This is a genomic window from Sphaerisporangium rufum (assembly GCF_016863395.1).
Lineage (GTDB): Bacteria > Actinomycetota > Actinomycetes > Streptosporangiales > Streptosporangiaceae > Sphaerisporangium > Sphaerisporangium rufum.
Window position 1 is genome coordinate 56,358 of sequence record NZ_BOOU01000032.1, and the last position, 56,922, is coordinate 113,279.

General features: G+C 73.9%; 49 protein-coding genes, 1 tRNA gene and 1 pseudogene (1 of these 51 cut by a window edge). 25 read left to right on the top strand and 26 right to left on the bottom strand.

What is annotated here, in order from left to right:
- Positions 1–992: the 5' portion of a tetratricopeptide repeat protein gene (locus Sru01_RS10640; protein WP_203983896.1), read on the bottom strand. It extends 310 nt beyond the left edge of the window; the window shows 992 of its 1,302 coding nt (coding positions 1–992); the start codon lies at positions 990–992; its stop codon lies beyond the left edge, outside the window.
- Positions 993–1,269: 277 nt separating this feature from the next.
- Between Sru01_RS10640 and Sru01_RS10645 the strand changes: the two genes are divergently transcribed.
- The gene (locus Sru01_RS10645) at positions 1,270–1,998 is read left to right on the top strand and encodes a M15 family metallopeptidase (RefSeq protein WP_239137250.1); all 729 of its coding nucleotides are present in this window, start codon (positions 1,270–1,272) and stop codon (positions 1,996–1,998) included.
- A gap of 69 nt (positions 1,999–2,067) precedes the next feature.
- On the opposite strand, the gene Sru01_RS10650 is transcribed toward Sru01_RS10645, so the two are convergent.
- Together Sru01_RS10650 and Sru01_RS10655 are read right to left on the bottom strand one after the other, a co-directional pair.
- Entirely contained in the window at positions 2,068–3,294 is a 1,227-nt protein-coding gene (locus tag Sru01_RS10650) for an acyl-CoA dehydrogenase family protein (protein ID WP_203983898.1), read from the bottom strand.
- A gap of 107 nt (positions 3,295–3,401) precedes the next feature.
- Entirely contained in the window at positions 3,402–4,811 is a 1,410-nt protein-coding gene (locus Sru01_RS10655; protein WP_239137274.1) for an LVIVD repeat-containing protein, read from the bottom strand.
- A gap of 179 nt (positions 4,812–4,990) precedes the next feature.
- On the opposite strand from Sru01_RS10655, the gene Sru01_RS10660 reads away from it, so the two are divergent.
- The 3 genes from Sru01_RS10660 to Sru01_RS10670 all read left to right on the top strand — a co-directional run bounded on the left by Sru01_RS10660 (position 4,991) and on the right by Sru01_RS10670 (position 8,018).
- Positions 4,991–5,620 (top strand): DUF305 domain-containing protein, encoded by a 630-nt coding sequence (locus tag Sru01_RS10660; protein ID WP_203983900.1) that lies wholly within the window; start codon positions 4,991–4,993, stop codon positions 5,618–5,620.
- Between the two features lie 93 nt (positions 5,621–5,713).
- Positions 5,714–6,808 (top strand): RNA polymerase subunit sigma-70, encoded by a 1,095-nt coding sequence (locus tag Sru01_RS10665; protein WP_203983902.1) that lies wholly within the window; start codon positions 5,714–5,716, stop codon positions 6,806–6,808.
- Positions 6,809–6,890: 82 nt separating this feature from the next.
- Positions 6,891–8,018 carry a serine hydrolase domain-containing protein gene (locus Sru01_RS10670; RefSeq protein ID WP_203983904.1) on the top strand — a complete coding sequence of 376 codons (1,128 nt, stop codon included), beginning with the start codon at positions 6,891–6,893 and terminating at the stop codon, positions 8,016–8,018.
- A 13-nt stretch (positions 8,019–8,031) separates the two neighbouring features.
- Here the strand turns inward: Sru01_RS10670 and Sru01_RS10675 are convergent, their stop codons facing one another.
- The gene (locus tag Sru01_RS10675; protein ID WP_203983906.1) at positions 8,032–9,009 is read right to left on the bottom strand and encodes an ArsR/SmtB family transcription factor; all 978 of its coding nucleotides are present in this window, start codon (positions 9,007–9,009) and stop codon (positions 8,032–8,034) included.
- 57 nt (positions 9,010–9,066) lie between these two features.
- Between Sru01_RS10675 and Sru01_RS10680 the strand changes: the two genes are divergently transcribed.
- Entirely contained in the window at positions 9,067–10,359 is a 1,293-nt protein-coding gene (locus tag Sru01_RS10680) for an MFS transporter (RefSeq protein WP_203983908.1), read from the top strand.
- 427 nt (positions 10,360–10,786) lie between these two features.
- The gene (locus Sru01_RS10685) at positions 10,787–11,119 is read left to right on the top strand and encodes a hypothetical protein (protein ID WP_203983910.1); all 333 of its coding nucleotides are present in this window, start codon (positions 10,787–10,789) and stop codon (positions 11,117–11,119) included.
- A 45-nt stretch (positions 11,120–11,164) separates the two neighbouring features.
- Here the strand turns inward: Sru01_RS10685 and Sru01_RS10690 are convergent, their stop codons facing one another.
- From Sru01_RS10690 to Sru01_RS10710, 5 genes are all read right to left on the bottom strand, one after another.
- Positions 11,165–12,133 (bottom strand): anti-sigma factor RsbA family regulatory protein, encoded by a 969-nt coding sequence (locus tag Sru01_RS10690; protein WP_203983912.1) that lies wholly within the window; start codon positions 12,131–12,133, stop codon positions 11,165–11,167.
- A 96-nt stretch (positions 12,134–12,229) separates the two neighbouring features.
- Complete coding sequence (locus tag Sru01_RS10695; protein ID WP_203983913.1) at positions 12,230–13,234, bottom strand: LacI family DNA-binding transcriptional regulator; 1,005 nt, start codon at positions 13,232–13,234, stop codon at positions 12,230–12,232.
- Entirely contained in the window at positions 13,231–14,091 is an 861-nt protein-coding gene (locus tag Sru01_RS10700) for a carbohydrate ABC transporter permease (RefSeq protein ID WP_203983914.1), read from the bottom strand. The genes Sru01_RS10695 and Sru01_RS10700 overlap by 4 nt, the downstream gene beginning before the upstream one ends.
- The gene (locus Sru01_RS10705; RefSeq protein WP_203983915.1) at positions 14,091–15,038 is read right to left on the bottom strand and encodes a carbohydrate ABC transporter permease; all 948 of its coding nucleotides are present in this window, start codon (positions 15,036–15,038) and stop codon (positions 14,091–14,093) included. The genes Sru01_RS10700 and Sru01_RS10705 overlap by 1 nt, the downstream gene beginning before the upstream one ends.
- Positions 15,039–15,112: 74 nt before the next feature.
- Entirely contained in the window at positions 15,113–16,423 is a 1,311-nt protein-coding gene (locus Sru01_RS10710) for an ABC transporter substrate-binding protein (RefSeq protein ID WP_203983916.1), read from the bottom strand.
- A gap of 239 nt (positions 16,424–16,662) precedes the next feature.
- Between Sru01_RS10710 and Sru01_RS10715 the strand changes: the two genes are divergently transcribed.
- From Sru01_RS10715 to Sru01_RS35485, 9 genes and pseudogenes are all read left to right on the top strand, one after another.
- Positions 16,663–18,642: a beta-galactosidase gene (locus Sru01_RS10715; protein WP_203983917.1), complete on the top strand. Its 1,980-nt coding sequence runs from the start codon at positions 16,663–16,665 to the stop codon at positions 18,640–18,642.
- 80 nt (positions 18,643–18,722) lie between these two features.
- Positions 18,723–20,288, top strand: coding sequence for a glycosyl hydrolase 53 family protein (locus Sru01_RS10720; protein WP_239137252.1), 1,566 nt, complete (start codon positions 18,723–18,725; stop codon positions 20,286–20,288).
- A 485-nt stretch (positions 20,289–20,773) separates the two neighbouring features.
- Complete coding sequence (locus tag Sru01_RS10725; protein WP_507763313.1) at positions 20,774–22,960, top strand: asparagine synthetase B family protein; 2,187 nt, start codon at positions 20,774–20,776, stop codon at positions 22,958–22,960.
- On the top strand, positions 22,957–23,745 hold the full coding sequence (locus Sru01_RS10730) for a nucleotidyltransferase domain-containing protein (RefSeq protein ID WP_203983919.1): 789 nt from the start codon (positions 22,957–22,959) through the stop codon (positions 23,743–23,745). Before Sru01_RS10725 ends, Sru01_RS10730 begins: the two co-directional genes overlap by 4 nt.
- Positions 23,746–24,024: a PqqD family protein gene (locus Sru01_RS10735; protein WP_203983920.1), complete on the top strand. Its 279-nt coding sequence runs from the start codon at positions 23,746–23,748 to the stop codon at positions 24,022–24,024. It begins immediately after the preceding gene.
- Between the two features lie 4 nt (positions 24,025–24,028).
- Positions 24,029–25,090 carry a diiron oxygenase gene (locus Sru01_RS10740; protein ID WP_203983921.1) on the top strand — a complete coding sequence of 354 codons (1,062 nt, stop codon included), beginning with the start codon at positions 24,029–24,031 and terminating at the stop codon, positions 25,088–25,090.
- A gap of 7 nt (positions 25,091–25,097) precedes the next feature.
- Positions 25,098–25,748 (top strand): hypothetical protein, encoded by a 651-nt coding sequence (locus tag Sru01_RS10745; RefSeq protein ID WP_203983922.1) that lies wholly within the window; start codon positions 25,098–25,100, stop codon positions 25,746–25,748.
- Positions 25,745–26,851, top strand: coding sequence for a nucleoside-diphosphate kinase (locus Sru01_RS10750; protein WP_203983923.1), 1,107 nt, complete (start codon positions 25,745–25,747; stop codon positions 26,849–26,851). The genes Sru01_RS10745 and Sru01_RS10750 overlap by 4 nt, the downstream gene beginning before the upstream one ends.
- A 119-nt stretch (positions 26,852–26,970) precedes the next feature.
- Positions 26,971–27,369 (top strand): annotated as a pseudogene (locus tag Sru01_RS35485) (nucleoside-diphosphate kinase); the annotation flags it as partial.
- A gap of 546 nt (positions 27,370–27,915) precedes the next feature.
- On the opposite strand, the gene selB reads toward Sru01_RS35485, so the two are convergent.
- The 3 genes from selB to Sru01_RS10765 form a co-directional block, all read right to left on the bottom strand.
- Complete coding sequence (selB, locus tag Sru01_RS10755; protein WP_203984026.1) at positions 27,916–29,727, bottom strand: selenocysteine-specific translation elongation factor; 1,812 nt, start codon at positions 29,725–29,727, stop codon at positions 27,916–27,918.
- Positions 29,727–31,277 (bottom strand): L-seryl-tRNA(Sec) selenium transferase, encoded by a 1,551-nt coding sequence (gene selA / locus Sru01_RS10760; protein ID WP_203983924.1) that lies wholly within the window; start codon positions 31,275–31,277, stop codon positions 29,727–29,729. Before selA ends, selB begins: the two co-directional genes overlap by 1 nt.
- A gap of 177 nt (positions 31,278–31,454) precedes the next feature.
- Positions 31,455–31,550, bottom strand: a tRNA-Sec gene (locus tag Sru01_RS10765).
- Between the two features lie 285 nt (positions 31,551–31,835).
- Between Sru01_RS10765 and selD the strand changes: the two genes are divergently transcribed.
- A complete protein-coding gene (selD, locus tag Sru01_RS10770; RefSeq protein ID WP_203983926.1) occupies positions 31,836–32,816 on the top strand; it encodes a selenide, water dikinase SelD in 981 nt (326 codons plus the stop codon).
- A 183-nt stretch (positions 32,817–32,999) separates the two neighbouring features.
- On the opposite strand, the gene nrfD is transcribed toward selD, so the two are convergent.
- The 3 genes from nrfD to fdh all read right to left on the bottom strand — a co-directional run bounded on the left by nrfD (position 33,000) and on the right by fdh (position 38,289).
- Positions 33,000–34,202, bottom strand: a complete 1,203-nt coding sequence (gene nrfD, locus Sru01_RS36175) for an NrfD/PsrC family molybdoenzyme membrane anchor subunit (RefSeq protein ID WP_275412151.1) — start codon at positions 34,200–34,202, stop codon at positions 33,000–33,002.
- Positions 34,203–34,355: 153 nt separating this feature from the next.
- The gene (locus tag Sru01_RS10780) at positions 34,356–35,093 is read right to left on the bottom strand and encodes a 4Fe-4S dicluster domain-containing protein (RefSeq protein WP_203984028.1); all 738 of its coding nucleotides are present in this window, start codon (positions 35,091–35,093) and stop codon (positions 34,356–34,358) included.
- A gap of 4 nt (positions 35,094–35,097) precedes the next feature.
- Complete coding sequence (gene fdh, locus Sru01_RS10785) at positions 35,098–38,289, bottom strand: formate dehydrogenase (RefSeq protein ID WP_203983928.1); 3,192 nt, start codon at positions 38,287–38,289, stop codon at positions 35,098–35,100.
- A 166-nt stretch (positions 38,290–38,455) separates the two neighbouring features.
- Here fdh and Sru01_RS10790 point away from each other — a divergent pair, with 166 nt between their 5' ends.
- Together Sru01_RS10790 and Sru01_RS10795 are read left to right on the top strand one after the other, a co-directional pair.
- Positions 38,456–38,635, top strand: coding sequence for a DUF3073 family protein (locus tag Sru01_RS10790; protein ID WP_203983930.1), 180 nt, complete (start codon positions 38,456–38,458; stop codon positions 38,633–38,635).
- 56 nt (positions 38,636–38,691) lie between these two features.
- Positions 38,692–39,027, top strand: a complete 336-nt coding sequence (locus Sru01_RS10795) for an ArsR/SmtB family transcription factor (protein ID WP_203983932.1) — start codon at positions 38,692–38,694, stop codon at positions 39,025–39,027.
- Here Sru01_RS10795 and Sru01_RS10800 read toward each other — a convergent pair whose 3' ends face one another.
- Positions 39,028–40,557, bottom strand: coding sequence for an MFS transporter (locus Sru01_RS10800; RefSeq protein ID WP_203983934.1), 1,530 nt, complete (start codon positions 40,555–40,557; stop codon positions 39,028–39,030).
- Between the two features lie 53 nt (positions 40,558–40,610).
- Between Sru01_RS10800 and soxR the strand changes: the two genes are divergently transcribed.
- Positions 40,611–41,165, top strand: coding sequence for a redox-sensitive transcriptional activator SoxR (gene soxR, locus Sru01_RS10805; RefSeq protein WP_203983936.1), 555 nt, complete (start codon positions 40,611–40,613; stop codon positions 41,163–41,165).
- Here soxR and Sru01_RS10810 read toward each other — a convergent pair.
- Positions 41,139–41,723, bottom strand: coding sequence for a TetR/AcrR family transcriptional regulator (locus tag Sru01_RS10810; protein WP_203983938.1), 585 nt, complete (start codon positions 41,721–41,723; stop codon positions 41,139–41,141). The genes soxR and Sru01_RS10810 overlap by 27 nt on opposite strands.
- An 86-nt stretch (positions 41,724–41,809) precedes the next feature.
- On the opposite strand from Sru01_RS10810, the gene Sru01_RS10815 reads away from it, so the two are divergent.
- From Sru01_RS10815 to Sru01_RS10825, 3 genes are all read left to right on the top strand, one after another.
- Complete coding sequence (locus Sru01_RS10815; protein ID WP_203983940.1) at positions 41,810–42,775, top strand: oxidoreductase; 966 nt, start codon at positions 41,810–41,812, stop codon at positions 42,773–42,775.
- Positions 42,776–43,222: 447 nt separating this feature from the next.
- Entirely contained in the window at positions 43,223–44,071 is an 849-nt protein-coding gene (locus tag Sru01_RS10820; RefSeq protein WP_203983942.1) for a class I SAM-dependent methyltransferase, read from the top strand.
- Positions 44,072–44,270: 199 nt separating this feature from the next.
- Positions 44,271–44,909: a TetR/AcrR family transcriptional regulator gene (locus Sru01_RS10825; RefSeq protein ID WP_203983944.1), complete on the top strand. Its 639-nt coding sequence runs from the start codon at positions 44,271–44,273 to the stop codon at positions 44,907–44,909.
- A 31-nt stretch (positions 44,910–44,940) separates the two neighbouring features.
- On the opposite strand, the gene Sru01_RS10830 is transcribed toward Sru01_RS10825, so the two are convergent.
- The gene (locus tag Sru01_RS10830; protein ID WP_203983954.1) at positions 44,941–45,651 is read right to left on the bottom strand and encodes a sulfotransferase family protein; all 711 of its coding nucleotides are present in this window, start codon (positions 45,649–45,651) and stop codon (positions 44,941–44,943) included.
- Positions 45,652–45,923: 272 nt separating this feature from the next.
- Between Sru01_RS10830 and Sru01_RS10835 the strand changes: the two genes are divergently transcribed.
- Positions 45,924–46,382 (top strand): VOC family protein, encoded by a 459-nt coding sequence (locus Sru01_RS10835; protein WP_203983955.1) that lies wholly within the window; start codon positions 45,924–45,926, stop codon positions 46,380–46,382.
- Between the two features lie 60 nt (positions 46,383–46,442).
- On the opposite strand, the gene Sru01_RS10840 is transcribed toward Sru01_RS10835, so the two are convergent.
- Positions 46,443–46,997, bottom strand: a complete 555-nt coding sequence (locus Sru01_RS10840) for a hypothetical protein (protein ID WP_203983956.1) — start codon at positions 46,995–46,997, stop codon at positions 46,443–46,445.
- A gap of 191 nt (positions 46,998–47,188) precedes the next feature.
- Positions 47,189–48,625, bottom strand: coding sequence for a helix-turn-helix transcriptional regulator (locus Sru01_RS10845; RefSeq protein ID WP_203984029.1), 1,437 nt, complete (start codon positions 48,623–48,625; stop codon positions 47,189–47,191).
- 364 nt (positions 48,626–48,989) lie between these two features.
- On the opposite strand from Sru01_RS10845, the gene aceA reads away from it, so the two are divergent.
- Complete coding sequence (gene aceA, locus Sru01_RS10850; protein WP_203983957.1) at positions 48,990–50,282, top strand: isocitrate lyase; 1,293 nt, start codon at positions 48,990–48,992, stop codon at positions 50,280–50,282.
- Between the two features lie 76 nt (positions 50,283–50,358).
- Here aceA and Sru01_RS10855 read toward each other — a convergent pair whose 3' ends face one another.
- The 5 genes from Sru01_RS10855 to Sru01_RS10875 form a co-directional block, all read right to left on the bottom strand.
- Positions 50,359–51,477, bottom strand: coding sequence for a ParA family protein (locus Sru01_RS10855; RefSeq protein ID WP_203983958.1), 1,119 nt, complete (start codon positions 51,475–51,477; stop codon positions 50,359–50,361).
- Entirely contained in the window at positions 51,474–52,652 is a 1,179-nt protein-coding gene (locus tag Sru01_RS10860; protein WP_203983960.1) for an ATP-binding protein, read from the bottom strand. The genes Sru01_RS10855 and Sru01_RS10860 overlap by 4 nt, the downstream gene beginning before the upstream one ends.
- 111 nt (positions 52,653–52,763) lie before the next feature.
- The gene (locus Sru01_RS10865) at positions 52,764–53,405 is read right to left on the bottom strand and encodes a class I SAM-dependent DNA methyltransferase (RefSeq protein ID WP_203983962.1); all 642 of its coding nucleotides are present in this window, start codon (positions 53,403–53,405) and stop codon (positions 52,764–52,766) included.
- Between the two features lie 52 nt (positions 53,406–53,457).
- Positions 53,458–53,679 carry a DUF397 domain-containing protein gene (locus tag Sru01_RS10870; protein ID WP_203983964.1) on the bottom strand — a complete coding sequence of 74 codons (222 nt, stop codon included), beginning with the start codon at positions 53,677–53,679 and terminating at the stop codon, positions 53,458–53,460.
- A 15-nt stretch (positions 53,680–53,694) separates the two neighbouring features.
- On the bottom strand, positions 53,695–54,546 hold the full coding sequence (locus Sru01_RS10875; RefSeq protein WP_239137254.1) for a helix-turn-helix domain-containing protein: 852 nt from the start codon (positions 54,544–54,546) through the stop codon (positions 53,695–53,697).
- Positions 54,547–54,698: 152 nt separating this feature from the next.
- Between Sru01_RS10875 and Sru01_RS10880 the strand changes: the two genes are divergently transcribed.
- Positions 54,699–55,307, top strand: a complete 609-nt coding sequence (locus Sru01_RS10880; RefSeq protein WP_203983966.1) for an ATP-binding protein — start codon at positions 54,699–54,701, stop codon at positions 55,305–55,307.
- 32 nt (positions 55,308–55,339) lie between these two features.
- Here the strand turns inward: Sru01_RS10880 and Sru01_RS10885 are convergent, their stop codons facing one another.
- Positions 55,340–56,617: a cation:proton antiporter gene (locus Sru01_RS10885; protein ID WP_203983968.1), complete on the bottom strand. Its 1,278-nt coding sequence runs from the start codon at positions 56,615–56,617 to the stop codon at positions 55,340–55,342.
- Positions 56,618–56,922 lie beyond the last annotated feature (305 nt).

Here is a 56,922-nt window from a genome sequence, read left to right on the forward strand (position 1 = left end):
GTTCCGCCGATGCCCAGGGACACCACCTGGGGCCCGGAGTCGGCGATGGCGCCCCTGGTGTGCAGCAGATGCTCGCGGGCCAGCCACAGCGGCAGCGGCTCGGCGCCCGCCTTCAGGGCGTCGGCGCGTACCTTGCTCGCGGTCTCCGGGGTCCGGCGGCGCAGGACCAGCGAGCGGCCCGCGTAGTCGAAGGTGGACAGGAAGTGGTAGAAGATCCAGGTGCCGAGGATGCCGTCCTCGGTCTGCGTGGGCACGTCCGACTCGGTGTCGGAGTCCGACCACTCCACCGGGATGTTGCGCAGTTCGACGCCGCCCAGCCTGAAGGACTCCAGCACCCCGTAGTACAGCCAGGTGGTACCGCCCTGGTACTCGATCTTGTCCTCGGCGACGGCGCGCAGCCCGAGCTCCTTGGCCGCCGTCGCCGACATCCCCAGCCACGGGGCGTGGGTGTAGAACGCGAACCGCTTCGGCGGCCCGCCGTTGAGCGAGCCCTCCACCACCGGGATCGGGTCCATCTGCACCCAGGGTACCCGGGCGAGGTCGCCGCCGATCTGGTACGCCTCGCCACGAACCGCCCCGAACCACTTGGCCCAGGATTCCTCGCCCGCCACCTGCCAGTGCGGTGCGGACTGCGCCAGCCTGTCCTGCCGGATGTAGCAGTCGGCCAGCAGCCGGTTGGCCGCCTTGTCGTCGGGCGCCAGCGCGAGAGCCATCTGGAGATACTTCTGGGCGTCAGGGAACCTGTTGGACAGCAGGGCGACATAGCCGCGCTGGCGAGCCGCGTTCAGGTTCCTGGGGTCCGTCTTGAGGATCTCCTCGTAGGCGCGGCCGGCCTCCTCGAACCTGCCGGCCTTGAACAGCGCGTCGGCGTCACCGTCGCCGGCCTGCGCCCTGGCCGGGCCGCCCAGCAGCGGCGCCGCCGCGGCGGTACCGGCCAGCACGGCGGCCCCCCGCAGTAACGAACGCCGGTCCCATTCTCCGTACCGAGCCACGCCTTCTCCTTCTTGATGATCACCGCTGGAGCCGGGGCGCCACGTCCCCGGCGCGGGCCGCCGCGGCCCGCGCGTCCACTGAAGACGCTCGGCCGTTGCGGTGGCGTATGTGGTTTCCGATACGCCCGCGATATGCCGGTCAGCGGCCAGGCGTTACCGGGTGAAACCCGCCTCCGAATTTCGGTGCGGGTGCTCGGAGAACCGCGAGCGGTGAATATCGCGGGCATATCAAAAATCGGATACGTACCGGCAACACCGCGCTTCCTTCACTGGTCGCATGACACAGAACCCGGCATCGGCCCGAGCGATGACCCGCCGGCTCCGCCTGACCGTCGCCACGGCGGTGATCGGCACGGCCTGCACGACCGCTCTCGGCTGCCAGGCCCCGAATTCGGCGTCCGCCCGGCCCGAACCACCCACCATCGCCGCCTCGCCCGCACCACCGGGGACGTCCGAGTCCGGATCGAGGCCCGCCTCCCCCGGGCACCTGTCGAGGCCCGCCTCCTCGGTACCGCTCGCCAAGCCCCCTCGCCGGGAGCGCCGCACCGCGCTCGGCGAGGCCGACGGGGCCGTCCCCGCCGGGGTGACGGTCTTCGACGACACCGTTCCGGGAGTGGCGAACCTCGACCCGGCACTGCTGCGGGCCCTGCGCCGGGCCGCGGCGGACGCCGCCGACGACGGGATCCGGTTCTACGTCAACAGCGGCTGGCGCTCCCCGGCGTACCAGAACCGGCTGCTGCGGGAGGCGGTCGCCAAGTACGGCAGCGAGGAGGAGGCCGCCCGATGGGTGTCCACCCCGGCGACGTCCCAGCACGTGTCGGGAGACGCGGCCGACATCGGGCGCGGCGACGCGACGGCGTGGCTGTCGGAGCACGGCGCCGCCTACGGCCTGTGCCAGGTGTACCGGAACGAACCCTGGCACTACGAGCTGCGTCCCGGCGCGATCGACGGCGGCTGCCCGCGCATGTACGCCGACCCCACCCAGGACCCGCGCACCCGGGGATGACCCGAGGAGGGCGATACACCGCTCGTTCCGGTACCACTGGGCCGGGACGCGGGTTCGGCCGCGGGCCGGCTAGCGAACGGGCAGGCCGGTGACGGCGCGGCCGATGATGAGCTTCTGGATCTCGCTGGTGCCCTCGAAGATGGTGAAGATCTTGGCGTCCCGGTGGAAGCGCTCGACCGGGTGCTCGCGGGTGTAGCCGGCGCCGCCGAGGATCTGGACGGCCTGCTCGCTGACCCACACGGCGGTCTCCCCGGCGACGAGCTTGCACATCGAGCCCTCGGCCTGGTCGAAGGGCCGGCCGTTGCGTGCCATCCAGGCCGCCCGCCAGGTCATCAACCGGGCGATGTCCACCCGGGTGGCCATCTCGGCCAGCAGGAAGGCGACCGCCTGGTTCTCCCCGATCGGCCGGCCGAACTGCTGCCGCTCGCGCGCGTAGTCGCGGGCGTACTCGTAGGCGGCGCGGGCGATGCCGACGGCCATCGCCGCGACGGTGGGCCGGGTGGTCTCGAAGGTGCGCATCGCGGCCTGCTCGCCGCCGCGGCCGCCCTCGCGGACCCGGGCCAGCCGGGCGTCCAGCTTCTCCTTGCCGCCGAGCAGGCAGCGGCCGGGGACCCGGACGCCGTCCAGCACGACCTCGGCGGTGTGCGAGGCGCGGATGCCGTGCTTGCGGAACTTCTGCCCCTGCGACAGTCCGGCGGTGCCCGGCGGCACGACGAAGGAGGCCTGGCCGCGGGCGCGCAGCGCGGGGTCGACCGAGGCGACGACGACGTGGACGTCGGCGATGCCTCCGTTGGTGACCCAGGTCTTCACCCCGTCCAGCACCCAGTCGCCGGTGGCCTCGTCGTGCACGGCCCGGGTGCGGATGGCGCCGATGTCGGAGCCGGCGTCCGGCTCGGAGGCGCAGAAGGCGCCGAGTTTCACCTCGCCCGGGGTGCCGAACATCTGCGGCAGCCACTCCCCCATCTGCTCGGGCGTGCCGTTGGCCGCCAGCGCGGCAGCGGCCAGGCCGGTGCCGACGATGGACAGCCCGATGCCGGCGTCGCCCCAGAACAGCTCCTCGAAGGCGACCGGGATGCCGAGGCCGCTCTTCTCGAACCACTGCTCGGCGAAGAAGTCCAGCGAGTACAGCCCGATCTTGGCGGCCTCCTGGATCACCGGCCAGGGGGTCTCCTCGCGCTCGTCCCACTCGGCACCGGCCGGGCGGACGACGTCGGCGGCGAAGCGGTGGGTCCAGTCCTTGATCTCGCGCAGTTCCGGTCCCGGCTCGGGACAGAAGTCGCTGGCGGTCTCGGCCATCTCGGCGGCTCCTCGTGCGGTCCGGCGGGACGCCGGGCGTCGGCCGCCCCGGCGTGAGTTACCAAGGGTAACAGCAAGCCGGGGCGGCCGGCTCGGGCCGCCGGCGGTCAGTCCTCCGAGGCCAGGGACCAGTGCCCGTCACCGCGGTCGCGGTAGGAGCCCTGGGTCTGGGCGTTCAGCCGGTTCACCCGGACCCCGTTCGCCGAGTTGGTCCGCGGATCCTTGATCTTGATGATTTCCAGGCCCTTGTGGAAGTCGCTGGCGTAGATGTGGCCGTTGTAGTAGTACGCCGACCAGAAGCCGCCGAAGCCCTCCGGTGCCGGGCCGCGCTCGAGGTACCCGATCTCCCGCGGCCGGGCCGAGTCGGTGAAGTCCCAGATCGACGCGCCGCCCTGGTACCAGGCCTGCACCATGATGTCGCGGCCTCGGACCGGGATCAGCGAGCCGTTGTGCGCGACGCAGTTCTCGGTGTCGGCCTGGTGCCGCGGGATCTTGTAGTAGCTCCGGAACACCAGCTGGCCGCGCACGATGTCGAAGATCGCGTCAGCGCCGCGGGTGGGACCGGTGGCCTCGTTGCAGGTCGCCTCGCCGCCGCCGCCGAGCTCGTCGGTGAAGACCACCTTGGTGCCCTCGTTGTTGAAGGTGGCCGAGTGCCAGAACGCGAAGTTCGGATCGGTGACCCGCGCGGTGACCTTCGGCTGCTCGGGATCGCGGATGTCGAACAGCACCCCGTCGCCCATGCAGGCGCCGGCCGCGATGCCCTTCTCGACGTAGGCGGTGATGTCGTGGCAGCCGCTGGTCGGCAGCAGCAGCCCCGGCTGGGTCTCGTTGCCGCCGTCGGGGAACAGCACAGGGGTGGACACCACGGCCGCCGACGTGGGCGCCCCCAGCGGCACCTTCACAATGGAGATCTTGTCGTGCGGCGGCCGGCAGTCGGGGAAGGTCTCCGACGGCTGGTAGGAGGAGACGTACAGGTACACGTTGCCGCGGCGCCTGTCCGGCACCAGGGTGTGGGTGTGCGAGCCGCAATTGGTCTCGACGGACTTGATGTACTTCGGCTGACTCTTGTCACTGATGTCGAAGATGCGGATGCCCTCCCAGGAGGACGCCTGGGTCGCCGACTGGGGGGCGCTGTTGCAGGAGTCGTCGCTGCGGGACTGGTCGACCGAGGCGAAGAGCAGGTCGCCGTAGACCGAGACGTCCATCTGCGAGCCCGGGCACACCACCGAGCTGACCAGGGCGGGCTTCTTGGGGTTCTTGATGTCGTAGATCGAGAAGCCGCCGTAGTTGCCGACGTAGGCGTAGTCGCCCTGGAAGGCCATGTCGGTGTTGATCGTCGCGGCGATCGGGGCCGGCTTGGCGACGGTGGTCACGTGCTGGACGTTCGGGCTCATGACGATCTGGTCGGTGCCCGGGATATCGGCGGCCTGGGCGGGGAGCGCCGCCAGGACCATGGCCGCCGAGCCCACCAGGGCGAGGAGCCGGCCGGTCAGACCGCCTCTACGGGGGGTGGACAACACGAAGTACCCTCCTTGGGGACTTATGCCGTAGGAGATGCTTTGTACGCAGATTTTCTCCCAACCGTTTTACTTCGGCCATAGGTCACTTTGTCAGGATTCTGTTGCGAAGTGCCGCCTTACCATCGGTAATCTCCTGCGTTAGGGTGCGGCCGGAACGACCTACTTCAGGAGGCCCGGTGCGTCTCGCGCTGATCGCCGCCATCGGCATCGCCCTTCCCGTCCTGGCCGGCTGCGCCCGCGACGCCGAGCCGCCGCGCGCCTCCTCCACCGCGCCGGTCATCGCGCCGGGACGCCCGGGCGAGCCGGCCAGAACCCTGGACCCGGCGGCGACCGCGCCCGCCGTCCCCTCCCCCACCGCCGCCGCGGCCGACGTCCGCTTCATGCAAGACATGATCGTTCACCATCGCCAGGCGCTGGAGATGAGCACCGCCGCGGCCACCCGGGCGGCCTCCGACGGGGTGCGGCGCATCGCGGCGCGGATCGCCGCCGCCCAGGGCCCGGAGATCAAGGCGATGGAACGGTGGCTGCGCGACCAGGGGCAGCGGGTGCCCGACCACCACGCCGCGCACGACCGCATGCCCGGGATGGCCACCGAGGCCCAGCTGACCGCGCTGCGAGCGGCGCGCGGCGCGGCGTTCGACCGGATGTTCCTCGACCTGATGATCGCCCACCATCTCGGGGCGATCACCATGTCCGCCACCGAGATCGAGGACGGCACGCACACCATGGTGCAGGAGCTGGCCCAGGACATCTCGGTCGGCCAGACCGCCGAGGTCAACCGGATGCGCCGCCTGCAGGCCGGCTGACGGCCGGTCCCCGCGCCGGCGATACCTTCCCCGCAGAGCACCTTTCCCGGCATCATCGGGGACGCATCGGCATGCGGAGACGGGGTGGCGAGGATGGACGGGCCCGGCACGGGCATCGAGCGGACCGCCGACGGCGGGCGGGACGCCGCGGAGGGCTCCGGCACCGACCATGCGGCCGCCGCGGCCGCCGCGGCCGTCGTGCGCGGCGGCGGCGAGGCGGCGTTCGGGGCGCTGCTGGAGGGTCACCGGCGGGAGCTGCGGGTGCACTGCTACCGCATGCTGGGCTCGCTGGAGGACGCCGAGGACCAGGTGCAGGAGACGTTCCTGCGCGCCTTCCGGGGACGGGCCGGCTTCGAGGGGCGCAGCACCGTCCGCGCCTGGCTGTACCGGATCGCGACCAACGCCTGCCTGGACTTCCTGGACCGCCATCCGCGCCGCCCGCAGCCGCGGCCCGAGCCCGCGCTGGCCACCCCGGGGGTGACCGCCCGCTCGCGGACCGAGGTGCCGTGGCTGCGGCCCTTCCCGGACGTGCTGCTGGAGCCCGCGGGCCCGCCCGGCGAGCAGCCGGACGCCGCGCTGGTGGCCCGGGAGACGATCGAGCTGGCCTTCCTGGCGGCGATCCAGCACCTGCCGCCCCGCCAGCGGGTGGTGGTGATCCTGCGGGACGTGCTCGGCTGGCCGGCGCCGGAGACCGCCGAGCTGCTGGACACCAGCGTCGCCGCGGTGAAGAGCGCGCTGCAGCGGGCCCGCCCGGTGCTGCGCGAGCACCTGCCGGCCGACCGTGGGGCATGGGCACCGGCCACCGAGCCCACCGCCGAGGAGCGCGAGGTGCTGCGGCGCTACATCACCGCGGTCGAGCGGGCCGACCCGGAGGTCCTGGCCGCCGTGCTGCGCAAGGACGCCCTGCAGACCATGCCCCCGGCGCCGATCTGGATCCTCGGCGGCCCGGCCATCGTGGCGAACTGGACGCCGGCCATGGTGGGCCCGCAGGCGTGGGGCGACTGGCGGCTCGTCCCCACCGCGGCCAACCGCCAGCCCGCGGCGGCGGCGTACCTGCGGCGCCCCGGCGACACCGCCTTCCGGGCCTCCTGGCTCGCGGTGCTGCGGGTCGAGGACGGCCTGATCTCCGAGATCACCACGTTCGGCGAGGACCTGTTCCCGGCGTTCGGGCTGCCACCCGTCCGGTGACCGATTCCTTTTCGCGCGGGCCGCCGTCTCAACCCTTGCGACGACGGCCCGCCCGGGGCCGCCCGGTGTGAAGGGAACGACGATGACCGATCTTCAGCGACAGGTCCAGGACGCCGCCGACCGGCTGGTGGAGTCCGGCGCCGAGACGGGCGTGCAGGTGGCGGTCTACCGGCACGGCGAGCAGGTGGTCGACGTGGTGGCCGGCCTGGCCGACCCGGCGACCGGCCGGCCGATGACGGCCGCGACGCCGGTCTACTGCTCCTCCACCGGCAAGGGTGTCACCGCGACCGTGGTGCACGTGCTCGCCGAGCGCGGCGTGCTCGGGTACGACACGCCGATCGCCGAGGTGTGGCCGGAGTTCGGTGCGCACGGCAAGCAGGACGCGACCGTCGGGCAGGCGCTCACCCACACGACCGGGGTGCCCGGCCTGCCGGTGGACACCACCCCGGAGGACCTGTGCGACTGGGACCGGATGTGCGCCGTGGTCGCCGGTTCGCGGCCCTGGTGGCGGCCCGGCACCCGCGCCGGGTACCACGCCCAGACCTACGGCTACATCCTGGGCGAGGTGGTCCGCCGGGTGACCGGGCGGCCGATCTCGCAGGTGCTGCGCGAGGAGGTGGCCGGCCCGCTCGGCGTGGCCGGCGAGCTGTTCTTCGGCGTCCCCGAGCCGCTGCTCGGCACGGTGGCCCGGCTGGACGAGCCGTCGGGGGCGCCGGAGATCCCGGCGGAGATGCTCGCGGCCATGCCGTTCTTCCAGGTCGTGAACGGCGCCACCGCCGCGCCGCCCGCGGCGATGCCGGACGCGGCCTTCGGCAACCGGGCCGACGTGCTGGCCGCCGACATCCCGGCCGGCGGCACCATGTCGGCGCGCGCGGTGGCGCGGATGTACGCCGCGCTGCTCGGCGAGGTGGACGGCGTGCGGCTGGTCTCCCCCGGGCGGGCGCGGCGGATCGCCGAGCCGGCGTTCGAGGGGATGGACGAGCTGTTCGGCGCGCCGGTGGTCCGCGCGCTGGGCTACCAGATCGGCGCGCCGTGGCCCGGCGCGGACGCCGCGTTCGGCATGGGCGGCTCCGGCGGGACGGGGGCGTACGCCGACCCGGCCACCGGCACCGCGTTCGCGGTGACCAAGAACCGGGTGTCGGCCGGCGACTTCGGCACCGTCGCGTTGTTCGGCGAGCTGGTCGGCGCGGCGGTCCCGGCCGGCGGGTGAGGCGGCCGGGCGGTCAGCGGCACAGCTCGTCGCCGAGGGCGCTGCGGCCGTACAGGACGCTGCGCCCGTGCCGGGCACGGGTGACCAGCCGGGCGTCGCGCAGTACGGCGAGGTGCTGGCTGACCGCGCCCGGTGTCACCCCGAGCCGGTAGGCCAGCTCGGTGGTGGACGCCGGATGCTCCAGCAGCACCAGCAGCCGGGCACGCGGCGTGCCGAGCAGGCGCTCCAGCGTGCCGGGCGGGCGCGGCGGCCCGGTCTCGCTCATGGTCGCCCGCCCCCGGGCCGGGTAGATGATCATGGGTGGCCCGGCCGGATCGATGGAGGTGACGGCGCCGCGGGCGAACATGGTGGGCGCCAGCACCAGCCCGCGCCCGGCGACGTCGGCCCGCCGCTCGCCGCCGAACCCGTACGAATAACGGACGGTGAGCGTGCCGTCCGACCAGCTCAGCCGGGGATCCAGGTCGGCGAACAACCCCTGGGCGCCGGACCGGGCCAGCACCCGCGCGCGGTAGACGATGTCGGCCTCCAGCACCGAGCGGGCCCGCGGCCACCAGGCCGGCGCCAGGCAGCGGGCCCAGTACGCCTCCAGGGCGTCGGCGATCCTTTCCAGCAGCTCCGCCGGGTCACCGAGGTGGCGCCGCAGCGGTTCGGGCACCGCCCCCTCGGGCTCGAAGGTGCGCTCCAGGTCGGGGACCACCGCCTCCGGCGGCGTGCGGCGCAGCACGCCGAGCTCCTGGTGGAAGTCGGGCCAAGGGGTGCTCGGCCGCGGCGTGAGGAAGTCGGGGATCCAGCGCCGGACGCCGACCAGCGCGCACAGCAGTTCGGTGTCCAGGGTGGCGAAGTCGGCGCGCATGCGCCGGAACCAGTCGGCCTGCTCGGCGTAGTAGCCGGGATGGGTCCACATCCGCAGGCTGAGCGCCGCCTCGTGCAGCGCCGAGCAGGCGAAGGACGTGGCGGCGAGGTCGGTGATGTCCAGCCGGAACGTGAGCATTCAGTCCCATGCTAAATCAGTTCCGGAGGATGCCCGTGGCGCGGTGTCATCGGCCGCATGGCCTCCGATCCCTCGACCGCCCCCGCCGCCCCGCCCGCCCGGGGCCTGGCCCGGCTGGTACCCGCCGACCCGGTGCTGCGCCGGCTCGCGCTGATCTCGCTGGTCACCTCGTTCGGCAACGGCCTGACGATGACGGTGAGCGTGCTGTTCTTCACCCGCTCGCTCGGTTTCGGCGTCGCCCAGGTGGGCGCCGGACTCACCGCCGCCGGGATCTGCGGCATCGTGGCCGGGGTGCCGGCCGGCCGGGCCGCCGACCGGTGGGGCAGCCGCCGGGTGCTCATCGTGCTCACCCTGGTGCAGGCGGCGGGCATGGCCGGCTACGCGCTGGTCCGGTCGTTCCCGGCCTTCCTGCTCCTGCTGTGCGCGGTGATGGCGGTGGACCGTGGCGCCTCGGCGGTGCGCGGCGCGCTCTACGCCGACGTGCTGCCCCGCGAGACCCTGGTGCGCGGCCGCGCCTACCTGCGCGCGGTGACCAACGTGGCGATCGGCGTCGGCGCGTCGCTTGCGGCGCTCGCGCTGCAGGCCGACACCCGGGAGGCGTACCTGACCGCCATCATGGTGGACGCGGTGACCTTCGCGCTGGTCGCGCCGCTGCTGCTCGGCCTGCCGGCCACCCGCCGCGCCGCCCCGCCCGGGCGCTCCCCCGGACGCGCCGGTGACGGCGGCCCGCGCCGGGGCACGGTGCTGCGCGACCGGCCGTATCTGGCGGTGACCGCGCTGAACGGCATCACCTGCCTGCAGTTCGCCATGATCGAGGTGGCCGTGCCGCTGTGGATCGCCCAGGAGACACACGCGCCGCGGGCCACCGTCGCGGCCGTGCTGGTGGTCAACACCGTCCTCGTCGTGCTGCTCCAGGTGCGGGCGACCCGGAACACCGGCACGCCGGCCACCGCCGCCCGGACGTTCACCCGGGGCGGGTTGCTGCTGGCCGTCTCCTGCCTGGTGTTCGCCGCGGCGGCCGGGCTGCCGGCCGCCGCGGCCGCCGCGGTCCTGCTCGCCGGAGTGGCGCTGCAGGCCCTGGGCGAGGTGTTCTCGCAGGCCGGCGGCTGGGCGCTGAGCTACGACCTGGCCGAGGAGAGCGCGCACGGCGCCTACCAGGGGGTGTTCCTGGCCGGGCTGACGGCGGCGCAGACGCTCGGCCCGGCGCTCATCACCGCCACGGCGATCACCTACGGCCTGCCGGGCTGGGCGGGGCTGGCCGTCCTGTTCGCCGCCGCCGCGCTGGCGATGCCCGCCACCGCCCGCTGGGCGGCCCGCGCCGCCCGCGCCCCGCTTGAGACGATCGGCTGACCCCCTCGACGGCCGGGCCCGTCCCCGGCCGTCGAGCGGGACCGGCGGCACGGCCCGCCGCCGGAACCGCCGTAGTACGGCGCGGGGTTTCGGCTGCTGGTCGCCGGGACGGGACGGTAACCCGGGTCGCCCCCGAGCGGAACGGCGGGCGGCGGCAGGAAGCTGCCAGGCCGCGGCAGCTTGCTGCGCCTTTCTCCGCTGGTGGCCGGCGCCGGAAACGCGGATCGTTGTGGGTGCGGGACGGACTCCCGACACCCGGTCCGCAGCCGGAGAAAGCCGGAGAAGGAGGGGCGAAATGCAGCGTCGAAACGTCTTGCCCGCCGCGTCGCGGAGCGGTTCCGCGGCCCGCGGGACGATCACCCCGGGCGGTCCCGCGGCGCCGGCCGGCGCCCGGCCCGGCCGGACCGGGCGATGAGGGGCGGCGGCCATGCTGGCGGTGGTGACGATGCGCCGCACCGGGCCGCACCGGCCGGGCGACTCCCCGGTGGACGCCGCGGGATTCCTTGCCCGGTTGCCGCGCGGCTGGGCGACGGACCTGCGGCAGGTGCCGGGATATCTCGCCCTCCGGGTGCGCACCGAGCAGGAGATCGGCCTGGAGCTGATCCGCGAGGTGGTGGTGGCGGCCCTCGGCGACCCGGAACAGGGTCACTGGCGGCTGATCGGCTGCCAGGCCCTCGGCGGCGGCGCGTCGGTGCCGCGGCCGGCGGTACCGGTGGGGGCGGCCGGGTGGCGGTCGCACCTGGTCGCGGAATGGAACTGACCGTGCCGGGGCGAGGCGGCGGGCGGCCGGCGGTGGCGGCCGGGATCAGGACGGCGGCGGGATTCCGAGGTCGAAGTGCAGCCGGATGCTGGTCCCCCCGGGCCGGCGGTGGATGCGCACCAGGTCCGCGAGCTCGTTCACCACCAGGACGCCGCGCCCGCGGCCCACGGAGTCCGCGGGCGGCACCCGCCCGGCGAGCGGGTCGTCCAGGTGCCCCTGGTCGTCGATCTGGCACACCATGACGGCGTCCTCCCGCCAGAGCAGCAGCGTCCCGGGGCCGCCGGTGTAGTCGGCGGTGTTGGTGGCCAGCTCGTTCACCGCGAGCAGCACGTCGGGGCGCCGGACGGAGGGCAGCCCGGCGGCGTCCGCCCAGCCGGCGACGAACGCCCGCACCCCGGGCAGGTCCGGGAAGCCCTCGAAGACCAGCCGGGCCGCCCCGGCGGGCGGCAGGGGCAGCGGGACGTCGAAGTCCGCCGCGGTGGCCACCGGGTCGCCGTAGGCGGGACTGGCCCGGCGGCCGGCCCCGTCGAGCATGACGGGGTGGGTGCGCCAGGCGTCCTCGACCATGTCCGAGGGCAGCCGGGCGGCGTCGTAGGGGCACAGCACGATGGCGTCGTGCCGGGCCAGCGCCACGTTGATCAGGGCCTCGTGCATCGCGCAGGCGGGGTATTCGAGGCCGGTGCGCCCGGGCCAGATGGGTTCGCCGATGATGCGGACCCGGCGGCCGGGGTGCGCCGCGGCGAAGGCCAGCAGCACCCCCGGGATGATCCGCCCGGGGTTGCGGCCGGCCACCGCCATGTCGGCGAACCGGACCTCGGCCCGGCCGGTGCCGAGCCGGTCGCGGATGAGATCGCCGTTGGCCCCGGGCACCGCCACCAGCGCGGGGTCGCCGGCCGCCAGGCCGTCGGCCAGGAAGGCCGCGCACCGCTCGGCGTACTCCTCGGCATCCCGGTAGAGCAGGCCGAGATGGTCGAGCCTGCTCGCCGCGGCGGGCGGTGACGAGGTGGCGGTCATCTGCCGTGATCCGATCGGACGTCGCACATTTGCATTTCCACGATACGCTGCGCGCCGAGCAGCCGGAGCCACCCCCGGACCCGCCGGCCTCGCCGCTCAGGCGGAGGCGCGCACGACCAGTTCGGTGGGCAGTATCACCGGGCCGGCGCCGGGCCCGGCACCGCCGTCGATGAGCGCGAGCAGCAGCCGGACGGTCTCCTCGGCCACCCGGGTGAGCGGCTGGCGGATCGTGGTGAGCGGCGGATGCGTGGACACCGCGACCGGGGAGTCGTCGAAGCCGCCGACCGCCACGTCCTGCGGCACCCGGCGGCCCTGATCGCGCAGGGCGGCCAGCGCGCCGGCGGCCATCAGGTCGGAGGCGACGAACACGGCGTCCAGGTCGGGAACCCGGGCCAGCAACTCCGCCATCGCCCGCTCGCCGCTGGCCCGGGTCCAGTCGCCGTGGGCGATGAGCTTCTTGCCGGCCCGGCGGCCCATCACCTCGGTGAAACCCTCCAGCCGCTGGATGCCGCCCGGGGTGTCCATCGGCCCGGTGATCATCGCGATGCGGCGGCGGCCCTGGGCCAGCAGGTACTCGGTCATCTGCCGAGCGCCGAGCCGCTCGTCGGCCGCGGCGTAGGGGATGACGCTCTCCCGGCCGATGACCGCGCCGCAGGAGACGGCGGGGACCGGGCCGCCGACCAGCGCGTCGACCATGGGGTCGCCGGCGTGCGTGGACAGCAGCAGCACCCCGTCGGCGTGCCCGCCGCGCACGTAGCGCACCACCCGCTCGCGGTCGCCGTCGCCGGCGGCCATCATGAGCACCAGCGACAGATCGCGCTCGGCGAGCAGCCGGGTGGCCACCCGCATCGTGGTGCTGTAGTTGGGGTCCTCGAACAGCTTCTCCTGCGGCTCCGACAGCACCATCACCACCGACCCGGTCTTCTGGGTGACCAGGCTGCGGGCGTTGCGGTTGACCACGTAGCCCGTCGCCGAGATGGCCCGCTCGATGGCCAGCCGCGCCCCGGTGCTGACGTACTTGTCCCCGTTGAGCAGCCGGGACACGGTGCCGCGGGAGACGCCGGCGGCGGCCGCGACATCGTGGATGGTGGGTCGTTTCATCGCAGGGCTCCAGAGGACAGGTCCGTCCTCCAGTATCGCTGCATGCTCAGGAACAGCGCGATCAGCGGAATGATCGACAGGGCCGCGCCGGTGAGGATCAGGTTGTACAGCGACGGCTGGTTGGCGCCGGCGGCGAGCAGGGTGTACAGGCCGACGGTCAGCGGGAACTTGCCGTCGTCGCCGAGCATGATGAAGGGCAGCAGGAAGTTGTTCCAGATGGCGACGAACTGGAACAGGAAGATCGTCACCAGCCCGGGCACCATGATCGGCAAGGCGATCCGGACGGCCAGCCCCGCCTCGCCGGCGCCGTCCAGCCGGGCGGCCTCCAGCAGCGTGTCGGGAACGGCGGCGGTGGCGTAGATGCGGGCCAGGTAGATGCTGTAGGGACTGAGCATCTGCGGCAGCAGCACCGCCCAGTAGGTGTCGGCCAGGCCGATCGTGGAGAACAGCAGGTACTGCGGGACGGCCAGCACCACCGCCGGCACCAGGACGCCGCCGATCAGCAGGTTGAAGATCAGGTTCCGGCCGGGGAAACGGTACTTGGCCAGCGCGAAGCCGGCGATCGCCGCCACCGCGGTGGCCAGCAGGGCCCCGCCGCCCGCGTACAGCACGGTGTTCAGCAGCCACCGCCAGAACACGCCGTCGCGGTAGGCCAGCAGCTCGGTGAGGTTGTCCAGCAGGCCGGTGCCGGGGGCCAGGGTGGGGGTGGTGAACAGCTCGCCGGGTGACTTGGTGGCGGCGACCAGCACCCAGCTCACCGGGAACAGGCAGTAGACCGCGCCGAGCAGCAGGACGGCGGTCGGTGCCAGGCCCAGCGGCCGGCGGGCGCGCCGGGCCGGTGTGGTGACGGCGGCCATCAGCCCTCCCCGAAGGCGCGGTCGCGGACCACGCGCAGGAATCCGAACGACAGGACGAGCGAGATCGCCGCGATGACGATCGAGGTGGCGGCGGCCGAGTAGAGGTCGCCGGTGACGAAGGCGTCGCGGTACACCTTCATGAGCGGGCTCCAGGTGGAGCCGATGGTGTTGGTGAGCGGCCGCAGCGCGGTCGGCTCGGCGAACACCTGGATGGTGGCGATGATCGAGAAGACGGTGGTCAGGATGATGGCCGGCATCAGCAGCGGCAGCTTGATCCGCAACGCGATCCGCACCTCGCCGCCACCGTCCAGCCGGGCGGCCTCGTACAGCTCGCCGGGGACGGCGCGCAGCGCGGTGTACAGCACCAGCATGTTGAAGCCGACCCCGCCCCACACCGCGATGTTGGCCATCGAGAAGGTGACCGTGCCGGGGCCGAGCAGGTCGGCGTCCAGCAGGCCGCGCAGCGGGCTGAGCGAGGGCAGGTAGAGGAAGCCCCACATCAGGGTCGCGGCGACGCCGGGCACCGCGTACGGCAGGTAGATGGCGATGCGGGAGAAGCGGGCCAGCCGGACCGTCGCCGAGTCCAGCAGCAGGGCGAACAGCACGGCCAGGCCGAGCATCGCCGCGAGCACCAGCGCGCCGTAACCGAGCACGCGCAGCCAGCCCGCCCACAGCTCGCCGTCAGCGAGCGCGGTGGCGAAGTTGTCCAGGCCGGCGGAGACCTCGCGCCGGCTCCCCCGGCCGAGCCCGAGCCCGGACACCTTGATCCGCCGGGTGGCCAGGTAGGCGGTGTAGCAGATCGGCACCGCGAAGAACAGGGTGAACAGCAGGACGGCCGGCAGGAGGAACAGGTACGGCGCGGCGCCGCCGCGGCGCGCGGCGTCCCCCCGGCCCGGCCGCGGCGGGCGGCCGGGCCGGGCCGGGGATCCGGTCGCGGGTCCGGGCACGGGTCCAGGGACGGGTCCGGGTGCGGTGTCCGCGCCGGACCCGGCGGCCCGCGCGGCGCCGGTCAAGGGCTCGGTCACGGCGCGAGCTGGAAGCCGGACTTGCGCATGTCGGCCACCGTCGCGTCCTGCATGGCCTGCACCGCCGCGGAGAAGGACGTCTTCTTGGCGACCGCCTGGTCGAAGGCGTCCTTGAAGGCGTTGTAGGTGACGCCGACGTTCGGGCCGAAGGTGAAGCCGCGGGCGGCGGTGGCGGCGGTGGCGGCCTGCTGCCAGAAGTCGGCCTGGCCGGCGAAGTAGTCCGGCGCCTTGGTCATGGCGGCCTGCGCCTTGCCGGCGGCCGGATAGATCGCCGCCTCCTCGACCAGCAGGCGCAGCGCCTCGGGGTCGGTGTTCAGCCAGGTGATGAACCGCGCGGCGGCCGCCTTGTTCGGGCTCTTGGCCGACACCGCCACCGACGAGCCGCCCCAGAACCCGCTGTGCCCCTCCCCGGCGGTCCACTGCGGCAGCGGGGCCACCGCCCACCTGTCCTTGCCCTTGGGGGCGTTGGCCGACAGCACCCCGGGCGCCCAGACCGCGCACGGCCAGGTGAGCAGCCTGCCGTCATTGAGGGCCTTGTTCCATTCGGGGGTGAAGTACGGTATGCCGTCGATCACGCCCTCCTTGACCAGGCCGCCCCAGTAGTCGGCGACCTTCTTCGTCGGCTCGTCGGCGACGGCGACCTTCCAGGACTGGCCGTCGATGGACCACCACTGCGCGCCGGCCTGCTGGGCGAGCCCGGCGAAGGAGCCGGGGTCCTTGCTGGAGAAGGTGCCGAGATAGACCTTGGGATCGGCCTTGTGCACCTTGCGCGCCGCCTCGGCGTATTCGTCCCAGGTCTTCGGCGGCGCGATGCCGTACTTGTCGAACAGGTCCTTGCGGTAGAACAGCATCATCGGGCCGCTGTCCTGCGGCAGGCCGTAGACCGCGTCGGTGCCGAGGGTGACCATCTTCCACAGGCCCTCGCTGAACTCCGCCCGGCTCGCGCCGACCTCGGCCTTGATGTCGGCCACCGCCTCGGCGGCGACGAACGACGGCAGGTGCTGGTATTCGGCCTGTACCAGGTCGGGCGGGTTGCCGGCCTTGGCGGCGGTGAGGAACTTGGCGGAGGCGTCGTCCCCGCCGGCCTGCTTGCTGACCTTGACGGTGATGTCGGGGTGCGCGGCGTTCCACACCTTCGCGATCTTGTCCATCCCCGGGGCCCAGGTCCAGTACGTCAGGGTCACCGGGCCGGCCGCCGCGGAGGTCTCCGCGGGCCGGGGCGCCGCCGCCGGTTCGGACGAGCAGCCCGTCGCGATGCCGGCCGCGACGATCGCGGCCGCCGCGGCCGCCAGGGGTCTTGCGCGCATGGGGAACCTCCAACGCCGAGCCGGGGCCCGCGGCACGGCGGGGCTTCGGCAGCTCTGTGAACGTGCACAGACTGAAACGCGCCGAGTCGCAGCGTCAAGGGCCTGTTACGTGGTCGTTAAGAACGCGGCGTGCGGCGAAATTCCGGCTGACGTCTATCGCACCCGGTGGATGCGGGCTACTGTGCACGTTCACAGAAGGGTGTGGACGCCGCGGGCCGGCGTGGAGATCAGGGGGGCGGATGTATCCGGAGCTTCCGGCGGGAATCGCCTACGGCGGCGACTACTATCCCGAGCAGTGGCCGCGGGAGGTCCAGGAGGAGGACATCGCGCTCATGCGGGAGGCCGGGATCAACCTGGTGAGCGTCGGCATGTTCTCCTGGGTGCTCATGGAGCCCGCCGAGGGCCGCTACGAGTTCGGCTGGCTGGACGAGATCCTGGACCGGCTGCACGCGGCCGGCGTCCGGGTGAACCTGGCCACCCCGACCGCCGCGCCGCCCGCCTGGTTCCTGCGCGCGCACCCCGACGCGCTGCCGGTCACCCGGGAGGGCGTGCGCATCGGCCCCGGCGGCCGGCAGAGCGCCTGCTCCAGCTCGCCCGCCTTCCGGGAGGCCGGCGCGCGCCTGGTCCGCGCGCTGGCCACGCGCTACCGCGACCACCCGGCCGTGGTCATGTGGCACGTGCACAACGAGTACGGCGCGCCGCTCGGCGAGTGCTACTGCGAGCACAGCGTGGCGGCGTTCCGCGCCTGGCTGCGCCGCGCCTACCGCGACATCGCCGCGCTGAACGACGCCTGGGGGACGGTGTTCTGGGGGCAGGTCTACGGCGACTGGGCCGAGATCGACGCCCCCCGGCACAATCACACCGCGGTCAACCCGGCCCAGCGGCTGGACTTCGCGCGGTTCAGCGACGAGCAGCACCGTGAGCACTACGCGCTGCAGCGCGACATCCTCCGCGAGATCACCCCGCACCTGCCGATCACCACGAACTTCGCCGGCACCGTCAACTGCAAGTCCACCGACCTGTGGAAGTGGGCCCGCGAGCTGGACGTCGTCGCCAACGACCACTACCTCAAGGCCGAGCGGCCGGACAACCACATCGACCTGGCGATGTCGGCGGACCTGGCCCGCTCGGTGGCGGGCGGCGCGCCGTGGATGCTCATGGAGCACTCGGTCGGCGCGGTCAACTGGCAGCCGCGCAACCTGGCCAAGCGGCCCGGGGAGATGCGCCGCAACAGCCTGGCGCACGTGGCGCGCGGCTCCGACAGCGTGCTGTTCTTCCAGTTCCGGGCGTCCCGCTTCGGCGCGGAGAAGTTCCACTCGGCGATGGTGCCGCACGCCGGGCCCACCTCCCCGCAGTGGCGGGAGGTGGTCGGGCTGGGCGCCGACCTGCGGGCGCTGGCCGGGGTGCGCGGATCCCGGGTGCGGGCCGAGGTCGCGCTGCTGTGGGACTGGGAGTCGTACTGGGCGCTGGAGCTGGACTGGCGCCCCTCGGCGGACCTGTCGTTCCGCGAGCGGATGGACGCCTATTACGAGGCGCTGTGGCGCGAGCACGTCACCGTGGACTTCGCCCATCCCGCCGCCGACCTGTCCGGCTACCGGCTGGTGATCGCGCCGAGCGCCTACCTGCTCGGCGAGGCCGCGGCCAAGAACCTGCACCGCTACGTGGAGTCCGGCGGGCACCTGCTGGTGTCGTACTTCTCCGGCATCGTGGACGAGCACGACGCGGTGCACCCCGGCGCCGTGCCGGGCGCGCTGCGCGACGTGCTCGGCCTGTCGGTCGAGGAGTTCCACCCGCTGCCGGCCGGCGGCACCGTCGCGCTGTCGGACGGCGGCACCGGCCGGATCTGGTCGGAGCGGGTCGTGCGCGCCGGCGCGGCCACCGTCCGGACCTTCGCCGGCGGCCTGGACGACGGCCACCCGGCGGTGACCTGCCACGCCCTGGGCACCGGCCGCGCCTGGTACGCCGCCACCGCGCCGGAGCCGGGCACGCTGCGGGAACTGCTCGGCGAGGTGCTGGACGGCGCCGGGGTGCGCCGGCCGGCCGGGCTGCCGGAGACCGTGGAGATCGTGCGGCGCGGCGACCATCTGTTCCTGCTCAACCATGGCGACCAGGCGGCGGCCGTGCCGGAGGTGACCGGCACCGACGTGCTGGCCGGCACGGCGTTCGGCGGCTCGGTCCCGGCCGGCGGGGTCGCGGTGGTGCGGGTGGCCGGCCGGTAGCGCGGGCCGGCCGGGCCGGCCTGACGGGGGCCTTAGGACTTCGGGGGACGTCCAGCACTCCTCTCCTGATCGGAGGACCCATGAGAACATCCATCACCGCGGTGGCGGCACGATCGGCGCTGTCGGCGCTGACCGCGCTGGCCTGCGCGGCGGCGCTGGCCGCGGCCACGCTCGCCGGCCCGCCGGCCGGCGCCGCGGCGTCGGTCGCCAACGGCGGCTTCGAGGCCGACGGCACCGGCGTGGCCGCGCCGGCCGGGTGGACCACCACCGGCACCGCGGCCGCCGACTACACCGAGACCGGCGGGCGGTCGGGCACCTACCGGCTGACCCACTGGTCGTCCGGCGCGTACACCGTGCGGACCTCGCAGCGGCTGACCGGCCTGGGCTCGGGCCCCTACACCCTGAGCCTGTGGGTCAAGAACGGCGGCGGCCAGTCGTCGATCCACGCGGCGCTGGAGAACTGCGGCGGCCCCGACCGGCGCACCGCGATCCCGGTCACCGCCGACTGGCTGAAGGTGGTCGTCTCCACCAGCGTCTCCGGGGGCTCGTGCACCGTCAGCCTGTACTCGGCCGCGGCCGCCGGCAACTGGGCGAGCTTCGACGACGTGTCCTTCACCCCCGGCGCGACCGCCCTGACGCTGCGGGGCGCGGACGTGTCCAGCCTGGCCAAGTCCGAGGCGCGCGGCGGCGTCTACTACGGGCCCGACGGGGCGCGCCGGGACGCGCTGACCATCCTGCGCAACGCCGGCGCGAACCACGCCCGGCTGAAGGTCTGGGTGAACCCGGCGGACGGCTTCAACGACAAGGCGCACGTCCTGGCGATGGCCCGGCGGGTCAAGGCGCTCGGCATGGGCCTGCTGGTCGACTTCCACTACTCCGACACCTGGGCCGACCCCGGCAAGCAGTACAAGCCGGCCGCCTGGACCGGGTACTCGTTCGACCGGCTGCGGCAGGCGGTGTACGACCACACCTACGACGTGCTGAACGCGCTGAAGTCGCAGGGCACCACGGCGGACATGGTGCAGGTGGGCAACGAGATCAACGACGGCATGCTGTGGGAGGACGGCCGCAGCGCGAACTTCGACCGGCTCGCCGACCTGCTGAAGTCCGGGGTGAGCGCGGTCCGCGCGGTCTCCGGCTCGACCAGGGTGGTGCTGCACCTGGCCGAGGCCGCCAACTCCTCGCTGTTCCGCTGGTGGTTCGACAACGCCACCTCCCGGGGGGTGCCGTTCGACATGATCGGCGCGTCCTACTACCCGTACTGGCACGGCACCCTGGCCGCGATGCAGGCCAATCTCATGGACGTCCGGGCCCGCTACGGCAGGCCGGTGTTCCTCGCCGAGACCGCCTACCCGTTCGGCACCGGCAACGACGACGCCGAGCCGAACATCATCACCGCGGCCACGCCCTACCCCGGATACCCGGCCACCCCGGCCGGCCAGGCGGCGCTGTTCCGCGACGTGCTGAGCACCGTGCAGGCGGCGGGCGGGCTCGGCGCCTTCTACTGGGAGCCCACCTGGACCGCGGTGACCGGCAACGGCTGGGACCCGGCGAACCCCGCGTCCGGCAACGGGTGGGAGAACCAGGCCCTGTTCGACTTCGCCGACCGGGCCACCCCGGCGCTCGCCGAGTTCGCGCACCAGTAAGGCGCGAGCGCCCGGGCGGCACCCTCGCCCAGCATGATCCACAATTGCCCACCGGCTCCTGACGATCTTGGCAAGTCTCCACATTCCCTCACATCGGAGGTTCTGCCAGCCTGGTACCGGATTCTGGCCGGCTGAGCCGGAATCGGTTCCGGATCGTCAGGAGCCGCACGGGGGCGATCGGCGGGTCTCGAGGGGTGCCCGCCCGCATCTGGTCCGGCGCGGCCGCGGCCACCCCCGGCCGCAGAGCGCGTCGCGCCGCGGCGGGCTCTGGCCAGCACCCCGACGAGCCAGGCCCGAGAGGGGACGCGATGAAGCGATACGAGAAGCCGAAGGTCAAGAAGGTGGACACCGGAGCAGTGCTCCGGAGCAACTCCTGACACCGGCGCGTGGGACCCGGCCGGCTCCGGCCCGGTCCCACGCGCACGCGGGCATCCAGGGGGCCGCCCGGCCACGGGACCGGGCGGCGGGACGACGGGGGACGGCTGATGTGCGGACTTGCGGGCGTGGCCGTGATCGGTGGGCAGGACCTGCCGGCCGGGATCGACGCCGTGCTGGAGCGGATGTCGCGGGCGGTGGGGCACCGCGGCCCGGACGCCGAGCGCCACCACCGGGAGGGCCCGGTCGCGCTGGCCTTCCGGCGCCTGGCCCTGGTCGGCCCCGAGAGCGGCGACCAGCCGCTGTTCAGCGAGGACGGCACCTGCGCCCTGATCGCCAACGGCGAGGTGTACAACCATCACGAGCTGGCCGCCCGGGAGAGGATGCGGCTGCGGACCAGGTCCGACTGCGAGGTGCTCCCCAACCTGTACGCCCGGTACGACGTCCGCTTCCTGGACGACGTGCAGGGCATGTGCGCCGTCGTGCTGTGGGATCGCGCCCGCGACCGCCTGGTCCTCGCCCGCGACCGGTTCGGCATCAAGCCGCTGTACTACGCGCGCGCCGGCGACACCGTGGTGTTCGCCTCCGAGATCAAGGCGCTGTTCGAGCACCCCGGCTGCCCGCGGGAGCTGGACTGGGAGGTCGCGCTCGCCGACCAGTCGATGACCTCGGCCCCCCAGCTGACCGACGCCCCGGTCACCAGCTGGTTTCGCGGCGTCCATCTGGTCCCGGCGGGCACCGTCGTCTCGATCGACCTGCGGACCGGTGACAGCGACGAGCACGTCTACTGGCGCCTGCCCTCGTTCACCGGCGGCTCGGACGCCTCCGAGGAGGAACTGGTCGGCGCCTACCGCGACCTGCTGGCCTCCTCGGTCCGGGCCTGCGCGTCGGCCGACACCGAACTCGGCCTGTTCCTGAGCGGCGGCGTCGACTCCGCCGCGGTGGCCGCGCTGGCCGCGGCCGGTGGCACCCCCCTGCACACCTTCTCGGTGCTCAGCGGCAGCACCCTGGCCAACGGGGACGCCGAGTCGGCCCATCGCGCGGCGGCCGCGCTCGGCCTGCCCAACCACCAGGTGCTCTTCGATTTCGCCACGATGCCGGGCGCGGCGGAGTGGAAGCGCCTGCTGTGGCTGCTGGAGACCCCGCTGTGCGGGCCGGAGCAGTATTTCAAGTACGAGCTGTACCGCCATGCCCGGCACGCCCGGCCCGGCCTGCGCGGGATGCTGCTCGGCGCGGGCAGCGACGAGTACAACGGCGGCTTCTCCACCATCTTCGGCACCGGCGAGGGCTGGGCCGGCTTCCAGGCCGGGATCGGGCAGCTCGCCCGGGCCGGCGCGCTGCGGGGCCGGCCGGCGCTCGCCTCCTGGCAGGACGGGCCGGACGGCCCGCTGCTCGCCGACACGGCGCTCGGCCCACCGGCGGGCGCCGATCCCTACCCGGCCTACGTGGCGTGGCGGCACCGGCACATGCTCCAGTACAACTGCTGGCACGAGGACCGCACCGCCGCCGGTAACGGCGTCGAGGCGCGGGTGCCGTTCCTCGACCACCGCATCGTCGAACTGCTGGCCGGCATCCCGCCGCACCGCCGCGCCGCGCTGCTGTGGGACAAGGCGATCCTGCGCCGGGCCGTGGCCGGGGTGGTGCCCGGGTGGGTCGCCGCCCGGCCGAAGGTGCCCTTCTATTACGGGGACGGCGCCGGCTACACCCACCGCATGGTCGTCCGCATGCTGGCGCAGGACGGCGCCTCCCTGGTGGAGGAGGCGCTGCACTCCCCCGGCGGCCGGCGGTTCCTGCGCCCGGACACGATGCGCGCGGCGCTCGCCCGCCTGGGCGGACAGGGTGAACCCTGGGAGGTGGAACAGCTGTTCCGGCTGGTCAACCTCGGCCTGCTGGACGCCATGGCCCGCGCGGTGCCGCCGGTGCCGCTGGACGCCCCGGCACGTGCCGTGTTGCCCGCGGTGCCGGTGGCCGACTGGGACCGCGACGCCCCGGCGCTGGCCGTCCGGCTGGAGGACCGCACTCCGCCCGCTCTGGACGGTGTCCTCGGCTTCCGCGACGACGTGCTGGTCGTCCACGAACCAGCTGAACCCCACCGGATGTACGTGAGCGTCGCCGGCAGCCTGGAGTACGTCGCCGAGGCCGCCGACGATCCCGCGTGGTTCGCGCTGCTGCGGGAGATCGACGGGCGGCGCACGCTCGGCGAGCTGCTCGCGGCGAGCGGCCAGAGCTACGACGCGGTGGCCGGCGTGCTGCGCGACACCATCGGCGCGGGCGTACTACAGGAGGCCCGCCCGTGACCGGAGTGCCGGCCGGCTGCCAGGAGGCCCGCACGGTCCTCGGCGAGCACCGCCTGCTGCCCGGCGACGCGCTCGCGGCGTTCGTCGTCGGATCCACCGCGCGCGGGTGGGCCAACCCGGGCAGCGACATCGACGTCGTGGTCGTCTCGGCCGCGCCCTTCGCCGACGATCGCGCGGTGACCACCCGGGTGGCACTGGTGCCCGACACCCTCCCGGTCGTGACCTTCCGGCGCGGGGAGCGGCGGTGGGAGCTCAAGTACTGGACCGCGGCCCAGGTGGACCAGGTGATGAACAAGATCACCTGGTCGGCCTTCGAGGCGGACCGCCGGGTCGGCGACCGGCTCACGCTGACCGAGAACCTGTTCCTGGCCCGGCTGCGCTCGTGTGTGCCGGTGTTCGGCGCCGGCTGGGTGGAGCAGGCGCGCCGCCGGCTGGACGGCACCGCCTACCGGTCCTTCATGGTGATCGAGGCGCTGGCGGAGGCCGACGACGCGGTCGAGGACGCCCTGGGGCAGCTGGCCGCCGGGGACGTGGAGAGCGCGGTGCTGTCGGCGCAGGCGGCGTTCGGGTTCGCGGTGGAGGCCGTGCTGGCCGGGCACGGCGAGTTCGGGCCGCAACCCAAGTGGCGGGCCCGCCGGTTGCGGGCCGCCGCACCCGAGATCCTGCCCTTCGCCGAGTACTGGTCGATCCAGACGATGCGCGACTTCGACCCCGAGCGGCCGCAGGAGTGGGTACGCCGCGTCGCCGAGACCTGCCGGCGGGTGGCGATGGAGGTGGAGGTCTAGGTGACGGCGCAGGTGGCGGCCCGGTCGGTGCCCCGCGTCCGGGACGACGTGCGCGTCCGGCGCTACCGCGGCCGGCTCCTGGTCGCCGGCCCGGTGGACGCCTACGAGCTGACCGAGTCGGCGGAGTTCGTCTTCCGCCGGATCGACGGGCGCCGGACGGCCGGTGATATCGGCGCACTGCTGGCGCAGGAGTACGACATCGCGGCGGCCGTCGCCGGGCAGGACGTGCTGGACCTGCTCGGAGAACTGACCGTCCACCAGATCATCGAGCTGGACTGACGCCGTGCGCCCCCCTCACTCCGCCGGCGCCGCCGAGCCTCCCGACACGTCCGAGGTCGCCAAGGGCCCCGGGGACGCCTACCGGAGCGCCTTCCGGCATTGGGAGTCGCGGGCCGGCGTGCGGACCCGCCCGCGGCGGGTGCTGGACGAGCGCGGGCGCGACGCCCTGTTCTTCCCGCCGGAGTTCGTGCCCGCCACCGCGCATCCGCTGGTGGCCGCGCGCGGCCCCGGGACGGCCCACCGCCTGCTGGTGCATTCCCTGTACCAGTACCTGCACTTCACGACGGTGCTGGAACAGCTCGCCGTACTCCCGGTCACCGCCGCGCTGTCGTTGGGCCGGGCCGGTGTCGAGCTACCCGACGGGATGCGCGCGGACGCGTTCAAGATAACCACCGACGAGGCCTGGCACGCCCAGTTCTCCTACGAGTTCACCGGCGAGGTGGCCCGGGTTACCGGCATCGCCCCGTCCGCCGTGGTGGAGCCGCGGCTGGTGCGCGCCCTGGAGGAGACGCGGCTGGCGTTCGAACCGGCGCTGCACGGGCTGGTGGACCTGGTGTTCGCCGTGGTCAGCGAGACATTGGTCTCCGCCCTGCTGCACGATGTCCCGCGGGACGGCCGGCTGCCGGGGCCGGTACGCGCCCTGGTGGCCGACCACGCCGCCGACGAGGGCCGCCACCACGCCTACTTCCGAGAGTTCCTCCGGCGGCTGTGGCCGGCGCTGGGCCCGGCCGCCCGGACGGTCGGCCCCCGGGTGCCGGAACTGGTCCGAGTGTTCCTCGATCCGGACATGTCCGCGGTCGCGGCGGGCCTGCGCGCCTCGGGCTTCACCCCGCCGCAGATCACCGAGATCATCGCCGACTGCTACGGGCCCGCCGCGCCGTGCCGGGACGTCCGGCCCGCGGCCCGGGCCACCGTACGGGCATTCGCCGAGGTGGGCGCCCTGGACGACACCTGCACCCGCGACGCGTTCGCCGACGCCGGGCTGCTCGTCGAAGGGCCGGCGGCCGCCGGAGCCCGCACCGACCTCAAGACGGCGACGTGCCCGGACCGGCCCCGGGAGGAATGAGGCAGCAGTGGACGACTCAGCACTTCCGGCAACGATACGGCAGGCACTGACCACCACGACGGCGGGCGCCTCCGGAGTGGCCCGGCTGGTCGTGGCGGGCCTGCTGGAGATCGGCGACGACGCCGCCCGGCGCGCGGCCACCGCGGACCTGCTGCTGCGGCGCCTCCCCGGCTACGCGCCGATCTGGCACATCGCCGCGGCGGCCCGCGGCGCCGGCTGGGCCGACGCGCTGCGGGCGATCCGGGCCGACCTGGACCGGTCGGTGGAGGACAGCGTGGCGACGGCGCTGGCCTGGCTGGCGGCCCGCCCGGGCCCGGTACTGTCCGCGCCGAGCAGCTCCGTCGTCGCCCGCGTGCTCGACCGGCTGCCCGCGCCCGCCGCGGACGGGCCGCCGGTCGCGCTGGCCGGGGCCGACGCCATCGGGCCGGACGCCGTGCTCAACATCGCCGGCACCCGCGACCTGGCCCGGCGGCACCCGACCCTGGTGGTCACCACGTCGTTGAAGCTGGTCCCGGCGGCCGTGTTCGCCACCCTCGGCTCGCCGGCCTTCGAACGGATCCCGCTCGCGGAGTTCGCCGGGGTCGTCCTGGACGGCGAGCTGCTGGACCCGGCCGACGCCGGCCGGCGGGCCGCCGGGCGCGGCCCGCTCCGGCGATGAGCGCCACCTCGCCGCCCGGCGTGCCCGAACACCTGTCCGGCCTGCCGGCCAAGCGGGCGCTGTACGCGGCCGACACCTACTTCCGGGAGGTGCTGGAGGACCTGCGGGCCGCGTGCGCCGCGGACGGCGGATCGGTGCGCCGGTTCTGCCACGACCACACGCTGCTGCTGTTCAAGCCGGACGCGGCGGTGGCCCGCAAGATGAGACCCGGCCTGGAGCTGGTCGCCGCGCGCGGCTTCTCGGTGGTGGCGGCGACCCCGGTGACCATGAACCGGCACTCCATCCGCGCCCTGTGGCAGTACGGCTACCCGGCGGCGAGCCGGGACCGGCGGGACGCGGCCGACCTCTACATGACCGCCGGTGACTGCCTGCTCGTCCTGCTGGCCCGGCCCGGCCACGCGCGGCCGGCCAGCGTGCTGCTGAGCCAGGAGAAAGGGCCGGCCCGGCCCGAGGACTGCCGGCCCGGCCAGCTCCGCCACGAGCTGGGCGGCACCGGATACCAGCTGAACCTGCTGCACGCCCCGGACGAGCCGGCCGACCTGCTGCGCGAACTCGGCGTGCTGTGCGACGCGCCCGCCCGCGCCCTGCTGTACCGGCAGGCCCGCGCCCGGCAGGACGCGGCGGCACCGGCCCACCGGCTGGCGGAGCGGCTGGAGGCGGCCGCGCCGCGCGCCGAGCTGCGGGCCGGTCCGGTGCTGCGCGCGCTGCACGAGGCGGTGGCGGCGGCGCTCGCCCGCCGCCCGCGGGACGTCCCGGCCGGGCTGCCGCCGCTGCTGGCCGCCGTCCGGTCGGGCCGGTCCCGCGACTGGCGCGGCCTGCTGGGCCTACTCGACGCCGGCCGGATCGAGATCACCCGATGGCAGCGGATCGTGGTGGCCACGGCTCTGCTGGACCCCTTCGAACCCGGCCGCCAAAGCCTGCTGCCGGACGCCTCCGCTCGGCCACCGCAGGCCCCGGACGCGACGGGTGGCCCGGGCACGCTTCACGGCACAGACAACATGGACCGCACGGGCGGCACCACGGCCACCGACGTTCCGGAGGGCATCGGCGACACCGGAACGGCGGCACGGCACCGGGCGGCACGGGACGGAGCCGGCCGATGACGGCCGCGGACATGGCGGTGCCGGCCGCCTACCACGGTGACGCGGACTTCGCGCGGGGCTGGGCGACGGCGGCCGAAGTGCTGGGCCACCGCCTGGACGGCGTGCTGCTCGAAGCCGCGATGCTGCTACTGTCTCCGCCCGCGGTCGCCACCGGCCGGGTGCCGGTCGCGCTGGACTGGCTGGCCGCCCACGGCTTCACCGTCCGGCACGCCGCCCGCGTCCACCTCACCCGGGACCAGGTGCGCCGGCTGTGGAAGTACCAGGCGGCCCGGCCGGACCCCGCCCGGGTGGAGATCTTCGGGACGCTCATGACGAGCGGACCGTGCGTGCTGCTGCTCGCCCGCGGGACACCGGACGGCCCGCTGCCGGCGGCCGCCCGGCTGCGGGCGCTGAAGGGGCCGTCCGACCCGCGCCGCTGCGCCCCGCACCACCTGCGGTCCTGCCTCGGCGCGGCCAACATGTTCAACAACCTCGTGCACACCTCCGACGGCCCGCCGGAGGTGGTCCGGGAGACCGCCATAGTGCTCGGTGACACCGGGCCGGCCGTAATGTGGCGCGACGCGGTCGCCGCCGCCCCGGTGGACCCGGTCCGGGCGCGGACGGTGGCCGCGGCCGCATCCGGCGTGCCCGGCGGGATCTCCCTGGCCCACGCGGGGGTGGCGCTGCGCCGGCGGTTGCTGCGCCGGCTGCGCGCCGTACTGCCCGAGGCGGACCCCACCGGCGCCGCCGACCGGCTGCTCGCCACGGAGGAGGCGTGGGCTCGCGGGTACGACCCGGCACGGCCGGTGGCGGCGCTGGCGGCGTTCCGTGGCCGGTTCACGCCGGTCGCGCCGGCGCTGTCACCGCCGGGGGCGCGGCCCGGGCCGGCCGCCCGTCACCTGATCGGCCTGTTCGTCCAGGTGGAGGCGGCGCTGTTCGGCACCGGTCTCGACTTCGAGCGGCTGACCGAGACCGCCCGGCTCGCGCGCGTCACGCTGGGATCCCGTGACCGGCTGGTACTGGCCACCGAGTGGCTGACACTGCGCACCCTGCGGCAGGTCGCGGCCGCCCCGCCGGAAGCGGGCTCAGGCGCCGACAGGACGGCAGCGGTGGCGGCCGTCGTCGGTGCGGGTGGTCAGCCGGGCCCTCTCGAGGTGCTCCAGCAGGGGCACCGCGACGCGGCGGCTGGTGTCGAGGGCCTGGCGGGCCTGGCTGACGGTGAACGGCTGAGGTAGTCCTGCCAGCAGGGCGGCGGCCCGGCGGTCGGCGCCGGGGAGCAGCACGACGCCCTCGGCGATCCGCAGCAGCGCGCCGGCCCGCACCGCGGCGGCGATCTCCTTGCGGCCCAGGCCGAGCGCGGCCAGCCGGTCGGCCTCCGGGGCGCGGAACGGCGCGCCGGCCAGCTCCGCGCGCAGTCGGTCGACGGCCGCCGCCACCGGCGCGGGCAGCCCGGACGCGCCGCCGGTGGTGATCCGCCCGGCTGCCAGGGTGAGCGGCGGCCGGATCAGTGCCGCCACCAGGCGCCGGTCGGGCAGGCCCAGCGCCCGCCGGGCCGCCTCGACCGGCATGCCGGGCTCCATCGGGTCGTGCGCCGCGTACTCGCCGACCGCCGCGGCCAGCCGGCCGGGCAGCGCCTGCCACAGCTCCGGGTCGGCGTGCCAGTCGCCGGCGACCGGCGGGCCGGGCGGCTTCACCCCCATCGCGGCCAGTTCGGCGGCCGGCAGGAACCGGTGGGTGCGCAGCAGGGCCGCCGCGCCCGGCGCGGCGGCGAGCTCGGCGGCGCGGGCGCGGGCCGCGCCGCGGCGGCGCAGCGCGGGCGGCCGGACGTCCAGCACGGCGGCGCCCGCCACCACGCTCGGCAGCTCGCGGGGGCGGCCCGGATCGCGCAGCACCAGCACGTCGCCCACGTGCAAGGGCAGCGGCCTGGCCAGCCGCAGCCGCGCGGTGCCCGCGCCGAGCGGGCGCACCCGGCAGGTCACCGCCGCCGACCCGATGTGCGCGGTGACCTCGGCGGGCAGCGCGAAGGCGTCCCCGCCGGCGGCCGGCCCGGGGCGGCCGCCGGGCGGTGCGGTCCCGCCGTCCCCGCGGGGACCGGGAGCGGTGAGCCGGACGTCGACCAGGTCGGTGCCCGTCCAGGCGCCCGGGGTGACCAGGGCGGTGCCCCGGGTGAAGGCGCCGCGCAGGTTGACGGCGACCCGGGCGACCCCGGTCACCGACTCCGCCTGCTCCTTGAGGGTCTGCAGGCCGCGCACCCGGACGGGCGTGCCGTCCAGCGACAGCTCGTCCCCGGCCCGGATCCGGCCGGCGGGCAGGGTTCCGGTGACGACGGTGCCGCTCCCCCGCACGGTGAAGACCCGGTCCACCCACAGCCGCGCCGGGGCGGCCGGATCGGCGCCGGGCAGCCGGGCGGCCAGCCGGTCCAGCTCGGCGGTGAGCTCCGCCAGCCCGGTCCCGGTGCGGCCGCTCACCGCGACGGCCGGGACGCCGGGCAGGCCGCCGGCGGCCAGCCGGGCCAGGGCCTGCCGGGTGGCCGGTCCGGGGTCGGCGAGGTCGGACCGGGTGACGGCGAGCAGGACGTGCCGCACGCCGAGGGCCTCCAGGGCCAGCAGGTGCTCCTCCGACTGCGGCATCCACCCCTCGTCGGCCGCGACGACCAGCAGCGCGGCCGGGACCGGGCCGGCACCGGCCAGCATGGTGGACAGGAACCGTTCGTGGCCGGGCACGTCGACCAGCGCCAGCCGGGCACCGGACGGCAGGGTGGTCCAGGCGTAGCCGAGTTCGATGGTCAGCCCACGGCGGCGCTCCTCGGCCAGCCGGTCCGGCTCCATGCCGGTCAGCGCCCGTACCAGGGTGGACTTGCCGTGGTCCACATGTCCCGCCGTGGCGATCACGTGCATCACCCGGCCGTCCCTCCGTACTCCTGCGGGTGGGCGCCCGGCATCCCACCGCCCCGGCCGTTCGCGCCACTGGCGCTGTCGGCGCCGTCCGCGCCTTCCGGGCCTTCCGGGCCTTCCGGGCCAACCGAACCGTCAGGGCCGGCCAGGCCGCCGGAGCCGTCAGGGCCGGCCGCGCGGTTCGCCTTCCGCCGGGCACCGAGACCGGCCGAACCGCCCGGATCGCCCGGGCCGCCGGTGCCGGCCGGGGCGGCGTGACCGCGCCCGGCGGCCAGGGCGGTGACGGCGGCGGCGATCTCGGCGTCCTCCTCCGGGAGGACGGCGCGCAGGTCGAGCAGCAGGCCATCGTCCTCGACCCGGCCGACGACCGCCGGCTCGGCGGTGCGCAGCGGCCCGGCCAGCGCGGCCGGCAGCCGGACCGCGCCGCTCGGCAGGGTGACCCCCGGCGCGCCGCCGCCGCCGACCGCGGCGCGCGTGGCCACGGCGGTGGCCGGCACGCCCGCCGCGCGCAGCGTCGCGGCCAGCGCGCCGGCCCGCTTGGCCAGCACCTGCGGGTCGGCGTGCAGCGCGGCGGTGACCGGCGGGGCCGGGTCGCGCAGGGTGGCCTCCAGCGCGGCGAGCGTGAGCTTGCCGACCCGCAGCGCGCGGGCCAGCGGGTGCCGGCGCAGGCGCTCCACCAGGTCGCGCCGGCCCAGCAGCAGCCCGGCCTGCGGGCCGCCGAGCAGCTTGTCGCCACTGGCGGTGACCAGGGCGGCCCCGGACCGCAGCGCGGTGGCGGCGTCCGGCTCGTCCGGTAGCAGCGGCTCGCGCTCCAGCAGCCCGGAGCCGATGTCGGCGACCACCGGCACGCCGAGGGTGGCCAGCTCGCGCACCTCGACGGTGCCGGTGAAGCCCTCCACCCGGAAGTTCGACGGGTGCACCTTGAGCACGAAACCGGTGTCCGGGCCGATGGCGGCGGCGTAGTCGGCCAGGTGGGTGCGGTTGGTGGTGCCGACCTCGCGCAGCCGGGCGCCGGTGGACACCAGCAGGTCCGGGATGCGGAAACCGTCGCCGATCTCGACCAGCTCGCCGCGGCTGACCACGATCTCCCGGCCGGCGGCCAGCGCGGTGGCGGCCAGCACCAGCGCGGCGGCGTTGTTGTTCACGATGTGCACGGCCTCGGCGCCGGGCACCGCGGCGGCCAGCGCGGCCAGGGCGCCACGGCCGCGCCGGCCCCGAGTGCCGGTGCGCAGGTCGAACTCCACGTCGGTGGCCCCGGCCGCGGCGGCGACCGCGCGGGCCGCGGACGGTGACAGCGGCGCCCGGCCGAGGTTGGTGTGCAGCAGCACGCCGGTCGCGTTGATCACCCGGCGCGGCGGGCCGAGCTCGGCCAGGTGCGCCAGCGCCGCGCCGGCCACCTCCTCCGGCGCGATCGTCCCGGCCCGGGCCCGCTGCTGCGCCGCGACGACGGCCGCCTTGACCAGCGGCCTGCCCAGCCGCCCGGCGGCGGCGACCAGCCGGCGGTCGGCCAGCACGGCGTCGGTGCGCGGCACCCGCCGGCGAGGATCGTCCATGCCAGCCGAGCATAGGCCCGGCCGGCCTCCGGGCCCGAACGCCGCCCCCGCGTTCGCGGCGACCGGCCCGGGACGGCCGGCGGCGACGGGGCTCCCGGCGGGGACGGCCGTCCGGGCGGCGGCGGACCGCGCCGGCACCGGGCCGTCCGGACCTGGACGGGTGGCGGATGAGGCGGATGGCGGAGGCGGACGGGAATCGAACCCGCCAGGCCGAGATCCTCGGCCTCGTCGGTTTTGAAGACCGCGGGGGCCACCAGGCACCCGGACGCCTCCGCGTCGAACCCTACCGGCGCCCGCCGCCATCCCCGAACCGGGGCGCCTGACCCGGCCCGGCACCATCCGGACCGCCACCACCGAGCCAGGCGCCACGGACCAGACAGCCCCGGACGAGACAGCATCGGACCAGACAGCCCCGGACCAGGCAGCGTCGGACCAGGCAGCGTCGGACCACGCGCCACCGGGCAGGCGGCGGGCCGGCCAGGGCACGGGTACACCGGCTCCGGGGCGTCCGGCGGGCGGCTAGGGTGCGGGCGACGGCACGTGTGAGGAGACCGCTGGATGACCATACGGCTGACGCAGTACGCGCACGGGGGCGGCTGCGCCTGCAAGATCCCGCCGGGCGAGCTGGAGGCGATCGTGGCGGGCCTGGTGCGGCCGCCGGGCGACGACCTGCTGATCGGGCTGGACGACGGCGACGACGCGGCGGCGATCCGGCTGGACGGGGACCGCGCGGTGGTGGCCACCGCCGACTTCTTCACCCCGGTGGTGGACGACGCCTACACCTGGGGCCGGATCGCCGCGACCAACGCCCTGTCGGACGTGTACGCGGTGGGCGGCGAGCCGCTGCTGGCGGTCAACCTGCTGGGCTGGCCGCGAGACGTCCTGCCGATGGAGCTGGTGACCGAGGTGCTGCGCGGCGGGCTGGACGCCGCCGACGCGGCGGGCTGCCACGTGGCGGGCGGGCACAGCGTGGACGACCCCGAGCCGAAGTACGGGATGGCCGTCACCGGCCTGGCCGACCCCGGCCGGCTGCTGCGGATCGGCGCCGGCCGGGCCGGGGTGCCGCTGTCGCTGAGCAAGCCGCTCGGCGTCGGGGTGCTGAACACCCGGCACAAGGCGACCGGCGAGGTGTCCGTCGAGGCGGTGGCGGTGATGACCACCCTGAACCGGGACGCCTCGCGGGCCGCCCTGGCCGCCGGCGCGGTGTGCGCGACCGATGTGACCGGCTTCGGGCTGCTCGGCCACCTGTACAAGCTGGCCCGGGCGAGCGGGGTGACGGCCGTGCTGGACACCGCGGCGGTCGGCTACGTCGAGGGCGCCCGGGAGGCGGTCCGGGCCGGCCACGTCAGCGGCGGCACCCGGCGCAACCTGGCCTGGGTGGCGCCGCACCTGGAGCCCGGCGGCGTCCCGGAGGAGACCCTGCTGCTGCTCGCGGACGCGCAGACCTCCGGCGGGCTGCTGGTGGCCGGCGAGATCCCCGGCGCCCCGGTGATCGGCGAGCTGGTGCCCGCCGCCGGCCCGGCCATCACGCTGCGCTGACCCGCCCGGCCGTCCGTCGCCGGGTCGGCGTCGTGCGGTGTCCGCTTCCGGCCGGCCCGGTACCGGACCCGGCCAGAGGCGCCGACGGGCCGGTTCGCGCGCCCGCGATGTTCCGGCGAGCCCGGCGATCCGCCTGACCACCGCACGTGAGGGCGGGCGCCCCGGCCGCCTCCGGAGCGGGTGTCAACCGGATCCGCCGGCCGGCCGGTCACCGTCTCCGGCAGTCCGGCCGCCGTCTCCGGCAGTCCGGCCGCCGTCTCCGGGGGTGCGGGCGGCCTCGGCGGCCCGGCGGGCGGCCAGGCGCTCGCGCTGCGGGCCGACGATGTAGGCGGGATCGGCGGCCGAGGCCCGGCCGGCCCGCAGCACGCCGAAGCGGGTGCACACGGCGCCGGCGGTCAGCGCGGCGGCGGCCGCCACGCCGGCCAGCTCCCGCAGGCCCGGCCGGGACGCCGTCCGGGCGCCCGCGTAGCCGGACCGTGCCGCCGCCACCGCGGCTCGCGCGGCCCGGACCGGCCCGCCGGCCGAAGCGCGGCCGGCGGATCCCGGCCACCCGCCGGCCGGGCCCCGGCCGGCGGGCACGATCCCTTGGCCGCGCCGGCTCCCGCCGCGCGGTCCGGCGGGCAGGCCGGCCAGCGCGGCGAGCACGCCGCCGGCGGCGGTCAGCAGCCGGCCGGCGCGCATCATGCCGTCCTGCCGGTAGGGGTCGGCCAGCGTACCGAGGCGGCGTTCCATCACGGTGCTCGCCACGGTCTCCACCGCCGCGCCCAGCGCGGCCATCCGGCGGCCGGGCACCGCGGTCTCCGGCCGGGCCAGGCCGCTCACGATGCCGACCGCCCCCGCGCCGGCCAGCGCGCTGCCGGCGAACAGGAAGGGCAGCTCGCGGCGGGCCTCGTGCCAGGCGGGGACGGCGGTGTCGGCGACCAGCACGGCGGTGTAGGTGGACATCACCGGCCCGGTCAGCCCGGAGGCGAGCGCGGCGAGCCGGCCGGCGGCGGGCAGCAGGCCGGTGACCGCCGAGCCGGCGGCGAGCGCGGTCGCCCCGCCGTGCGCGGCCAGCACCCAGGAGCCGACGCTCATCGGCGAGGTCGGCTTGAAGACGCGCAGCATGTTGAGGAATCGCTCGGGCCGGCCCAGCTCGGCGACCAGGAAGCCGGCCCCCGCGGCCGCGGCGGCCGCCGCCGCCAGCCGGGCGACCGTGGCCGGCGGCCCGCCGGGCCCGGCCCGCAGCTCCTCCACCGCGGCGGCCAGCCCGCACGCGCCGGACAGCCCGCCCAGGTAGAGATAGAGCGGCATGTGCGGCTCGTGCCAGATCGGCGCCTTGATGATCGGCTGGCCGTAGTAGGAGCCGAACTCGGCCTTCGGCACCATCGCCCGTTCACGCGCCACCGCCACCACTCCCCCCGGCCCGGCCGGCCGGTCTCGCCGTACCGGCCCCGCTCGCCTCGGGCACCGTACCCACCGTGCTCGCCGTTCGCCGGCCGTCCCCGCCACCCCGCCGGGCGCTCCCGGTCACCGGCCCGGCCGCGCCGCCGCGCGCGCTCACCGGCGGCGGCCGGCGGTGGCCAGCACGGTGACACCCACCATGGACAGCGCGGCCGCGGCGGCCCAGCGCCACATGGCCGGCAGGTCCCTGGTGGTGACGACCGGGTCGGGCGGCAGGCCGTAGGTCTCCGGTTCGGCCATGAGCAGGAAGAACGCGCCGTCGCCGCCCACCCCGTCCGCCGGATCCTCCCCGTACAGGCGGGCCTCGGTGCGGCCGGCGGCGTGCAGGCCGGCGACCCGGGCCGCGGCGCGCTCGCGCAGCTCGTCGAGCGGCCCGAACTGGATGGAATCGGTGGGACACGCCTTGGCGCAGGCGGGCTCCAGGCCGCCGCGCAGCCGGTCGTAGCACATCGTGCACTTCCAGGCCCGGCCGTCGCCCTCCCGCCGGTCGATCACCCCGTAGGGGCAGGCCGGGACGCAGTAGCCGCAGCCGTTGCACACGTCGGACTGCACGACGACGGTGTCGAACTCGGTGCGGAACAGCGCGCCGGTGGGACAGACGTCCAGGCAGGCGGCGTCGGTGCAGTGCTTGCACACGTCCGACGACATCAGCCAGCCGTCGCCGTTCTCGATGAACGCCACGTGCCGCCAGGTGCTGGCGCCGAGCGCGCCGGTGTTGTCGTAGGAGGTGGCCCGGAAGACGAACCCGTCGTCGGGCACGTCGTTCCACTCCTTGCAGGCGACCTCGCAGGCCTTGCACCCGATGCAGACGCTGGTGTCGGTGAAGAAGCCCATGCGCTCACTCACGGCGGTACTCCTCGATGAGATCGAGCAGGGCGCGCCCGGTGGGGCGGCGACCCGGGCGGATGTCGCAGGTGGAGGCCTTGCCCTCCTGGATGTAAACGTTGGGGTCCAGCACGATGGGCATCAGGTCGTTGGCGGCGTCGCCGGTCACCACGCCGCCGCCGGCCCAGCCCCAGTGGTAGGGCACGCCGACCTGGTGGATCGTGCGGCCCTGCAGGCGCAGCGCGCGGACGCGCCCGCTGACCAGCACCCGGGCCTCGATGGCCGCCCGGCTGGTGACGATGGTCGCCCAGCCGCCGTTGACCAGTCCGCGCTCGGCGGCCAGTTCCGGCGACACCTCGCAGAACATCTCCGGCTGCAACTCGGCCAGGTAGGGCAGCGTGCGGCTCATCCCGCCGGCGGTGTGGTGCTCGGTGAGGCGGTAGGTGGTGAGCACGTAGGGGAACCGGGACGACCCCGCGGGGTTGTACGGCGTCTCCGGCCGGTCGTAGATCTTGCGGGCCGGGTTGGCGCGCTGCCCGTACAGCAGGTTGGGCAGCGGCGACTCGTGCGGCTCGTAGTGGGCCGGCAGCGGCCCGTCGCCGAGGCCGGACGGCGCGAACAGCCAGCCCTTGCCGTCGGCCTGCATGATGAACGGATCGGTGCCGGAGATGGCGGCCTGCGCGGTGGCGCCGGGGGGCGGCCGGTAGTCCGGCGACTTGTCCCGCTCGAAGTCGGGGACGTCGGCGCCGGTCCACTCGCCGCGCTCCTCGTCCCACCAGACGTAGGCCTTGCGCTCGCTCCACGGGCGGCCCCGCGGGTCGGCGGAGGCGCGGTTGTAGAGCATGCGGCGGTTGAGCGGCCACGCCCATCCCCACTCGGGGGCGACCAGTGACTGCTCGCCGCCGGGCTTGCGGCGGGCCGCCTGGTTGACCTCGTCGGCGTAGACGCCGCAGTAGATCCAGCAGCCGCACCGGGTGGAGCCGTCCGCCTTGAGGTCCAGGTAGGACGACAGGGCGCGGCCGTCCGGCCCGGTGCCGTTGATCTCGCGCAGCACCGCCTCGGCCGAGGGCTCGCGGCTCTCGCCGTGCTCGGGGTAGTCCCAGGTGAGGTCGCGCAGCGGGCGGTCGATCTCGTCGTCGGCCAGCCGCTGCCGGATCCGCTTGCCCAGGTGGTAATAGAACCACAGGTCGCTGCGGCAGTCGCCGGGCGGCTCGACGGCCTTCTCCCGCCACTGCAGCAGCCGCTGCGTCTGGGTGAAGGTGCCCTCCTTCTCCACGTGCGAGGCGGCGGGCAGGAAGAACACCTCGGTGCCGATGTCCTCCGGGCGCAGCTCGCCGGTCTCGATCTCCGGGCCGTCCCGCCAGAACGTCGCGGTCTCGATCAGGGTCATGTCCCGGACGACCAGCCACTCCAGCCCGGCCAGGCCGAGCCGCTGCGTGCGACCGCCCGACGACCCCACCGCCGGGTTCTCCCCGACGACGAAGTAGCCCTTGACGGTGCCGTCGATCTGGCCGAGCACGGTGCTGTAGGTGCCGTGGTCGCCGGTCAGCCGGGGCAGGTAGTCGTAGCAGTAGTCGTTGGCGGCGGTGGCCGCGTCCCCCCACCAGGACTTCAGCAGGCTGACCAGGTAGGACCGCTTGTTGCCCCAGAAACCGGTGTCGGTGGCGGCGTGCGCCAGGTACTCCTCCAGGCCGCGGTTCACCCCGGCCTTGGGCATCGGCAGGTAGCCGGGCAGGATGTTGAACAGGGTCGGGATGTCGGTGGAGCCCTGGATGCTGGCGTGGCCGCGCAGCGCGAGGATGCCCCCGCCGGGGCGGCCCATGTTGCCGAGCAGCAGCTGCAGGATCGCCGCCGAGCGGATGTACTGGACGCCGACCGTGTGCTGGGTCCAGCCGACGGAGTACACCCAGGCGGTGGTGTGCTCGCGGCCGCTGGCGGCGACGACCGCCGCGGCCAGCCGGTGGAAGTCGGCGGCCGGGATGCCGCACATCTGCTCCACCATCTCCGGGGAGTACCGGGAGAAGTGCCGCTTGAGCAGCTGGTAAACGCAACGCGGATGGGTGAGCGTCTCGTCGCGGCGCGGGCGCGGGTGGGCGGTGGCGCCACCGGAGCCGTACTGGTCCGGCCGGGCCGTCTCGGCGTGGTGGCGCCCCCCGCCGGCGTGCTCGCCGCCGCGCGGGGCCGCCTCGCCCTCCTCGGCCGGCTCGTAGGACCAGCTGGCCGGGTCGTAGGTGCGCGACTCGGCGTCGAAGCCGGAGAACAGCCCGTCCAGGTCCTCGGTGTCCCGGAACTCGGCCGACACGATGTCGGCGGCGTTGGTGTAGGCCAGCACGTACTCGCGGAAGTCGTGCCCGCCCGACAGCACGTGGTTGATCAGCGCGCCGAGCAGCACGATGTCGCTGCCCGCGCGGATCGGCACGTGATGGTCGGCCATCGCGCTGGTGCGGGTGAAGCGCGGGTCGATGTGGAAGACCTTCGTCCCGCGCGCCTTCGCCTCCATCACCCACTGGAACCCCACCGGATGGCACTCGGCCATGTTGGAGCCCTGGATGACGATGCAGTCACTGTTGACCAGGTCCTGCTGGAAGGTCGTCGCGCCGCCGCGCCCGAAGCTGGTCCCCAGACCGGGGACGGTGGAGGAGTGTCAAATACGGGCCTGGTTCTCGATCTGCACCGCCCCCATCGCGGTGTAGAGCTTCTTCATCAGGTAGTTCTCTTCGTTGTCCAGCGTCGCGCCGCCGAGGCTCGCGATGCCGAGGGTGCGCCGGACCTGCTCTCCCTCGCAGGTCTGCTCCCAGGTGCGCCGCCGGGTCTCCACCACCCGGTCGGCGATCATGTCCATCGCCCGCTCCAGGTCGAGCCGCTCCCATCCGGTGCCGTGCGGGCGCCGGTAGAGCACCTCGGTGACCCGGCCGGGCCGGGTGACGAGCTGCTTGCTGGCCGACCCCTTGGGGCAGAGCCGGCCGCGGGAGATGGGCGAGTCGGGGTCGCCCTCGATCTGGGTGACCTTGCCGTCCTTGACGTAGACGAGCTGGCCGCAGCCGACCGCGCAGTACGGGCAGACCGATCTGGCGACCGAGTCGGCCGTGGCGGTGCGCGGGACGAGCGCGTCGGTGCGCGCGGAGCGGGCGGCGTCACGGCGCGGGTCCTGCCCGGCCAGCTGCCGCAGCACCGGCCAGCGGCCGGCCCACTCCCGTGCTCCCATGGGCCCGTCCTGCCCCCTCCGACGCGTCGTACACCTCACGGGCATGATCTCAGACCGGCGGGTCACCGCGCCGGCGGATCCCCTCACCCGCCGTGGAGTTGCGTAATTTGTTAATTCCCTATAATCGAAACGCAGATCCGAGTCGGGCCGTCGGAAGGGGCGAGCCGTGGGACGTGGTCGGGCCAAGGCCAAGCAGGTGAAGGTCGCGCGGATGCTGAAGTACAGCGGCGGGGGCGACCTCGAGTCGCTGCGCCGCGAGCTCGGGGTGGATCGGACGCCGGTAGGCGGGCCGGCGCCGGACCTTGATGACGTATACCGCGACCTCGAGGCCGACCGGGGCGAATGAGCGCCTTCGCCGATGGGTCGCACACCGGGCGGGCCACCGGGACGGAGGGGTGAGCCGTGCCCGTCCCGCTGTACCAGGCCAAGGCCGAGCTGTTCAAGACGCTCGGCCATCCCATGCGCGTAAGGATCGTGGAACTGCTGTGCGACCGGCCGCGGCCGGTGCGGGACCTGCTGGCGGCGATCGAGACCGAGGCCCCGCAGCTGTCGCAGCAGCTCGCCGTCCTGCGCCGGGCGGGGCTGGTGACCGCCCGGCGCGAGGGCGCGACGGTGGTGTACGAGCTGGCCGGCGCGGACGTGTCGGAGCTGATGCGCGCCGCCCGGCGGATCATCACCGACCTGCTGGCCGACCAGGGTGAGCTGCTGGCCGAGCTGACCGCCGACCGCCCTGCGTAGTCAGCCCGGTGTCCGGACGCCGCGCAGCAGCGTGACGACCAGCACCGCCAGCACCGCCATCAGCACGGCGCTGGCGGCCACGCTCAGGTGGAAGCCCGCGACGAACGCGGCGCGGGCCGCACCGAGCAGCTCGGCGGCGGCCGGCCCGGGCAGCGTCCCGGCCACCGCGACCGCGCCGCCGAGGGTGTCGCGGGCGGCGGCCGGCAGGCCGGGCAGCAGGCCGGGCGGCACGGCGGCCGCCATCTCGCCGCGGTACACCGCGGTCATGACGCTGCCGAGCACCGCGATGCCGAGCGCGCCGCCGAGCTGCGGCGCCATCGAGGAGACGGCCGAGGCCGCCCCGGCGCGCTCCGGTGGCGCCACGGCGACGATCATGTCGGTGGCCAGGGCCATCATCGGGCCTAGGCCGGCGGACACCACGATCGAGCCGGTCACCAGCGCGGCGAGCCCGCCACCGGTGCCGGCCTGGGTCAGCACGGTGAACCCGGCGGCGGCCAGGGCGAGCCCGGCGCCGATGACCCGGCCGTGGCCGAACCGCCGGGCGATCCGGGTGCCGAGCAGCGATCCGGCGATGACGCCGGCGGCCGAGGGTGCCGTCCACAGCCCGGCCGCGAGCGGCGCCAGGCCACGGACCAGTTGCAGGTACTGGGCGATGGCGTAGTTGGCGCCCCACAGCACGAAGATGCCGAGGGCGAGCGTGGCGGCGGCGGTGCCGAACGCCCGACCGGTGAACAGGCGCAGGTCCAGCAGCGGATCGGCCACCCGCAACTGCCGGCGGGCGAACACCACGGCGAACGCCGCGCCGGCCGCCATCGGCAGCAGGGCGGGCAGGCCCGCGCCCGCGGCGGCCACCTGCTTGAGGCCGTACACCACCGGCAGTACCGCGGCCAGTGACAGCACGGCGCCGACCGGATCGAGCCGCCGGGCGGTGGCCTCGCGCCCGGCCGGCAGCAGGAACGGCCCGGCGGCCAGCAGCAGCGCCATGACCGGAACGGCGAGCAGGAACGCCGAGCCCCACCAGAACCGCTCCAGCAGCCAGCCGCCCACCGGCGGCCCGATGGCGGTGCCGCCGGAGACGCAGGCGATGACCACGCTGACCGCGACCGCCCGCTGCCGGCCGTCGCGGAACATGGTGACGGTGAGGGCCAGCACCGAGGGCATCAGGGTGGCGCCGGCCACGCCGAGCAGGGCACGGACCGCGATGAGCATCCCGGCGCTGGTGGCGTAGGCCGCCAGCACCGAGGCCGCTCCGTAGACGGCGGCCCCGCCCAGCAGCAGCCGCCGGCGGCCGATCCGGTCCCCGAGCGCGCCCATGACGGTCAGCGACCCGGCGAGCAGGAACGCGTAGATGTCGACGATCCACAGCGGTTGGGCGCCGCCGGCCCGCAGGTCGGCGGCGATGGCGGGCAGGGCGAGGTGGGTCACCGTCAGTTCCAGCGAGGCCAGCAGCGCGGGCAGGGACAGCACGGCGAGGCCGGCCCACTCGCGGCGCCCGGCCCGCGGGGCGGCGATGGCGGGTGTCGTGGTCATCCGCTCAGCATGAAACCTCGACCATAGTCGAGGTCAACCTCTACCATGCCGGCATGACCAAGCCCCCTTTCGACGCCAAGGAACTGACCGTCGGCCAGGTGGCCGCCAGGTCCGGGGTGGCGGTGACCGCCCTGCACTTCTACGAGGAGAAGGGCCTGATCAGCAGCCGCCGGACGGCGGGCAACCAGCGACGGTACCCCCGCGACACGCTGCGGCGGATCTCGTTCGTCCGGGTGGCGCAGCGGGTCGGCATCCCGCTGCGCATGGTCGCCGAGGCGCTGGCCGAGCTGCCTGAGGGCCGCACCCCCACCCGGGAGGACTGGGCGCGACTGTCGGAGAGCTGGCGCGCGGCACTGGACGACCGCATCGACCAGTTGCTGCGGCTGCGGGACACCCTGTCGGACTGCATCGGCTGCGGCTGCCTGTCCATCGACCGGTGCGTGCTGCGCAACCCCGACGACCGCCTCGGCGACGAGGGCGCGGGCCCCCGGCGCCTCCTCACCGCCCGCGCCGCCGAGCAGAGCCGGTCCGGCGGTCCCGACCCGCGCCGGCCGGACCGTCGATCGGTCGCCGGCCCGCCGTCATCCGCCGGTGATCATCCCGCGTGACGGGTCATGCCCCGGCGGGGCGGCCAGACCCGCACAGGCGATCTCGATCATTCGCCGGCGGGCTTCGGCGTCGGTGAAGGCCCCTTCGCGCGCCAGGCAGCCGACGATGAGCGCCTTGACGTCGGCCCAGGTGAGGTCCGGCCGGACCGCTCCCGCCCGCCGGGCGTGGTCCAGCAGCTCCCGCTCGACGCCATCCAGGTCGAGGCCGGTCCGCGCCGCGGCCGCCTCGACGTCGAAACCGTCACCGGCCAGCGCCTCGGCCAGGCCCCGGTTGGCGGCCGCCTGATCCACCATGTGCGCGAAGAAGGCGAAGAAGGCGGTGCCGGGATCCTTGGTCGCGGCCAGCCACCGCGCCTGGTCGACGATCTCACCGACCCGTAGCAGCACGATGGCCTCGTAGAGCGACTCTTTCGTCGGGAAATGGCGGCTGACGGTGCCGGTCCCGACCCCCGCGCGGCGCGCGATCTCGGCGACCGACACCGACAGCCCGCCGGTCGCGAACGCCGTCATGGCGGCGGCGAGTACCCGGGCACGGTTGCGTTCGGCGTCGGCGCGCATGGAGCACTCTCTTCCGGCTCGACAAACGGGATGGTCGTCCCGTATCGTTAAAGCGGGACGACCATCCCGATTATAGGGGGTTATGCATGCTCGATTCGAGTTGGACAACCGACCAGATCGGTCCCCAGCACCGGCGAGTCGTGCTGGTGACCGGCGCCAACAGCGGTATCGGCTTCGAGACCGCCAGGGTGCTCGCCGCCCGGGGCGCCACGGTGGTGCTCGCCGGCCGCGACCAGGCGCGATTGAGTACCGCGGTGACCCGATTACGGGACGCCGCACCGGACGCCAAGGCCGCGCCCCTGACGCTCGACCTCGCCTCGCTCGCCTCCGTTCGCGCGGCGGCGGCGGAGTTCCACCACCGGTGGGACCGGCTGGACCTGCTGATCAACAACGCCGGCCTGATGATCCCGCCTTACGGGCGGACCTCCGACGGGTTCGAGTCCCAGTTCGGCGTCAACCATCTCGGCCACTTCGCGCTCACCGGCCTGCTGCTGGACCGATTGCTCGGCACCCCCGGGTCACGGATCGTCACGGTCAGCAGCAATGGGCACCGCCGGGGGACCATCGACTTCGACGACCTGCACGCCGAACGGCGGTACCGGCCGATGGCCGCCTATGCACAGTCGAAACTTGCCAACCTGCTGTTCACCTACGAGTTGCAGGACCGGCTGGCCGCGAACCGCGCCACGACGATCGCGGTGGCCGCTCACCCCGGCGCCGCCCGCACCCGGCTGATGCGCCACAGTCCATGGCATTTCCGGTTCGTGGTCAGCGGGCACACCCGGATGCTGTTCTCCTGGCTGATCCAGGACGAGGAGGCCGGAGCCCTGCCGACCCTGCGCGCGGCCACCGACCCGGCCACCCGTGGCGGCGAGTACTACGGCCCGGACGGATGGAAGGAGTTCACCGGCCGGCATCCGGTGCCGGTCTCCTCCAGCCCTCGCTCTCACGACACCGGCCTGCGGCGGCGCCTGTGGCAGGAGTCGGAGCGCCTCACCGGCGTGCACTACGAGTTCGCCCCGGTCACCGGCGACGCATTGGCGGAGTCATGACCGCACGCCGCCTGCCGAGGATCTCGGCGGTGTACTTCGCCCCGCTCGGCGTGGCCTCCCTCGTCGCCCCGCAGGCCGCGGCGACCGGGCTCGGCCGCTCTCTGACCTCGTTCGACGTCTTCGCGGCGCACGGTCGGCGCGCACCTGGCGGCATCCGCCCTGGCCGGCCGGACTGCGGCCACCACCCGGGCGCCCGGCGGCATCCTGGCCGCGAACACGCTGCTCAACGTCTCGCCGGCGGCCATCGACATCGCCGCCATCGCGGATCGGACGATCGGGCCGGGCGGCTGGACCGGGATCATCGCGCATCTGGTGCCGGCGGGGGCGGCCCTCCTGATCGCCGTCCGATGGCGGCAGGCCGGCCGCTCGGCCCCGCACCGTGCTACTCTAATGAACCAGCGTTCATGAATAGATGTTCACCGACTGGTGTCGCGGAGGGCGGAGACCGTGGGGGCGATCGTCAACACCCATCAGGCCGAGGCGTGGAACGGTTACGAGGGCGGCCACTGGGCCGATCACCACGACCGTTACGACGCCGTCAACAGCGGGTTCAACGATCCGCTGCTGCGCGCGGCCGCGATCGGCCCGGCCGACCGGGTGCTGGACGTGGGCTGCGGCACCGGGCAGGTGAGCCGGCTGGCCGCCCGGCTGGCCCCGCACGGTCACGTCACCGGCCTGGACCTGTCGGCGCCGATGCTGCGCCGGGCGCGCGAGCTGGCCGCCGGCAAGGGGCTGGCCAACGTCTCCTTCGTCCAAGGCGACGCCCAGGTGCACCCGCTGCCGGCGGACGGGTTCGACGTGGCCGTCAGCCGGTTCGCGGTGATGTTCTTCGCCGACCCGGTGGCCGCGTTCGCCAACATCCGCCGGGCGCTGCGGCCCGACGGCCGGGTGGCCTTCCTCAGCCTGCAGGCGATGGAACGCAACGAGGTCGGCGCGGTGTTCGGCGCGATGCTCCGGCAGCTGCCCGGCGGCGGACCGGCCGGCGGGCGGGCGGCCGGGGCGGGGCCGGAATCCCTGGCCGACCCGGCGCGGATCCACGAGGTGCTCGGCGCCGCGGGCTTCACCGACGTGGTGACCGTCGGTGTGGAGGCGCCGCAGGTCTGGGGGCGCGACACCGCGGACGCGGCCGCGTTCCTCGGCGCGTGGGGCCCGGTCCGGCACCTGCTGGGCGGGGTGGCGGAGCCGGTGGCCGCCCGCGCCCACGCCGCGCTGGCCGAGGCGCTGCGGCCGTTCGAGCGGCCCGGCGGGGTGCGGCTGCGCGGCGCCGGATGGCTGATCACCGCCACCCGCCCCTGACCCGCGGTCGTCCGGCGCCGGCGGGGCGGGCGCCGGACGACCGGGGGCCGGGCGGGCGGCCGAGCCCGGTGAGCGCCTGGCGGCGCGCGGAGATCGGCGCCCGCCGGGCCGGGCGGAGGGAGGTCCACGCCGCGCCGGATCGGGGGCCGGGCACGGCGTGGACCGGCCGCCCCGCGCGACAGGGCTACGATTGCCGATGATGTCCCCGCGAAGACCCGCCGCGCTCGCCAACGGCGACCACCGGACCCTGCGCGACCACCTGATCGCCACCGCGGCGCGCCTGGTCGCCGAGCGAGGGTGCGCCACGCTCACCGTACGCGCCATCGCCCGCGAGGCCGGGGTGGCCGACGGCGTGCTGTACAACCACTTCACCGACAAGGAGGAGTTGCTGGCGCTCGCCCTGCACGCTCACGTGCGGGCGGCCGAGCAGGCGCTCGGCATGCCGCCGCCGCGCGCGGGCGAGGGCACCGTGGCCGACAACCTGCGCGCCTACGTCGAGCGGGCGCTGGCCCTGCACGGGGCGATCCTGCCCGCCTTCGACGGCCTGACGCCGCACTCGAAGGTGCTCGCCCGCTTCGCCGAGACGGGCGGCCACCCGGCCGGGGGCCTGGGCCTGCGCGGGGAGCTGCGCGAGTACCTGGAGGCGGAGCGAACGCTCGGCCGGCTGGATCCGGCCGCCCGGGTGGGCACCGCCGTCACGATGATCGTCGGTGCCTGCCACGAGGTCGTGCTGCCGCCGGCGTTCCGGGGCGGCGGCGAGCCGGCGGGCCCGCCGCCGGAGGGATTCGCCGCCGACCTGGCCGCCACCGTCCTGTCCGGCATCGCCGCCCGGCCCTGACCCGGGCCGGGCGCCACGGTGATCGCCCGCCTCAGGCTCGCGGGCGGGGGGCGTCGAAGGGGGTGACCGGCCCGCCGCCGCCGATCATCTCCTCGAACATCCGCCCCATCGTCTCGGTGTCGTTGAGGTGCGGGAACGGCTCGCCGGCGGGCACCTCGACGCCCAGGAACCGGCACAGCGGGTCCCAGCCCTCGGCGACGTCGAACGTCAGCAGCCGGTCCGCCGGAACCGCCGCCTGCACGGCGGCGTTGTGCCGGCGGAACACCTCGACCGCCTGTTCCTCCTCCGGCACCGTCGCGCCGAACTCCCAGGAATCCCCGCCGAAGGTGACCTGGCCCATCCGCTGCAGCACCGGCCGCATGCGCGCCATCGCCGCCAGCGCGGGGTGCACCTCGGCGCCCTCCTCGATCGGCGGCCTGGGCCGGGTGATCAGCGTGCGGAAGCTGCGGTACCAGCGGTGCGGGTCGCGCGTGGACAGGATGATCTTCGCGTCGGGGTAGGCCGCGGCCAGGTCGCTCCAGAAGAACGAGGCCGGCCAGTCGACCGCCGACCGGTAGCCCGCGAGCACCTGGTCCCAGCCGGGCGGGTCGTCGGACAGCACCGCCAGCCAGCGGTCCACGTGCCCGGGATTCCGCATGACCTCGAACATGTGATAGCAGGGCCCGAAGCCCAGCCGCTCCAGCGCCGCCTTGAGCGAGGTGGTGCCCGTCCGCGGGAACCCCGCACCGATCACCGTCAACATTCCGCTTCCTCCCACCAGCCGCGTTCCACCAGGAATCACCGAAGAACAGGGACGTACCGGAGTGCACCGGGCGCGCGCGACCGGCACCTCATGGTGTCACACGGCCACCGCGGTCCCCACCGGCACCCGCGCCCCGCCGGCCGTCCGGATCATGCCATACCGATCGTGCCCGACCGACCGGGTCTCACCAGGGGAATTGTGGCCGCGACCCCCTGCCGCCGCACCCTGCGGACCGGTATGAATGGGTACGAACTCGCACGACGGAGGTTGCCATGCCCCTGCACCCGCTCGAATGGAAGGTCGTCGTCGACTGCGCCGACCCGCACCGGCAGGCCGGCTTCTGGGCCGCCGCGCTGTGCTACGTCGTCGAGGACAACAGTGCCTTCATCGAGCGGCTGCTGGCCCGCCGGGCGGTGAGCGAGGGGCGGCTGGTGGTGGTACGCGGCCGGCACGCCTGGCGGGAGCTGGCCGCCATCCGCCACCCCGCCGACCCGGTGGACGCCGACACCGGCACCGGCCTGGGCCGGCGGCTGCTGTTCCAGGCGGTGCCCGAGCCCAAGACCGCGAAGAACCGGCTGCACCTGGACCTGCACGTCGGCCGGCACCGGCTGGCCGAGGAGGTCGACCGGCTGACGCACATCGGCGCGACCGTACTGCGCACCGTGGACGACCGCGGATCCCACCACGTCACCATGGCCGATCCGGAGGGCAACGAGTTCGACGTGCAGTGACCGGCGGACGTGCACGGGCCCGACGGACGGTCAGGGGCCGCCGGCGGCCCGGCGGCCGGTTCAGCCCGCGGCGGACCGCCGCGCCGGTGGAGTGGCGGCGGCGCGGCGCCGGATGGCGCGCAGCCAGACATGCCGGATCAGCCCGCTGCCGGCCCGGATGGCCAGCCAGTAGACCGCGAACATCCGCCGGGCCGGCGCGCTGGTCGCCTGGACCCGGGTCTCGGTGCTCAGCTCGCCGTCCACGCACCGGAAGTTCATCCCGATCTTGATGTGGCCGGGCCGGTCGAAGGCCCGGAACTCCTCGACGGTCCGTCCCGCGGCCGTGACCATGGGGCGGCGGGCGGACAGGCCCTCGATCGCGCCCACCAGGATCTCTCCCCGGTCGCGGTGCAGGATGGCGAAGCCGGCGTCGGTGAAGGTGTCCAGCACCCGCCCGCCGGGCGCGAGCGACCGCCTGCCGAGGGCCGGCATCGCCGTCATGATGGCCCGGAACAGCGGGACCTCGTGCCAGGTGAGCCGCTCGGCGGCGTCAATCACGACCTCGGGGGCGGCGCTCACCCGCACCCGGTGGCGTTCCCGTCGGTCCCAGCGCGGCAGCGCGGCGTCCAGCGTCACGGCATTCTCCTCGCACGCGTCGGCGACCTCGGCGCGGGCGGGCGCTCGCGGCGTCGTTAAGAGGTCTCCGGGACATACCGTACTCGTCGGTAACCCCGGCCCCGGCGGCGGATCGGGCCCGGCCACCGCGTGGCCGGACCGGCCCGGACCGGCCGGACCTCGACGGGCTGCCCGGCGTACCCGCGCACCGCTCAGGAGGTGGCGTGGTGTTCGAGGAAGGTGTAGACGTCGGCCTCGTCGACGCCGGGGAAGGACCCGGGCGGCAGCGCGGCGAGCACGTGCGAGTTGGCGCGGGCCGACGGCCAGGCGTACCCCTCCCAGCGCCGGGTCAGCTCGGCCGGCGGCCGGCGACAGCAGTCGCCGGACGGGCAGTCCGACCTGGTGCGAACGGTGGTCTCCCGGCCGCGGAACCAGCGCGACTCGCGGTAGGGCACGCCGAGCGTGATCGCGAAGTCGCGCTCGCGGGACGGGTCCACGTGCGCGACGCAGAAGTAGGTGCCGGTGGGCGAATCGGAGTACTGGTGGAGCACCGAGAAGCGGTCCGGGGTGCGGAACACCTGGCGTCCCGACCACTGCAGGCACATGCGCTGGCCCTCGATCGCCCCCTGCTCGTCCGCCGGGAAGACGATCCCGTCGTTCTCGTAGGCCTTGTAGATGATGCCGCCGGCGTCGTTGCGCACGAAGTGGCAGACGAGCCCCAGGTGGTGGGTGGCCAGGTTGGTGAAGCGGTGCGCGGCCATCTCGTAGGAGACGGCGAATACGTCGCGTAGATCCTCCACCGACAGCGCGCGGTCCTGCTTGGCCTCGCGCAGGTAGGGCACGGCGGCCGTCTCGGGCACCAGCACGGCGGCGGCGAAGTAGTTGGCCTCGGTGCGCTGCCGCAGGAAGTCGGCGAAGTCACGCGGCCGGTGGTGGCCCAGGGCGAGGTGGCCGAGCGTCTGCAGCAGGATGGTGCGCGGGGAGTGCATGCCGAGCTGCTCGTGCTTGACGTAGATGCGGCGGTTGCGCAGGTCGGTGATCGAGCGCACCGATCGGGGCAGGTCCTGCGCGGTGCGCACCGTGTAGCCGAAGTGGGTGACCAGCGCCTGCACGGTGCCCTGCGACAGCGCGCCGGTCCGGTAGCCGACGGCGGTCAGCGCCTCGGCGGCGGCGCCCTCGATCTCGGCGAAGTAGTTGCCCTGCTCGCGCTGCTTGCGGCGCAGTTCGGCGTTGGCCGCCCGCGCCTCCTCCGGCGTCGCCGTCCCCTTCGCCTCGCGCGAGCGCAGCTCCCCGTACAGCGCCAGGATGTGCTCCAGCACGTCGCTCGGCACCCGGGCGGAGACCTTCAGCCGGGGCAGGCCGAGCGAGGCGTACAGCGGGTCGCGCTGGGCCTCCTCCAGGGCGATCTCCAGCTGGGCGCGCCGGGTCGGCGCCTGGCGGCGCAGCAGTTCCTCGACCGGGACGCCGAGGGCGGCGGCCAGCGACTTTAGCAGTGACAGCTTCGGCTCGCGCCGGCCGTTCTCCAGCAGCGACAGCTGGCTGGGCGCCCGGCCGACCTGCTCCCCCAGTTCGGCCAGGGTGAGCTTGCGCTGCTTGCGCAGGTGCCGCAGCCGCTGACCGAAGGCCAGCAGGTCCAGCTCCTGCGGCAAAGTCGATGATTCTTCGCTCAGTGGAGATGCCACCCCAGCATCGTAGGCGAAATTTCGGCACATCTTCCAGCATCCCGGCTGGCGGCTCCCCCAGGCCCAGGCTGCTCTCCGCGACCCTGCGAACCGGCACGGTGGATGCACGGTGGAGTCACGCCGGCCCTCGGTTCGCCCCATCATCCGCCGCCCAGGGTCGCCGGATTGGTCTAGGCCATAGCGAAAATTTTACATTTCTTGCCACGGAAATACTGGCCAGTATTCACCTAAAACGCAAGAAGGGCGATTTTTTCGCCGAACATCGTTGCCGCTACTCCGACTTTCCCCGCAGACTCGAAGCAAGCGCCCAGAGGACGTCAAAGGAGTCAAAATGGAAGATCGCCTCAAGGGAGCTGCAGAGGAACTGCGGCGGGAGTGGGAGAGCGACCCGCGCTGGAAGAACGTCGATCGGACCTACTCGGCCGAGGACGTCGTTCGCCTGCGGGGCTCGGTCCAGGAGGAGCACACTCTCGCGCGGCTCGGCGCCGAACGGCTGTGGAGCCTGCTGCAGAGCGAGGAGTACGTGCACGCCCTCGGCGCGCTGACCGGCAACCAGGCCGTGCAGCAGGTCAAGGCGGGCCTGAAGGCCATCTACCTGTCCGGCTGGCAGGTCGCCGCCGACGCCAACCTCGGCGGCCAGACCTACCCCGACCAGAGCCTGTATCCCGCGAACTCGGTGCCCGCCGTGGTCCGCCGGATCAACAACGCGCTGCTGCGCGCCGACCAGATCACCTGGTCGGAGGGCGACACCAGGGCCCCGCACTGGCTCGCCCCGATCGTGGCCGACGCCGAGGCCGGGTTCGGCGGCGTGCTCAACGCCTACGAGCTCATGAAGGGCATGATCGCCGCCGGTGCCGCCGGGGTGCACTGGGAGGACCAGCTCGCCTCGGAGAAGAAGTGCGGCCACCTCGGCGGCAAGGTGCTGATCCCGACCGGGCAGCACATCAAGACGCTGAACGCCGCCCGGCTGGCCGCCGACGTGTGCGACGTGCCGTCTCTGATCATCGCGCGGACCGACGCCCAGGCCGCGACCCTGCTGACCACCGACGTCGACCCGCGCGACCAGGCCTTCACCACCGGTGACCGTACCGCCGAGGGCTTCTACCGGGTCCGCAACGGCGTGGACGCCTGCATCGCCCGCGGGCTGGCCTACGCACCGTACGCCGACCTGCTGTGGATGGAGACCTCCACCCCCGACCTGGACGTGGCCCGGCGGTTCGCCGAGGCGATCAAGGCCGAGTACCCCGACCAGATGCTCGCCTACAACTGCTCGCCGTCGTTCAACTGGAAGCAGCACCTCGACGACTCCACCATCGCCAAGTTCCAGCGCGAGCTCGGCCACATGGGGTACCGCTTCCAGTTCATCACGCTGGCGGGCTTCCACTCGCTGAACCACTCGATGTTCGACCTGGCCCGCGGCTACGCCGACGAGGGCATGACCGCCTACGTCGAGCTGCAGGAGGCCGAGTTCGCCGCCGAGTCGCGCGGCTACACCGCCACCCGCCACCAGCGGGAGGTCGGCACCGGCTACTTCGACCTGATCAGCACGGCGGTCTCGCCGGACTCCTCCACGGTGGCGCTCAAGGGCTCCACCGAGGCCGAGCAGTTCACCCGCTCGCACTGATCACGGCACCGTCCGCCGCGGGCGCACCCGAGAGCACTCGCGGCGGGCGGCCCCCCAGATCCGCGGGTTCGTCCGGTCACAACCGCCTGGGCAGCGGCTCCCCTCCGGACGAACCCGCGCTCTCATCACCGGGGTTCGGCTCTGAGCCCGGCGACTTCACCTCGTCAATTCGCCGGAGCACGTTCTCTGCCAGGACACGGAACTCAGCCCGGCACTTTTGAACGTATGCCTGGGTACTGCCCAACGCGCCGTCAGCCGCCCTCAGATCGAACATCGGCTTGCGGGCGTCATGAGCAAGCGGCATCAGGCTCTGGTAGTTGCGCAAGGTGGCGATCTCATAGGAGCGTCCCGAATCGGCAGGCACGGGGTCACCAAGAACCGAACCGTTGAAGATTGTCGGAATGCGTTCCAGCCACCGCTGGTAGGCCTTGACCGGTCGATCGAGCCGCATGGTCGGCTGCATGATCACATATCCCAGCGGACGCATCGCTCCGGAAGGAGCCGAAATCGAGGGCGGCACCTTCGGACGCAGGTCCCGCTGCCACATGGCCCGCCATGAACGCAGCGTCGGACCAAGGTTGCGCAGGCCGCGCAGCGAGAACAGGTCCGCCGCAAGCGGCATGAGAACCGTGTCCGCGGTCAAGAGTGCAGCACGGTTGATGGCACCAAGATTCGGGCCGACATCGATGAGGACCAGGTCGGCACGGACGCGACGCGCGGCGTCATCGATGATACGGAAGAACGCGGTGGTCGTCCGGATGGCTGCGGGATCACCCATGACGCAGTTCGGCCAGGCAGCCGAGAGCCTGTCCTCGAAGGCGCTGAGCTCAAGGTCACCAGGTGTGAGCCAAAGACCGTCCATGATCTGGATCGGCGCGTAGAACGCGACATCGCCCAACCCTTCCATGATCGGCCTTACCGAGGCCGCGACGGTGCCCGACCTCCCCGTGACACGCCGGATGGGCGACTCCGAAAGCGCAGATGAGGCACCGCCCCACGCCGGGCTTTCCGGCTCCGCCCAGAGAACCGCCAGTTCCTCCTCATCGAGGAAGGCCGCAGTCAGATTGGACTGAGGATCGAGGTCGACCGCCAGTACCCGATGGCCGAGTCGCTGGAACATATGGGCCAGGTGATAGGTGAGCGTCGTCTTGCCGACCCCGCCCTTGTTGTTGAAGAGAGCCACCGAGACCGTCATCCCGACCTCCTCAATGTCACCGACCATGAGGTGTCGTCCACCAGGAACTCCGCTGGAGGATTACCGTTCTCCGCCAGCGATGCCTGGATCCGGCCGATGCCCCGACCGAACCTGTTCACGTAACCGAGTGACTTCATGGCGGCAGCGAGCGACGGATTCCGGAAATCGCTCACCCGGTCGAAATTATCTGGTCGAACTTGCCCGAAGGGCCCCCCCGGGTTGGTGACCTCGATCCGGTCGGCGAACCACAGGATGCGGACCGGAGCGTAGGAGGTCTCATAATTGCGGTGCATGACCGCGTTCATGCACACCTCCCGTAGCGCGGCGAACGGGTAATCCGGCTTCTGCCTTTCCCGCAGCCCGTCCGCCTCCACTACGCGGGTATGGAGATGGCCGCGGAGCACCGCCTCAAGGCGTCCGGCGAGATCGATCACGTTGTAACGCAGTTCCTGATCATCGGCGATCGCCGCATCCCACCCGATACCGTCGTACCTTACGAACTGCAGGTAGGCGCCCGGGATGAATCCGCTCGGGTTGAACCCGAGGACCAGCAGACCAAGAATCGTTGGAGTGCCTGCCAGATCGGCCATGCCCAGGCTGGCGAGCTGCAGCCCTTCGGGCCGGCCGTTCTCCTCAATGACGTCCGGCGCGACGACCGACGGCAGATAGGTGGACCGGAACGCCACCAGATCAAGATCGCCTAGCGTGCCGCCAGGAACGCTTCGACCATCGAAGGGACCGTCCTTGGCGCGGCGTCGCTCAGCCAGTACCCGTTCGTCGTCCCGGGTCGCCTTGCGAGTCGTCGGTCCCGGGCGCACCCAGACGACGCCGTCATACCGAACCGGTGGGCTCGCGGAGGCCTCGACCCGGATTCTGACCACCGGCTTTCCCTTGAACGTCCCCGCCTCCACCGTCATTGACGGCCGATCGAGAATCTGACCGCTGTCGCGGAACTCGGTGAGCTTACGCAGATCTTCGTCGCCGTCTTTGACATCGGCCACCGGCTCGCCCTTATCGTTCACACCGACCAGCAGGTCCCCGCCACCACGCCCGCACAGGTCATTGGCGAAGGCGCAGATCGCCTGCCCGATCTTGTCGCGGTTCACGGCCGACTGCTTGAACTCCAGAACGGTGCTCTCCCGGTCGCCGAGCAGGTCGGCCAGGTCCATGGTCATGTCGGCCATTCTGCCGGGCGACGCACACCACCGTCCTGTGGACGGCATCCACCAGAGGTTCACAGATCCGCAACGAGAGCACTCCTGGATCGCAATCTCCACATTTCAGGCTCACTGGCGGTGGGCGAGGAGGTAGGCGCGGCAGGTCTCCACTTCGGCGGGGTGGTTCACCCGTTCCATCCACATCTGGACGGCGAACCCGGTGTCCGCCAGCAGCCCGATGATGTGATCCGGCTGGTAGAAGCGGAAGTCGACGTCGACCTTCTGGTCCAGCCACTCCGCCAGATGCCGCACCTCGGTGCCGATGTGGAAGGAGAGCAGGAACGGCGCCCCGGGCAGCAGCGTCCGGCGGACCTCGGCGAACGCGGCGGGCAGCTCGCCGGGGCCCAGGTGGATGATCGAGTAGAACGCGACGGCCGCGCCGAACTCGCCGTCGCCGGCGGGCAGCGCGACCAGGTCCCCCTCGCGGAACTCGACGTCCGGGTGCGCTCGCGCGGCGGCGGCCACCATCGCCGGGGACAGGTCGACGCCGACGGCGCGCATCCCGTGGGCGGCCAGCCAGGCCGCGACGTGCCCGGGACCGCAGCCCAAGTCGGCCACCGGCGCGTCGGGCACCGCCTGCTCGGCCAGCGCCGCCAGCAGCGCCCGGTCCAGCGGCTTGCCGGCCAGCTCGTCCCCGAACCGGGCCGCGTACGCCTCGGCGACCGCGTCATAGCTGCGCCGGACGCCGTCCCGCCGTCCATGATCAGACATGCCGGACAGCATCCCACAACCCGCCCGGACCGCCCACCCGGCCCGGCTCGCCCTACTGGAAGTCGAACTCGTCGGCCCGCACCCCGGCGAGGAACGCCTCCCACTCGCCACGGGTGTAGACGATCACCGGACCGTCCGGCTTCCGGCTGTGCCGCACCGCCACCCGGCCACTCCCATCCAGCACCGGCCCCGCCTCGACACAGTTGGGTCCACCGTCCGGACTGAAGCTACTGATGTGCCATGCGACAGGGGGTTCATGCTCAGATGTCGCCATCGTTCTTCGCCTCTCCTACGGCAGACTGTCGATAAGGGTACGAATGAACTTCTTCGACTCTGACGGTTCGTAGGCGTCCCGCCGGATATGGTCAAGTTTAAGCACGAAACGAGGAACTTCGCGGCTCTCTACGTAGATCCCGCCTCCCGGCGTATCCATGTAGACGACCTCCGGATAGGGGTCCGGCATGTCAAAGATCCTGAATGGCCCTTCCGGGCTCGCATGAGCTCCAGAAGAGAAGGGCAGCACTCGGATTTCTATGTGCGGTTGCTCCGACAGGGCCAGCACGTGCTCGAGTTGTGACTTGAGGACCGCCGGCCCACCTGCACAACGACGCAGAACCCCCTCGTCCAGGATCGCCTCGATACGTGGCGGCTGAGGGTCGGAGAGAATCTGCTGGCGAGTGAGCCGGAAGCGTACGCCGGAGGTGATCTGAACCGGCGAGGAGTCGACGACGGCCGCCTGTACCGCTTCCATGTAGGCGCGGGTCTGCAGCAGGCCCGGGATCACCAGCGTGTCGAAGGAGCAGATGCGCCGGGCCCGCGACTCCACCCAGGCGTAGTCGACCATGATCTTTGAAAGATCCTCCGAATAGCTGTCCCACCATCCGGCCTGCCACACCTCTCCGGCCAGCTTGATCAGTCCGTCCCGCCGGGACACCTCCGTGACGCCGTACAAATCAAGCATCGCGCGTACATCTGGCGTTCTGGCCGGGTAGATTCCGGCTTCTATCCTGCTCACCGTCCCGCCGTCGCGCTGGATGAATGCGCCGACCTCCTTGAGGGTGAGGCCACTCATCTCTCGGAGTTGCCGCAATTCGCGGCCTAGCCACTGCGCTCGCAGCGTCATAGCACGCTTGGACGTCATCGTGCACCTCGTGGGGAATTCAGGGGTTAAGTCAGATTCCGGATGCTACAAATTTGTGTTTCTCTGCAAACGACCCGCAGGGATGTCTCCGACCTGGCATCGTTCAGTAATGGATCGTACACACAGAGTTGTCGACCGGGGAGGGGTTCGCCATGGAGGACGGGTGCCAAGCGCAGGCGGCGGTGGATCAGCGGCCATCGTGGCAGCTGGAAGGGACGCTCGGGTTGCCGGCGGTCTCGCGGCGGTTCGCGCCGCGGGCGGAGCTGGTGCGGGAGGTGCGCGGGTTCGTGTCCGGGCTGCTCGGCGCCGGGCATCCGCACCTGGACGACGTGATCCTGCTGACCAGCGAGCTGGCGGCGAACGTCGTGCGGCACGCCCCCGGGCAGGACTTCCTGGTCTCGGTGGCCTTCCCCGGCGGCGGCGTGCTGGTGGCGGTCACCGACGGCGGCTCGGCCGGCTCGCCGCGGCTCCGGAGGGCGGCCGACGACGAGGTGGACGGGCGCGGGCTCGTCCTGGTGGACGGGCGCGGGCTCGTCCTGGTGGACGGGCTGGCCGCGCGCTGGGGGTTCGAGCGGGGACGGCGCGGCACGGTGGTGTGGTTCGAGCTGGACGAACCGAACGCCCTGGACGAATCGCACGCCCTGCGGGGCATGGGCGCCTTGGACGAATCGAACGCCCCCGGGCGGCATGGGCGCACTGCACGGCCCGGTCAAGCCGGGCCGGGCGGGCTCGCGGAAGGCCGGCGAGCGGGAGGCGGTTGAGCGAGAGGCGGTTGAGCGCGGCCCTGGGCCGGTCAGGCGTCGGCGGTGGCGAGCGGGGTGGCCTCGGGGGCGGCGCCGCGCATCCGGTCCAGCCGGCGCATGATCGGGGTGGCGGTGGTGCCGTGCAGCGCGACCGAGAGAAGCACCGTGAAACCGACCACCGCCCACAGCTCCTCCGGCAGCACGCCGAAGTCGGCGTGGCCGAGGGCGTAGGCGAGGTAGTAGATCGACCCGATGCCGCGGATGCCGAAGAAGGCGATCACCGCGCGCTCGCGCCGGTCGGCACACCCCCTGGCCTGCACCAGCCAGCCGACCACCGGGCGGATGACCAGGACGAGCAGCAGCCCGACCGCGGCACCGCGCCAGGTGAGCGCGGCCAGGCCGCCGGTGGCGATGAACCCGCCGAGCAGGAGCAGCAGCCAGGCGGTCAGCAGCCGCTCGACCTGTTCCACGAAGCCGTGCAGCACGCCGTTGTAGCCGTGGCCGCGCTCGGCGTTGCGGACCGTGCAGGCGGTGACGAAGACCGCGATGAAGCCGTAGCCGCCGACGAGTTCGGTCGCTCCGTAGGCGAGGAAGGTGGCGGCCAGCGCGACGAAGCCGTCGCGGTGCTCGGCCAGCCGCACCTTCTCGGTCCGGGCGTGGAAGAAGAGCCGGCCCAGCAGCCGGCCGATCAGCAGGCCGCCGACGATCCCGGCGCCGATCTTGTAGAGGACGTCGACCAGCACCCACTCCCCCACCCAGCCGAACGTCCCGGCGGTGGCGAGCGCCATGGTGATGGCGGCGTAGACGAACGGGAAGCCGGCCCCGTCGTTGAGGCCCGCCTCCGAGGTGAGGGCGAAGCGCACCTCGTCGTCCGCCTTCTCCGAGTCGACCGGCTCGCCGACCTGGACGTCGGAGGCGAGCACCGGGTCGGTCGGCGACAGCACCGCGCCGATCAGCAGCGCGGCGGCGATCGGCCAGCCGAGCAGTCCCCAGACGGCCACCGCGACCGCGCCGACGGTGAGCGGCATGGCCAGGCCGAGCAACCGCCAGGTGGACGACCAGCGGCGCCGGCCGATCACCCGGTTGATCGCCAGACCGGCGCCCATCAGCGAGATCACCACGCAGATCTCCGCGATGTGCTCGACGGCGCCGCGGTTGGCCACCGGGTCGGGCTCGGGCAGCGGCAGGGGCAGCAGGTAGACCAGCATGCCGCCGAGCAGGCAGACGAGCGGCAGCGAGAATGGCCGCTTGCGCAGCAGCGGGGGCATGATCGCGGCGAGCAGGGCTCCGGCGCCGGCCAGGGCGAAGAGAAGATCAGGGGTGGTCATCGCCCGGGTCCCTGCCCCGCCTACGGTAAAACATCCCGAATCACACAACAAGTGACGGAAATCGCGTCGCCGAGGTCTCCGCCGGGCGGAGCCGCCGTTTCAGCGGCAGCCCCTGCCGGCGGTTGCGGGCGGGCGATCCGGCCCAGCGGTCAGCGGCCGGGGGTCATCGGGGCATCTATCTCGGCAGGGACTGACCGGCGCCAACCGGGAACGGCCCGGCCTCGATCAGGCTCTGGCAGCCGTCCGCGCCGGCGACACCCTGGTCGTTGCGAGACCGGGCGGTCGCAGGACCGGCCGACGGCGTC

Excerpts from the sequence above, each read along its gene's own strand:
- Sru01_RS10645 (WP_239137250.1), top strand. The coding sequence starts at position 1,270 with ATGACACAGAACCCGGCATCGGCCCGAGCGATGACCCGCCGGCTCCGC.
- Sru01_RS10650 (WP_203983898.1), bottom strand. The coding sequence starts at position 3,294 with ATGGCCGAGACCGCCAGCGACTTCTGTCCCGAGCCGGGACCGGAACTG.
- Sru01_RS10665 (WP_203983902.1), top strand. The coding sequence starts at position 5,714 with ATGGACGGGCCCGGCACGGGCATCGAGCGGACCGCCGACGGCGGGCGG.
- Sru01_RS10670 (WP_203983904.1), top strand. The coding sequence starts at position 6,891 with ATGACCGATCTTCAGCGACAGGTCCAGGACGCCGCCGACCGGCTGGTG.
- Sru01_RS10675 (WP_203983906.1), bottom strand. The coding sequence starts at position 9,009 with ATGCTCACGTTCCGGCTGGACATCACCGACCTCGCCGCCACGTCCTTC.
- Sru01_RS10680 (WP_203983908.1), top strand. The coding sequence starts at position 9,067 with ATGGCCTCCGATCCCTCGACCGCCCCCGCCGCCCCGCCCGCCCGGGGC.
- Sru01_RS10685 (WP_203983910.1), top strand. The coding sequence starts at position 10,787 with ATGCTGGCGGTGGTGACGATGCGCCGCACCGGGCCGCACCGGCCGGGC.
- Sru01_RS10690 (WP_203983912.1), bottom strand. The coding sequence starts at position 12,133 with ATGACCGCCACCTCGTCACCGCCCGCCGCGGCGAGCAGGCTCGACCAT.
- Sru01_RS10695 (WP_203983913.1), bottom strand. The coding sequence starts at position 13,234 with ATGAAACGACCCACCATCCACGATGTCGCGGCCGCCGCCGGCGTCTCC.
- Sru01_RS10700 (WP_203983914.1), bottom strand. The coding sequence starts at position 14,091 with ATGGCCGCCGTCACCACACCGGCCCGGCGCGCCCGCCGGCCGCTGGGC.
- Sru01_RS10710 (WP_203983916.1), bottom strand. The coding sequence starts at position 16,423 with ATGCGCGCAAGACCCCTGGCGGCCGCGGCGGCCGCGATCGTCGCGGCC.
- Sru01_RS10715 (WP_203983917.1), top strand. The coding sequence starts at position 16,663 with ATGTATCCGGAGCTTCCGGCGGGAATCGCCTACGGCGGCGACTACTAT.
- Sru01_RS10720 (WP_239137252.1), top strand. The coding sequence starts at position 18,723 with ATGAGAACATCCATCACCGCGGTGGCGGCACGATCGGCGCTGTCGGCG.
- Sru01_RS10725 (WP_507763313.1), top strand. The coding sequence starts at position 20,774 with ATGTGCGGACTTGCGGGCGTGGCCGTGATCGGTGGGCAGGACCTGCCG.
- Sru01_RS10750 (WP_203983923.1), top strand. The coding sequence starts at position 25,745 with ATGAGCGCCACCTCGCCGCCCGGCGTGCCCGAACACCTGTCCGGCCTG.
- selB (WP_203984026.1), bottom strand. The coding sequence starts at position 29,727 with ATGCACGTGATCGCCACGGCGGGACATGTGGACCACGGCAAGTCCACC.
- selA (WP_203983924.1), bottom strand. The coding sequence starts at position 31,277 with ATGGACGATCCTCGCCGGCGGGTGCCGCGCACCGACGCCGTGCTGGCC.
- selD (WP_203983926.1), top strand. The coding sequence starts at position 31,836 with ATGACCATACGGCTGACGCAGTACGCGCACGGGGGCGGCTGCGCCTGC.
- Sru01_RS10780 (WP_203984028.1), bottom strand. The coding sequence starts at position 35,093 with ATGGGCTTCTTCACCGACACCAGCGTCTGCATCGGGTGCAAGGCCTGC.
- Sru01_RS10800 (WP_203983934.1), bottom strand. The coding sequence starts at position 40,557 with ATGACCACGACACCCGCCATCGCCGCCCCGCGGGCCGGGCGCCGCGAG.
- soxR (WP_203983936.1), top strand. The coding sequence starts at position 40,611 with ATGACCAAGCCCCCTTTCGACGCCAAGGAACTGACCGTCGGCCAGGTG.
- Sru01_RS10810 (WP_203983938.1), bottom strand. The coding sequence starts at position 41,723 with ATGCGCGCCGACGCCGAACGCAACCGTGCCCGGGTACTCGCCGCCGCC.
- Sru01_RS10815 (WP_203983940.1), top strand. The coding sequence starts at position 41,810 with ATGCTCGATTCGAGTTGGACAACCGACCAGATCGGTCCCCAGCACCGG.
- Sru01_RS10825 (WP_203983944.1), top strand. The coding sequence starts at position 44,271 with ATGTCCCCGCGAAGACCCGCCGCGCTCGCCAACGGCGACCACCGGACC.
- Sru01_RS10830 (WP_203983954.1), bottom strand. The coding sequence starts at position 45,651 with ATGTTGACGGTGATCGGTGCGGGGTTCCCGCGGACGGGCACCACCTCG.
- Sru01_RS10835 (WP_203983955.1), top strand. The coding sequence starts at position 45,924 with ATGCCCCTGCACCCGCTCGAATGGAAGGTCGTCGTCGACTGCGCCGAC.
- aceA (WP_203983957.1), top strand. The coding sequence starts at position 48,990 with ATGGAAGATCGCCTCAAGGGAGCTGCAGAGGAACTGCGGCGGGAGTGG.
- Sru01_RS10855 (WP_203983958.1), bottom strand. The coding sequence starts at position 51,477 with ATGACGGTCTCGGTGGCTCTCTTCAACAACAAGGGCGGGGTCGGCAAG.
- Sru01_RS10860 (WP_203983960.1), bottom strand. The coding sequence starts at position 52,652 with ATGACCATGGACCTGGCCGACCTGCTCGGCGACCGGGAGAGCACCGTT.
- Sru01_RS10865 (WP_203983962.1), bottom strand. The coding sequence starts at position 53,405 with ATGTCTGATCATGGACGGCGGGACGGCGTCCGGCGCAGCTATGACGCG.
- Sru01_RS10870 (WP_203983964.1), bottom strand. The coding sequence starts at position 53,679 with ATGGCGACATCTGAGCATGAACCCCCTGTCGCATGGCACATCAGTAGC.
- Sru01_RS10875 (WP_239137254.1), bottom strand. The coding sequence starts at position 54,546 with ATGACGTCCAAGCGTGCTATGACGCTGCGAGCGCAGTGGCTAGGCCGC.
- Sru01_RS10880 (WP_203983966.1), top strand. The coding sequence starts at position 54,699 with ATGGAGGACGGGTGCCAAGCGCAGGCGGCGGTGGATCAGCGGCCATCG.
- Sru01_RS10885 (WP_203983968.1), bottom strand. The coding sequence starts at position 56,617 with ATGACCACCCCTGATCTTCTCTTCGCCCTGGCCGGCGCCGGAGCCCTG.